Origin of the sequence: Scatolibacter rhodanostii (genome assembly GCF_900197595.1) — a bacterium.
In the GTDB taxonomy this organism is placed as follows: Bacteria; Bacillota; Clostridia; order Oscillospirales; family Acutalibacteraceae; genus Scatolibacter; species Scatolibacter rhodanostii.
Genome location: NZ_FZLO01000003.1, coordinates 230686 through 288356 on the forward strand (window position 1 = coordinate 230686; position 57671 = coordinate 288356).

Annotated in this window: 40 protein-coding genes, 1 tRNA gene and 1 CRISPR repeat array (1 of these 42 running past the window's edge); of the genes, 20 read left to right on the forward strand and 21 right to left on the reverse strand. The window is 41.3% G+C overall.

The window, feature by feature from the left end; translation table 11 throughout:
• Positions 1–94: 94 nt before the first annotated feature.
• Positions 95–628, reverse strand: coding sequence for a tRNA (cytidine(34)-2'-O)-methyltransferase (locus CS931_RS08570; protein ID WP_099205359.1), 534 nt, complete (start codon positions 626–628; stop codon positions 95–97).
• Between the two features lie 64 nt (positions 629–692).
• Here CS931_RS08570 and CS931_RS08575 point away from each other — a divergent pair, with 64 nt between their 5' ends.
• Complete coding sequence (locus CS931_RS08575) at positions 693–947, forward strand: hypothetical protein (protein WP_099205360.1); 255 nt, start codon at positions 693–695, stop codon at positions 945–947.
• Positions 948–1016: 69 nt separating this feature from the next.
• On the opposite strand, the gene CS931_RS08580 is transcribed toward CS931_RS08575, so the two are convergent.
• The gene (locus CS931_RS08580; RefSeq protein ID WP_099205361.1) at positions 1017–3122 is read right to left on the reverse strand and encodes an MORN repeat-containing protein; all 2106 of its coding nucleotides are present in this window, start codon (positions 3120–3122) and stop codon (positions 1017–1019) included.
• A 446-nt stretch (positions 3123–3568) separates the two neighbouring features.
• Between CS931_RS08580 and CS931_RS08585 the strand changes: the two genes are divergently transcribed.
• A complete protein-coding gene (locus CS931_RS08585) occupies positions 3569–4354 on the forward strand; it encodes a hypothetical protein (protein WP_099205362.1) in 786 nt (261 codons plus the stop codon).
• A 53-nt stretch (positions 4355–4407) separates the two neighbouring features.
• Positions 4408–4484: transfer RNA gene (locus tag CS931_RS08590), tRNA-Arg, on the forward strand.
• A 182-nt stretch (positions 4485–4666) separates the two neighbouring features.
• On the opposite strand, the gene CS931_RS08595 is transcribed toward CS931_RS08590, so the two are convergent.
• The gene (locus CS931_RS08595) at positions 4667–6208 is read right to left on the reverse strand and encodes an NAD-dependent epimerase/dehydratase family protein (RefSeq protein ID WP_242964950.1); all 1542 of its coding nucleotides are present in this window, start codon (positions 6206–6208) and stop codon (positions 4667–4669) included.
• Positions 6208–7221, reverse strand: a complete 1014-nt coding sequence (locus CS931_RS08600) for an NAD-dependent epimerase/dehydratase family protein (RefSeq protein ID WP_099205363.1) — start codon at positions 7219–7221, stop codon at positions 6208–6210. The genes CS931_RS08595 and CS931_RS08600 overlap by 1 nt, the downstream gene beginning before the upstream one ends.
• A gap of 193 nt (positions 7222–7414) precedes the next feature.
• Between CS931_RS08600 and CS931_RS08605 the strand changes: the two genes are divergently transcribed.
• Positions 7415–7972 carry a TetR/AcrR family transcriptional regulator gene (locus tag CS931_RS08605; protein ID WP_099205364.1) on the forward strand — a complete coding sequence of 186 codons (558 nt, stop codon included), beginning with the start codon at positions 7415–7417 and terminating at the stop codon, positions 7970–7972.
• A gap of 67 nt (positions 7973–8039) precedes the next feature.
• Here the strand turns inward: CS931_RS08605 and CS931_RS08610 are convergent, their stop codons facing one another.
• Positions 8040–9224 carry an AraC family transcriptional regulator gene (locus CS931_RS08610; protein WP_143826242.1) on the reverse strand — a complete coding sequence of 395 codons (1185 nt, stop codon included), beginning with the start codon at positions 9222–9224 and terminating at the stop codon, positions 8040–8042.
• Between the two features lie 329 nt (positions 9225–9553).
• Here CS931_RS08610 and CS931_RS08615 point away from each other — a divergent pair, with 329 nt between their 5' ends.
• The 9 genes from CS931_RS08615 (at position 9554) to rhaD (ending at position 24351) form a co-directional block, all read left to right on the forward strand.
• Positions 9554–11005 (forward strand): MFS transporter, encoded by a 1452-nt coding sequence (locus tag CS931_RS08615; protein ID WP_099205366.1) that lies wholly within the window; start codon positions 9554–9556, stop codon positions 11003–11005.
• A complete protein-coding gene (locus tag CS931_RS08620; protein ID WP_099205367.1) occupies positions 11002–13542 on the forward strand; it encodes a family 78 glycoside hydrolase catalytic domain in 2541 nt (846 codons plus the stop codon). The genes CS931_RS08615 and CS931_RS08620 overlap by 4 nt, the downstream gene beginning before the upstream one ends.
• Complete coding sequence (locus CS931_RS08625; protein ID WP_099205368.1) at positions 13536–16088, forward strand: alpha-L-rhamnosidase; 2553 nt, start codon at positions 13536–13538, stop codon at positions 16086–16088. The genes CS931_RS08620 and CS931_RS08625 overlap by 7 nt, the downstream gene beginning before the upstream one ends.
• Positions 16089–16100: 12 nt before the next feature.
• The gene (locus CS931_RS08630; RefSeq protein ID WP_242964951.1) at positions 16101–18392 is read left to right on the forward strand and encodes a glycoside hydrolase family 3 C-terminal domain-containing protein; all 2292 of its coding nucleotides are present in this window, start codon (positions 16101–16103) and stop codon (positions 18390–18392) included.
• Between the two features lie 115 nt (positions 18393–18507).
• Positions 18508–20940, forward strand: a complete 2433-nt coding sequence (locus tag CS931_RS08635; protein ID WP_099205369.1) for a glycoside hydrolase family 3 protein — start codon at positions 18508–18510, stop codon at positions 20938–20940.
• A 46-nt stretch (positions 20941–20986) separates the two neighbouring features.
• A complete protein-coding gene (locus CS931_RS12945; protein WP_278277663.1) occupies positions 20987–21487 on the forward strand; it encodes an FGGY family carbohydrate kinase in 501 nt (166 codons plus the stop codon).
• A complete protein-coding gene (locus tag CS931_RS12950; protein WP_278277664.1) occupies positions 21444–22298 on the forward strand; it encodes an FGGY family carbohydrate kinase in 855 nt (284 codons plus the stop codon). Before CS931_RS12945 ends, CS931_RS12950 begins: the two co-directional genes overlap by 44 nt.
• Positions 22299–22300: 2 nt before the next feature.
• A complete protein-coding gene (locus CS931_RS08645) occupies positions 22301–23539 on the forward strand; it encodes an L-rhamnose isomerase (protein ID WP_099205370.1) in 1239 nt (412 codons plus the stop codon).
• The gene (gene rhaD / locus CS931_RS08650) at positions 23536–24351 is read left to right on the forward strand and encodes a rhamnulose-1-phosphate aldolase (RefSeq protein ID WP_099205371.1); all 816 of its coding nucleotides are present in this window, start codon (positions 23536–23538) and stop codon (positions 24349–24351) included. The genes CS931_RS08645 and rhaD overlap by 4 nt, the downstream gene beginning before the upstream one ends.
• Positions 24352–24486: 135 nt before the next feature.
• Here the strand turns inward: rhaD and CS931_RS08655 are convergent, their stop codons facing one another.
• From CS931_RS08655 to CS931_RS08685, 7 genes are all read right to left on the reverse strand, one after another.
• The gene (locus tag CS931_RS08655; RefSeq protein WP_306341536.1) at positions 24487–26379 is read right to left on the reverse strand and encodes a multicopper oxidase family protein; all 1893 of its coding nucleotides are present in this window, start codon (positions 26377–26379) and stop codon (positions 24487–24489) included.
• Positions 26380–26702: 323 nt separating this feature from the next.
• Positions 26703–26927: a sodium ion-translocating decarboxylase subunit beta gene (locus CS931_RS08660; RefSeq protein WP_099205372.1), complete on the reverse strand. Its 225-nt coding sequence runs from the start codon at positions 26925–26927 to the stop codon at positions 26703–26705.
• Between the two features lie 42 nt (positions 26928–26969).
• A complete protein-coding gene (locus CS931_RS08665; protein ID WP_242964952.1) occupies positions 26970–27899 on the reverse strand; it encodes an RluA family pseudouridine synthase in 930 nt (309 codons plus the stop codon).
• A gap of 100 nt (positions 27900–27999) precedes the next feature.
• Complete coding sequence (locus tag CS931_RS08670; protein ID WP_099205373.1) at positions 28000–29790, reverse strand: ABC-F family ATP-binding cassette domain-containing protein; 1791 nt, start codon at positions 29788–29790, stop codon at positions 28000–28002.
• A gap of 349 nt (positions 29791–30139) precedes the next feature.
• Complete coding sequence (locus tag CS931_RS08675; RefSeq protein ID WP_159459779.1) at positions 30140–31873, reverse strand: type 2 periplasmic-binding domain-containing protein; 1734 nt, start codon at positions 31871–31873, stop codon at positions 30140–30142.
• 53 nt (positions 31874–31926) lie between these two features.
• On the reverse strand, positions 31927–32835 hold the full coding sequence (locus CS931_RS08680) for a carbohydrate ABC transporter permease (protein ID WP_099205375.1): 909 nt from the start codon (positions 32833–32835) through the stop codon (positions 31927–31929).
• 21 nt (positions 32836–32856) lie between these two features.
• Complete coding sequence (locus tag CS931_RS08685) at positions 32857–33828, reverse strand: ABC transporter permease (protein WP_099205376.1); 972 nt, start codon at positions 33826–33828, stop codon at positions 32857–32859.
• A 160-nt stretch (positions 33829–33988) separates the two neighbouring features.
• Here CS931_RS08685 and CS931_RS08690 point away from each other — a divergent pair, with 160 nt between their 5' ends.
• Positions 33989–34231, forward strand: a complete 243-nt coding sequence (locus CS931_RS08690) for a helix-turn-helix domain-containing protein (RefSeq protein WP_099205377.1) — start codon at positions 33989–33991, stop codon at positions 34229–34231.
• Positions 34232–34454: 223 nt separating this feature from the next.
• Here the strand turns inward: CS931_RS08690 and CS931_RS08695 are convergent, their stop codons facing one another.
• Both CS931_RS08695 and CS931_RS08700 read right to left on the reverse strand, forming a co-directional pair.
• Entirely contained in the window at positions 34455–34688 is a 234-nt protein-coding gene (locus tag CS931_RS08695) for a PTS sugar transporter (RefSeq protein WP_099205378.1), read from the reverse strand.
• 118 nt (positions 34689–34806) lie between these two features.
• Complete coding sequence (locus CS931_RS08700; RefSeq protein WP_099205379.1) at positions 34807–35295, reverse strand: methylglyoxal synthase; 489 nt, start codon at positions 35293–35295, stop codon at positions 34807–34809.
• A 486-nt stretch (positions 35296–35781) separates the two neighbouring features.
• Between CS931_RS08700 and CS931_RS08705 the strand changes: the two genes are divergently transcribed.
• The gene (locus CS931_RS08705; RefSeq protein WP_159459780.1) at positions 35782–36150 is read left to right on the forward strand and encodes a restriction endonuclease; all 369 of its coding nucleotides are present in this window, start codon (positions 35782–35784) and stop codon (positions 36148–36150) included.
• A 230-nt stretch (positions 36151–36380) separates the two neighbouring features.
• A CRISPR array of direct repeats spans positions 36381–40067; the repeat unit is 32 nt; unit sequence GTCGCTCCCCACACGGGAGCGTGGATTGAAAT.
• 198 nt (positions 40068–40265) lie between these two features.
• Here the strand turns inward: CS931_RS08705 and CS931_RS08710 are convergent.
• The 7 genes from CS931_RS08710 to CS931_RS08740 form a co-directional block, all read right to left on the reverse strand.
• Positions 40266–41990, reverse strand: coding sequence for an ABC transporter ATP-binding protein (locus CS931_RS08710; RefSeq protein WP_099205381.1), 1725 nt, complete (start codon positions 41988–41990; stop codon positions 40266–40268).
• Positions 41987–42817: an ABC transporter ATP-binding protein gene (locus CS931_RS08715; protein ID WP_099205382.1), complete on the reverse strand. Its 831-nt coding sequence runs from the start codon at positions 42815–42817 to the stop codon at positions 41987–41989. The genes CS931_RS08710 and CS931_RS08715 overlap by 4 nt, the downstream gene beginning before the upstream one ends.
• A 53-nt stretch (positions 42818–42870) precedes the next feature.
• Positions 42871–43884, reverse strand: coding sequence for a FecCD family ABC transporter permease (locus tag CS931_RS08720; RefSeq protein ID WP_099205383.1), 1014 nt, complete (start codon positions 43882–43884; stop codon positions 42871–42873).
• The gene (locus CS931_RS08725) at positions 43881–44906 is read right to left on the reverse strand and encodes a FecCD family ABC transporter permease (RefSeq protein ID WP_099205384.1); all 1026 of its coding nucleotides are present in this window, start codon (positions 44904–44906) and stop codon (positions 43881–43883) included. Before CS931_RS08725 ends, CS931_RS08720 begins: the two co-directional genes overlap by 4 nt.
• Before the next feature lie 229 nt (positions 44907–45135).
• On the reverse strand, positions 45136–47097 hold the full coding sequence (locus CS931_RS08730; protein WP_099205385.1) for an AraC family transcriptional regulator: 1962 nt from the start codon (positions 47095–47097) through the stop codon (positions 45136–45138).
• A gap of 143 nt (positions 47098–47240) precedes the next feature.
• A complete protein-coding gene (locus tag CS931_RS08735) occupies positions 47241–48185 on the reverse strand; it encodes a hypothetical protein (RefSeq protein ID WP_099205386.1) in 945 nt (314 codons plus the stop codon).
• 74 nt (positions 48186–48259) lie between these two features.
• The gene (locus CS931_RS08740; protein WP_099205387.1) at positions 48260–48652 is read right to left on the reverse strand and encodes a MerR family transcriptional regulator; all 393 of its coding nucleotides are present in this window, start codon (positions 48650–48652) and stop codon (positions 48260–48262) included.
• A gap of 115 nt (positions 48653–48767) precedes the next feature.
• On the opposite strand from CS931_RS08740, the gene CS931_RS08745 reads away from it, so the two are divergent.
• From CS931_RS08745 to CS931_RS08765, 5 genes are all read left to right on the forward strand, one after another.
• Positions 48768–49619 (forward strand): aldo/keto reductase, encoded by an 852-nt coding sequence (locus CS931_RS08745; protein WP_099205388.1) that lies wholly within the window; start codon positions 48768–48770, stop codon positions 49617–49619.
• 444 nt (positions 49620–50063) lie between these two features.
• A complete protein-coding gene (locus CS931_RS08750; RefSeq protein ID WP_099205389.1) occupies positions 50064–52082 on the forward strand; it encodes a sensor histidine kinase in 2019 nt (672 codons plus the stop codon).
• Positions 52057–52734, forward strand: coding sequence for a response regulator transcription factor (locus CS931_RS08755; RefSeq protein ID WP_099205390.1), 678 nt, complete (start codon positions 52057–52059; stop codon positions 52732–52734). The genes CS931_RS08750 and CS931_RS08755 overlap by 26 nt, the downstream gene beginning before the upstream one ends.
• Before the next feature lie 168 nt (positions 52735–52902).
• Positions 52903–56898 (forward strand): OmpL47-type beta-barrel domain-containing protein, encoded by a 3996-nt coding sequence (locus tag CS931_RS08760; protein ID WP_159459781.1) that lies wholly within the window; start codon positions 52903–52905, stop codon positions 56896–56898.
• A gap of 404 nt (positions 56899–57302) precedes the next feature.
• Positions 57303–57671: the 5' portion of a lactate utilization protein gene (locus CS931_RS08765; protein WP_099205392.1), read on the forward strand. It continues 225 nt past the right edge of the window; 369 of the gene's 594 nt are visible here — the first part of the coding sequence; the start codon lies at positions 57303–57305; its stop codon lies off the right edge, out of view.

The window sequence follows — 57671 nt, forward strand, 5'->3', positions numbered from 1 at the left end:
TCCACAATTCCAAACGCTATTGTAGCGCAGTTTCTTTTATTTTTCAAGTATTTTCGGGCATTACCTCAAGTTTTTCAGAACATTCACGCTATTTTTACAAAAATTCTGCCTGAGGGTTTGCAGATTTTGCCTTTTGCCAATCAAAACTCCTCAATTCTCCTGAGCAAGAAAGCTCCGGGAAGTCCCACTGGCGCAAGACTTCAAATGTTCCAATCGCAACCGAATTGGCAAGATTCAAGCTTCTTGCCTCATCCATCATAGGAATCCGCACAGTGGTATCAGGATTTTTAAACAGCAAATCTTCTGGCAAACCGGCAGATTCTTTGCCAAAAAAGAGGTAGCTATGATCAGGATAGGCAACTTCTGTATATTTATGCGGTGCTTTTGTTGAAAAAAAGAAAAATTCACCATGATTATTTGCAAAAAACTCGTCCAAACTATTGTAATAAGAAATATCTAAAAGATGCCAATAATCTAGCCCGGCGTGCTTTAGTTTTTTGTCATCTGGTTTAAAGCCCATAGGTCCTACCAAATGGAGTGCCGCTCCAGTTACTGCACAGGTTCGAGCAATATTACCCGCATTTTGCGGTATTTCAGGTTCTACCAAAACAATATTTAAATTTGCCAAAAATTTCAGACCTTTCCTAAAAAGTAATTTGCTTACATGACTAGAAATCAGGAGGAGGGGAATAATGAAACTGAACACGGTTCTTTTTGTTCTCAAAATCACAATGAAAGTATGGAGGTTACTCATTATGCACAGAAAAGGTAAAAATATCGCCAAAAAAGTTGGTGTAGGTCTCGCCATTGGTTCTGCTGTTGCCGCTGTTGGTGTTGGTATTGCCAACCGTAACAGCAAACCCGTAAACAGCATGAAAAAGAAAGCCGGAAGAGCAATGCAAAATGTCAGCGAAATCATCGGTGACGTTAGCAAAATGATTGGTTAATTATCCGAATTTATTTTACAAACTGTTTTCCCCTTAGAAAGAGGCGAGAATTTTTCTCGCCTCTCCTTTTTATTCTTCCCGTGCTGACGGGCGCTTATACAGCACGCCGTTATAATGCTTATCCTCTCTCCACTCTCCCGTGAAAATCACTTCGCCGTTTTCATTGAATTCGCTGCCTGTGCCGTTGCGGCGTCCGTCTTCCCACATTCCTGTATAGATCAGATGTCCTTTTGTATCGAACACAGAACCAAATTCTGTCGGTTGGCCTTTTTCCCATTTGCCAACAAACACAGAACCATCTTCTAAGCGATAAGAAACACCGATCCCATCTTTTTCGCCACCTTGCACACTGCCGCTATACTGCAAGTTTCCTTTGGTGTCAAATAAAGAAACAAAGGAATCTGGTTTGTTTTCTGACCAATTGGCAACATGCACGGCATGGTCTGTTTCACGAAAAGAAATGCCAAGCCCGCTCTTTTTGTCGTTTTCCCAAAAGCCAGCATAAGATAAGGTACCACTTTCAGAATAACTTACGCCAAAGCCATGGCGTTTGCCGTCTTTCATATCGCCCTCGTAATGTGCCGACTTGGCTATGCGTTTCACTCCACTGACACCGGCAATTTTGCCTTCGACAACTGCGGCACGATAAATGGTTTCACGAATCGATTCCGGCTTTTTTTTAGCTGTTTCGGCTAAAGCCATTTGCTTTTTATCTTGCTTCTCGTTCAGGCTATTCTCCACATTTTGCACCAATTTAGCAAGTTGCTGTTCAATCGGTGAAACATCCTCTTCACCACTTTCTTCGCCTACAGAAGGAGTCACCAAACCATAAGGAATGTCCCATGAACTAAGAGAAGAAAGATCAAAATACTTAGGAAGCTCATCGGGCAAAACTTGCCTGAGAACTGGGTTTTTCCAGAACTGTTCTTTTAGGGCCGCTGCGTTGGAGAGCACCGGACGTTCTTGTTCTTCCATCCGTTTTGAAACAGCTGCATCAGCCTTTTCAAGAATCTCAATTTCTTCGGCTGTTGGCTGTACTTCATGTGAGGCAACGTCTTCATTTTCAGAAGTCTTTTCTTTTTCGGCTTCTTTCTCTGTAAGAATTTCTTCACAAAGAGCAAAAGCATCTTTCTCAATAGGTTTTTCAGATTGTGTTGCCGGCTTAGATTCATGTTCGCTCTCTAGCGATAGTTCCTGCATCTTTTCCGTTACCACTTTCTTATCCAAAACAGAAGAATTTTGACCCACATGAATTCCTTTATCTTTATTTAGAGGGGAATCCTCGCGCTGAACCGCTTTTAAATTTCCCGCTGTTTCTTCTGCTATCTCAGGTTCTGTCCCCAAGGTTTCGGTCTTATCTTTTTTATTATCACAGGATTTCTTTTCTTCTGAAATCTTTGTGTTTTTGGTTTCATTCTGCGTATGCAGCTTTTTTATCTTGCCGTATTCCTCTAATGCTGTAAAAGAAACAACAAAATCTGCTTTAGCGCGGCTGACTTGGTCAGTATCCTCTGTCCAAGCAAAAATAGTTCTTGTGTCGTCTTCCTCATTTTTTTTGCTTAGCTCTAATCGTTTACGGGCATCTTCTTCTAGTGTGTAAGAAAACAAGCCCTCACTTGTCAGCAAAATCACTTCGGGGCGCCCCATAGCAGCGTCAATCGTATGCTTATAAGGGACCGGACACAGCACGTTCTTTGTATATCCGTTGATGGAAGGATTATAGTTAAAACGCTCGACATGATCAGCCAAGCTGTCTGGTTTCAAAATCACTTTTGCGATAATGGCATCGGGCGCGTCGTAATATTCTGATTTAATCCACTGATGATTTCTGTCAAAGAACATCTTAGAGATGATTAAATTATCAAAGTTCCGTCTAATTAGCACCGTTCCGACAGAAACTTGATAGCTTTGCTCCGTGGCAATGCTCCCTACCGTCTTTTTCCAAAAGATAGAATGACCGCTGAGCTTTCCCTTAATGCGGCTTTCAAGCCCCAAATCCACCAATTTTTTATTGACTTTTACAGACTTGCGGGCATTACTTAAAAACTTTTTGCGCAAGGCAAAAAAGTTGTCTTTCGTGCAATCCAGTGATTCACGCTCTGTAAAACAAATGCCATACACATCTTTTGTCAGCAAACTTTTGCCCATGACACTTTCTATTGAGTCGTTCTTCATACCCACACTCCCGCATTCGCTGATTTTTGCATTCACAGCACTTCATAGGTTATTTTGACGTTTTGGCTACTGGCTTTAAATAAATGAAGCCCTCTTTATACATCATAAATAGAAAAAAATATTCTATTTTGTAATCTTGTTCTTATCTAAATTTCTGATTTTGCCATTGTATTGATAGCCCTGTACCAAAAATCCATTTTTCCAATACATCCGTCAAAGATGGATTCTATTATATCACATTTCATATCAGACTCAAAGCTTTTTTATCGAAAAACACTTGTTTAAAATTGAGCCTCTTACTGCCTTATTCTGCACTTTAATCATTAAAAAAGGCATTGAGAATATTATAATTTTGATAAACGCAATTCAAAATTGACAATAAGACGCAAATGAGGTAAAATATTTAAGCTAGAAAAATAAGATAGCTGATAAAGGAGAACGCGTTTATGTATGACAAAAACCATACTTCAGCTCGGTTTTTCCTAACAGCTGCTTTTGTTTCTTTACTAGCTTTAAGTGCTTGTGGCAATAATTCTGCTGTTTTATCTTCTTCCTCTGCGCATACAGAAGGACTTTCTAAACAGGAAAGCCGTTTTCAGGAAGAATCTTTTGCCACTGATTCAAGCGACCTAACAGTGATGAACAGTACTGTCGATACGGTTTCCTCACAACTGCAGCAAGCGCAGCATGTTATACCTTATCCCTTGTTTAGCACCACCCTAAATGCAGAGCAAGTTAACTTGCTTGTAGAAAATTATGTTACCAAGATGGAAAATCTATATGTAGCTGAAAATGTCTCTCTCGAAAATGTTACGTATGAAATTATGTTTCAAAACGAAAAGTATATTTCCCTATATTATACCGGTACAATAACTTCTCCTGATTTACCTTATCCCAGCGTTTTTAAGACTACCCTAAACATAGATATCAACACAGGTACTGCGATTGGATTAAATCAAATTGCCAGTATTGATGAAGCTTTCTTAGCTCTTTTGGCAGAAAAATTGGAGAAGCAATTTCAAGTAATGGGGATTAATCTGTCTGATGTTACTAGCATTGACCAGTTAAAAAGTCAGTTGCAGCTAGCTGATATAAATGGCGACTATTTTTCTGATATTCAATCTTATTTTACGGCTGATGAAGTTGGTATTATCTTGTCTGTTCCCCATGTCTTAGGCGACTACATCACAGTTACACTGCCAAACACATCTATTCAAAACCTGATTCTTTAAGTAAAGCCACACCGAATTACTTTCTCAATTTAAAATCAAATAATCTTCCATATGTCTCCGTAGCTCAGCTGGATAGAGCACTTGCCTCCTAAGCAAGGGGTCGGACGTTCAAATCGTCTCGGGGACGCCAAAAAAACCGCTGTAAACCTAGTTTTTAGAGTTTACAGCGGTTTTTTATTTTTGTAATAGGAATAGACTTGAAAGAATTTTATCTATTTTATAGATTTGCAGAAGTATAAAATATTTGCTTAAGAAATTAATCTCATTCACCAGTTGAAAATCCGTCAATACTCCCTGCTTCCTATCAATATCTTATGCATTTGTATTGTCTGTTACATCCAACTCAGAAACAATTTTGGGATAGGTATACTCTTTTTCTTTTTTATCGTGAAGCGGAGTCCAAACTTGCGCAAAAAAAGGATCTTTTTTAGCTCGTTCATAGTAGTTCCAACTTTCACGTTCACATTCAGGACACCAGTGTCCTCCCTCAAGTACAAGTCTCGGACTGGCTTCAAATTTATGACCAAAAGCGCATTCAAAGTGCAGTTTGCTCATCCAATCTCCTGTGATCATTTCGTTTGATAAACACTTACCACCTCGAAAGTGTGCCGCACCGTTAATATCCTCTAAATTCAATGTTTCTTCAGGTTTATTCTCATCATAGCCATGATTAATTGGTACAACTGTATCCCAATCTGTAAAATGCTTAAAATCTTTAAAATCAGGAATAGCTTCCCACGCTTCTTTGGAACCCCAATAAGCCGCAATATGTTCTTCCCTATTATTTTCTGTAAAATTCACAGTACCATGCTCGGTTTGTGCTAGCTTAAGAAATCTTTTTTTGAGAATGTTGCCCATAAACTTCTGACCACCGGGCAGTTTGGTTAAAATACGAGCTGCGGTGGCTGTTCCGCCAAGATTTTTAAGGTAGGCATCATAAAAATACTGCATGGAATCATGTCTGAAATCCAAAATATCGTTGAGTTTGTCCGAATCTAAATAATATTGACCGTGAAAATTCCGAGTGGCATACCACTTCGTATCAGCTGCATAAGACAAATCCTTAAGCCCAATGGCTCCAAACATAATGGTATACATATCATAAGTGCTCACTCGGCAGCTTTCGCCACCACCAATATTGAAGATATGTCCCCAGAAATTGCTTCCCAACTCCTTATTCCGCTCTTTGGCACACAGATTGCGCAGCAGGATAGCTGAATCTTTATCTGAAACATATTCAAGTACGTTATCTAAACAATTATGGAACATAATGGCATCTTCAATGCTTGCCATGGCAGGCCCCATAATTCCTGTTTGTCTCAAGCTGACCCAATAGGGTAGCTCTGACTCAACTACATGCCTTTCAGCAGCAATTTTAGATACTGCATAGTAGTCATAAACACTTGGTTTTAGAGGATCTCCCACTCGGCCCCAATGAATGGGCGGCATGCGATCACCAGTTTCAGCGACAGTACCGATATACACAAAACGAGTTTTCTGCTCTTGTCTAAGGGCTTTAATCGCTTTTATAATATTAACACTGGAGCCATAATTGACTTGCATGGCCACCTCGGGATAATAATCTGCGGCAGGAGAAACGAATGCGCCTACATGCAGCACAATATCTGCATCACGCACACAACGCTCTACACTTTGATAATCCACCAAATCTCCCAACACAATTTCGAGGCAACCTTTTGTGGTAAAAGGTTCCAATAACTCTTTGTTTTTATCTGTATCGCGAACCAAAACGACTAGTTCAATCTTATCTGAGTCTTTTAAAAGTTCTTGCACCCCCAAAAAACCCATTGTGCCAGTTGCTCCGGTTAGAAATATGCGTTGCTTTGCCATCATTATTCCCCTTTCATGCCGATAGCCTCAGTTTTACCGTCTAAGATATCTAAGCATAATTTGATGGAATCTCCGATGGCGGCATCAATATCATCAGGTTGTACCCCTAAAGGCTCACAACCTTCTTTCTTGTCAATAAATTGATTTGAACATTGCAGATCAGCGAACTTAACCATGTGCAGACCGCCTTCTACGCCCTCTTCTTTCTGTTTTTTCATAAGGCCTTTGCTGCCCATAGCATACATCCATTTAGGAATGGTAAGAATCTTACGCCCAGGCACCCCCATATGCTTATGCACAATTGCTAAAAACTCTTTCCATGTCATGTTGTAATAGCCTATTGGCCAGCATTTGCCGCCTTCCGTGCGTTCCAATGCTCCTGCAACAGATTGACCAACCTGTTTGACCGTAACCATCGTTGTACCGCCTTTGGGGAACATGGTCATGCTTTTCATTCCACGAATCATTTCTACAAGGAAGAGCCATACCGGTTTGCGTCCTGGCTGCGTTCCAAAAATGTAGGGAAGTTCTAAAACAGCAACATTAAAGCTATCATCAGCATAGCTCATAGCCATCTTTTCTTGATCAATACGGCTACGGATGTAGGGGTGCCATTTGGTTAGTTCCTGTTCTGGACGTGTTTTAGCAAAGTAAGCAAAGTAGGAACCACAAACAACTGTATGCTTAACGCCACATTCTTTGGCAATGCGCAACAATCGCTCTAGTGCAGTGATGTTATATTTCTTAAACAAATCATAAACCGGAGCCGGACCTTCTACTCGTTCATCTACACCGGCTGCAAAAACAAAGCCCTCACAGCCCTCAAAATGCTGTCTTATCTGCTCGTCAGAAAGCTCCATATAGTTGCCAAACTCTACTTCCATTTCAGGTGGCAGCACTGCACCTGCAGGCAGCGGAGGCAACGCAATTGTTCTCACAGTATGTCCGCGCTTAATAAGCTCTGCAGCGGCTTCACTGCCTAAAAGTCCTGTTCCGCCAATCATTAATATTTTCATAAGTCGTATCCTTTCTAAAACACCATCTAAAATACTTGACAATTCATGAGTTAGCTATATAATAATGACACAGTGTCTAAATTTCAACCAACAGTTGCTTTATATATGTTGTTTTGTAGACATTTATCTAGTAAAACGTCTATAAAACAACATATATACTTAAATTGACTATTTTTTTTGAGAGGAAAAAGCGATGACAGAACAAAAAGAAAACAGACGTGCCAAAATGACGAAGCTTTTGCTTAAAACTAGTTTGACCGAATTGATGCGTTCTAAACCAATTAACCGCATCACAATTCGTGAGTTATGTGCCAATGCCGATGTAAATCGTTCTACTTTCTATCTTTACTACAAAGATCAATACGATTTATTAAGCGAAATTGAAAATGAATTGCTTCGTAATGCTCAAACACATCTGGAGAAAATTGATTCTGACTACGGAAGCATTCAATATCTAGAAGAGCTTCTTTCCTATATAAAAAACAATGCAGATATATTTAAAACGCTTCTCTGTGTTCAGGACAATCTTCTCTTTCAATCTGCCTTTGTAAAAGTATCTTTAGAAAACCTGCGCAAGCAACTTCTTCTCAACTGTTCTGAGCCTATATTGAGCTATGTACATGAATTTTTATTGTCCGGCTGCCTAAGCATGATTAAACGATGGATTAACGCTGAGTTTGAACTTTCTTGCAGTGATATGTCCAAACTTATTTTTCGTCTGGCTGACCAAGCTATTTCTGAATTCAGCTAAGGCTTACACGCTAAAAAAACCTGCCTTTTTTAAGGCAGGTTTTTTTATTCGGCTTGTAGGTTATTTGTCACTCAGTCTGCACCTTTATTCGATATTCTTTCGGTGTACAACCTTCCGCTTTTTTGAATACAGTTTGAAAATAACTTTGCGAAGAAAATGAAAGATAGTCGCTAATATCAGCAATGGTAAGGTTCGAAATTTTCAGCATTCTTTTTGATTCTTCAACCTTTGTCTGCATGATAAAATCGCCTATGGCAGTTCCTGTGTCTAGTTTAAATCTCTCTGACAAATAAGAACGATTCAAGTTTAGATTTTCAGCGATCTCTTTCACAGTAATTTTTTTGCTTATATTCTTTTGTATATACCGAATAACATTTTTTGCGATGTTGGAGTCTTCAGCACCACATTTTAATGCTTCTACCCTTTGTGTATAGTCAAGCATCATTTCCATATTCAGTTTTGTTATATCACCGCCTGTTTTCAAAAGCTCCGCTTTTTGAATATATCTGTCGCTGATAGCAAAGGCAGTGTCAGAGGGCATTCCACCAGCGATAGCGGCACGGCTCATTAAGGTAGCCGCACATATAAGCGCGTTTTTTCTCTGCCGTAACTCATTATGAGCGATAGAACCAATTCTGCCAGTTGGTGGGCTATTAAAAAATGCAAGAACTGCGTCTACATTTCCTGTCGTAATATAGGACAGCATCAGTTGTTCAGATTGAAACGTATTGTGAGCATCTGTTATTGATTCCGCTCTGCCTTCTTCCCATTCATCTGACTGATTAGATAGCAATTGGTCACTTTGCTTAATCAAATTTGCGACAGACAATTTTTCATCATTAATGGCATAATTCACAAAACAGAGTATTTCTAAAAACATCTCAAACGGATAGGCAATCATGTTCGAAAAATAATTTTGTAATTCAGGTAGCCGACTATAGGGTTCATCCAGCATATACAGAATAGCAACCGTTTCTTGCTTGCCTGGCCGTATTTGAGAGGTTGGGCCAATGACTATGGTTTTTTGGTCAAACCGTGACTTAATCACACCAAAAACCAATAAATCATCTGTTTCAATATAGAATGCATTATCTTCATGATTTTCAAGTTTATGGCTAATGAGCCTGGCCATATCGGGATTGAATTCGTAGGGAGAATAATGTTGCACACGTTCTCCTTTTTGATACACACGTGTTTCTAGTCCTGTAAGATGCCCTAATCCATGACAAAGATATTCATAGTCAAATTGCACAAAAAACACCCCCTTTCCTTTTGCGACTATATTATAACAAAGCCAACCATTTTGCAAGAATTGTTTTTTTATTATTGGTACAATGTAGATATATTGATGAGACTGTGTAAATGTATTGTGTAAATTGCAAAACAAATCTTTTTTTGGGGGGGAGTGTGCGTTTTGTCATTAAGAACTCTTCAGTGATGAGGTCACTGAAACATTGTAATTGATATTGGCAAGTGTAGATATGTTTAACCTGTTAATCGGACAAGAAAGAGCAAATTCCAGAATCGGCAAATATGATTTTTCTACAATATAGCAGTGCGAAATGAAAGGGCGGCAACATTATGACAAACAAGCTAATCAACAACTCGTTCTTTAACAGCAGAATTACAACTGAAAATACAACCGCTAAGGAGCGATGGTTTGGATATCTGCTAGGCCCGGCCGGAGCTCTTCTGCTCAATGCTGTTTTAGCAACCTACCTCAATGTGTATTACACCGATGTTTTGGGGCTTACTTCCCTTTGGGGCGGCACATTTCTAATTGTGTTTCCTATTATTTCTAAAATCTTGGATGCAATCGCCAACCTGATTATGGGCTATGTTATTGACCGCACCAAGAGCAAACAGGGCAAAGCAAGACCGTGGATACTACTTTCTGCCCCTTTGCTCACCATAACAGGAATCTTGCTGTTTGCCATCCCTACAGCAAATACTACTGTGCAGGCTATCTGGATTATGATATCCTATAACCTTTTTTATTCGTGTGCCTTTACAATTTATAACATGAGTCATAACCTCATGGTTCCTCTTTCAACACGAGATGCCTCACAGCGCGGCAAACTTTCCGTATTCAATCAAACAACTACCGTTATGATGAGCGGTATCTTGGTCGCCCTTATTTTCCCAATGGTTATCATGCCTGCTATTGGCATTGATCAAAAACTATGGATAACAGTAATGAGTACACTTTCTATCGTTGTGTTACCACTAACATTATTGGAATATTACTTTACCAAAGAACGTGTCACCGAAGAAGGTGGTGACACAAAGGAGGAAAAAATTCCTTATCGCAAACAAATTAAGGCTGTTTTTTCCAATAAGTACATGGTAATCACTTATATTTATTTCTTCATCTACACCTTTGGCTCATTGATAAAAAACATCTCTCTCCCCTATTTCTGCAACTATGTGCTAGGCACTTACAATGACGGCGTTACCCAAACAATGCTCTCTGCTATCGGCGGTATTCCTATGGGTATTGGCATTTTTCTTGTATGGCCACTGGCAAAGAAATTTGGCAAACGAAACATCACTCTAATTGGATTCATTCTCTATGCCTTTGGCAGTGCTATTTGCTGGATGTTCCCAACCAGCATGGTAATTGTACTGATTGGACAGTTTATCAAAAATATTGGCGGCTTGCCCTGCACTTATATTTTTATGGCACTTTTTGCAGATACGTTGGATGATGTAGAGTGGCGTAGCGGATTTCGCTGTGATGGTTTTGCGATGTCATGTTACAGCCTGATTGCCTGCATACTCGGCGGTATTGCTACGGGTATTTTTAACGGCATGATTAACGCTGCAGGATATGTAAAGCCATATACAAATGGGCTTGGAGAGTTGATTGCCGTGCAAACCCCACAAGTTAACAGTGTCATCACCTTTGCTTTTGTTGGACTTGAAGTCATTACCGGTATCATTTTAGCCGCTTTGCTTCTTTTCTTAAATGTTGAAAAGGGTCTCCCTGAAAAGCAAGCAGAAATCAAGGCACGCTTGGAGAATAAATCATGAAAGCTATCTTATTAAAAATTGAATATTTAACGAGCCCTATCGGCATTGATATTAAAAAGCCAAGATTTTTTTGGAACTGCGAAAACGGCATAACTCAAACAGCTTACCAAATTATTGCTGATTATGGTGAAGGAAAAGTTTGGGATTCTCATAAAGTAACATCAAATCAGATGGCAGGGATTACTTGGGGCGGTGACTTACTTAAAAGCAAAGAGTTTGTCCGGTGGCGCGTGCGCCTATGGGATGAAAACAATCAAGTAGGCGAATGGAGTGAATCCTATTTCGAAATGGGGTTGCTTGAACCATCTGACTGGCAAGCAAAATGGGTAAGCGGCAACTATTCTCCTAAAAAGAAACAGCGCTATCCGGTTGATTATTTCCGTAAGACATTTGTGTGCAAAAAGCCCGAAAATGCTCGGCTCTATATTTCTGCCTGTGGTGTATACGAAGCACAGCTTAACGGTCAGCGTATTGGCGATTTTATTCTTGCTCCCGGTTTTACAAACTATTACAAGCGCTTGCAGTACCAAACCTATGATGTGAGCTCACTACTCCATCAGGGTGAAAACACGCTTACGATTCAGCTTGCCGACGGTTGGTATCGTGGCAGCATTGGTGCAATGGGTGTCACTGGTTTCTATGGTAAGGAAACAAAGTTGCTTTTCCAATTAGAAACAGATCGCAATATTATTGCTATGAGTGACCATCATCTCGAATGGTGCAACAACGGCGCACTGCGTTTTGCTGACACACAAGATGGCGAAATTATTGATGCGCAGATGTTGCCGGATTACCATAGCAAGTCAAAGCAGACAAATTGTCTCGTGGTGCCAAGCGCTTCCAATAATGTGCCAGTGCGTGAGCAAGAACGTTTTTCTCCTACCCTGCTGCATACCCCTTCAGGAAAAACATTATTAGATTTTGGGCAAAACCTAGCGGGGTATATCGAGTTTACCGTCACGGCAAAGGCTGGACAACAACTTCATTTGCAAATGGCGGAAACCCTTAAAGACGGCGAACTGGACATGGCCAATATTCAGTGCAAAGCCGGCACCAAAAATGCTACTCCACTACAAGAAATCCACTATACCTGCAAGGACGGGAAGAACTGCTACAAAACTAGCTTTGCTGTGTTCGGCTTTCGTTATGCTCAACTTGAAGCCGACTTTGCCATATCAGCAGATAATTTTACTGCTATTGCTGTCTATTCAGACATGGAGCAGACCGGTTTCTTTCATTGTTCTAACGAGCTTATCAATCGCTTTTTTGAGAATACCCTCTGGAGTATGAAAGGCAATTTTCTTGATGTACCTACTGATTGTCCCACCCGCGAACGTGCACCATGGACTGGTGATGTGCAGATTTTTGCCAAGACGGGTTCATACCTGATGGACACCACCGCATTTTTGCGCAAATGGCTGCACGACTTAGAGGATAGCCAAGGAAAAAACGGAAAAGTACCCTGTCACGCACCTGATGTACGCAATAATGAATTTGTGCCCGGCATTGATTTCATAAAGCGCATGGATGGTTGTTGCGGTTGGGCAGACGCTGCTGTATTAGTACCATGGCGAATGTATGAATTATATCGCGACCCACAGCTGCTCAAAGGTTTTTACTCGATGATGAAACGTCATATTGTGTTTCAAATCAGTCGCACAAATCGTACAGGATTGTTTGGTAAACCAATACGCGGCAAGAATAAACGGTATATTTCTAATGTTGGTCAAGCTTTTGGCGAATGGTTAGAACCACCAGAGGTCTACAGCCAAAGCGTTATCAACGATTTTTTGGCTCCTCACTCCGAAGAGGCAACTGCTTACCTTAGTTATGTTTGCGGTGTCATGATGCAAATTGCCAAAATCACAGGGCACGATGATGATATTCCTTTATACAAAGAATACCATGATGGCTGTAAAACTGCTTATGTGAATCAATTTACTCCTATCAATACAGATCGCCAAAGCAAGCTTGTACGCCCACTGGCCTTTAATTTACTAGATGGTCAAACAAAAGAAGCCGCACACAAACGATTGGTTTCCAGTATTAAGGCACGTCAGTATAAAATCGGAACAGGCTTTCTCTCTACCCCACTGATTTTGCCTACACTTACAGGCCTTGGTGAATTAGACATCGCCTACAAAATGATTGAAAATGAAGAAAGCCCCGGTTGGCTCTATGAGGTAAAATCTGGTGCGACCACTGTTTGGGAAAACTGGGACGGCAGTGCTTCTAATAACCACTATTCACCGGGTTCGGTTTGTGAATGGCTAATTGAAACTGTTTGTGGCATTCACATATGCGAAGAGAACCACTTTATGATTTCTCCAAATCCTGGTGGCACGCTAAGTTATGCCTCGTTTACTTACCAAAGTATCTATGGCAGAATTTCTTGTACTTGGAAAAAAGAAAACGGTCATATAACGTATACTATTGATGTTCCGGCTGGTACAAAAGCTGACCTTCATCTGCCGCAGGGGCATCATGAGTGTATTACAGCAGGCCATTTCATTAGGACGGAGGATGAGATATGCTAAAAATATGCTCACTGAAAGCAAATGGATTACAACAGGGCTGCGTGACAGATACTGCACCCAATATCTCCTTTGCTTTAGAATCTAACCTTGCAGGCGAAGAACTGCAAAAAGCTGTTATCACAATTGGCAGCTGGCAATCGGAAACAACAGACCAAATAAACAACCTCTACACAGGTTCACTAACGCCGTTTACGAAATACGAGGTGCATGTGCAAGCTATCGGTACTAGCGGTGAATCAGCCGAAGCCACTACATCTTTTGAAACCGGTCGCCTTAACACACCATGGACAGGTAAATGGATTACGGATAGCACTTATGATTTCTCCAAAAAAGAATCCCCTAAACCGATGACTTTTCGCCGCCAGTTTTCTGCCGGCAAACCACTCAAACGTGCTTGGATTCATGCAACTGCTTTAGGAATTTATGAACTGCTACTTGATGGTAAAAAAGTAGGAGAAGACTATTTTTCACCTGGCAACACTGCCTATTTACACCAAATTCAATACCAGACTTATAACATTACTGCATGCCTTGGCAAAGAACACACACTCATTGCTGTGGTAGGTGGCGGCTGGGCGGCCGGTAATTTTAATCACGTTCGCAAAAGTAAAATTAGTGCCGATAAGCAGGCTTTCTTGTGTGAAATTCATATCGAATATCAAGACGGAACCAGCGAAATAATTGCCACTGATGAAAACTGGCAAGTCAGCGAAGAGGGCAACTATCAATTTGCCGAATTTTACGACGGCGAAACCTATGATGCACGCATTAACCTAGATAAAATCAACTGGAAAAAAGCAGGCATTACCTCCCCTCGTGGCACACCAAATCTACTGGCAGGTTATGGTGCCCCTGTTCGTGTGCAAGCAGAGATGAAACCAATCTCTTGTGTCACTTCACCCAGCGGTGAACTAATTTACGACTTTGGTCAGAATTTTGCCGGCGTGATTTCAGCAAAGCTTAGCGGTAAAAATGGGCAGACCGTCATTTTTCGTCATGCAGAAGTGTTAGTGGACGATGAATTGTTCGTTAAATCTCTACGTACTGCCAAAGCAACCGCCACTTATATCTGCACAAATGGGCAACAAAGCTATTCTCCTCGTATGACTTATATGGGCTTTCGCTATGTGGGAATACGTGGCATTAGCGCCAAAGATATTGAGCTATCGGGTCTTGTGCTACATTCAGACATAGAAGAAATAGGCACTTTTAAATGCTCAAATGAATTGATTAATAAACTGCAAAGCAACATACGTTGGGGTGGAAAATCTAATTTTGTAGATATCCCCACCGATTGTCCTCAAAGAGATGAGCGGGAGGGCTGGACGGGCGATATTGCCGTTTTTGCAAACACGGCCTGCTACAACTTTGACATGAGCCGCTTTTTTGATAAATGGCTGTTAGATATGCGCGCCGAACAAGGCAAGGGCGGTGGCATACCTATGGTTATTCCTCGTACAGGTGATTCATGGCCGATTCATGCCAACAGCTGTTGGGGTGACAGCTGCATTTTGGTTCCATGGGCAGAATATATGGCTCGTGGGAATAAGAAAATGCTGGCAGACCAATATCCTACTATGAAAAAATTCCTGAAATCTGCCAAATGGTGGGCGGGATTTCTGTCTGTTAGAGAGAACAACAGACATATATGGCGCTTCCCTTTCCATTGGGGAGATTGGTGCGCACCGGGCGGAAATTTTATGCAATGGACGGGCAAAGCCAAGTGGGTTGCCACCGCATATTTTGCTAACTCATGTAGACTTGTTGCACACATTGCCGACCTGCTAGACAAACCTGAAGAGGCAACGTACTACCGTGATTTACGCAGTAAGATTATCAAGGCCTATCGTGAAGTATTCACCGACAAAAATGGCAAACTAAAAAATGAATTTCAAACCGCCTATGTACTGCCACTCTATTTTGGCATGACTGAAGGTGATGAAACGACAGCAATGGCCGATAATCTGGCACGCTTAGTGAAAGAGGGAGGAAACCATTTATCTACCGGTTTCACGGGAACACCGTATCTACTTTTTGCACTGTCAGATTATGGACACATTGACACAGCCTTTGATGTACTTTTGCAAGAAAATTGCCCTTCATGGCTCTACGAAGTGAAAGCAGGCGGAACTACTATTTGGGAACGCTGGGATGCCCTGCGTCCCGATGGCACGGTCAATATTGGTGATTTGAGCGGCGGCAGCGACGAGAAATCAGACGGCGGTATGGTGTCCTTCAACCATTATGCAAACGGTGCTGTGGGAGACTGGCTATATCGCCGAATTGCCGGCATAGAGGCAAAGAGCGGCGGCTATAAAACCTTTAGCATAGCCCCGCTTTTAGGCGGAGGTATTACTGCGGCAAAGGGCAGCGTTCAAACACCTTATGGAACTGTTGTCTCAGATTGGCAGCTTAAAGACAATCTGTTTACAATCCATATTGCTGTACCGGTGTCATGTGAATGCACACTAACCTTACCAAACGACACTATTCATCATCTTAAGAGCGGAACACATACGTTTTCATGCGAGCATAATACAAATTAATGGGGAAAGCTTATGAACATTAAAAATCTACTTTCAAAAATGAGTCTGGAGGAAAAAATTGCGCTGTGCAGCGGTGCTGATTTCTGGCACACAAAGACTATGGAGCAGCACGGTATTCCGTCCATGATGGTTTGCGACGGTCCCCACGGCCTACGCAAACAAGAAAACGAAACAGATATGTTGGGAATTAATCTATCTGTGCCCGCTACCAGCTTTCCAACCGCTGTCTCTACAGGTTGCAGTTGGAATACAGAACTATTAGAAGAAATTGGTGAAGCCATTGGTCAAGAAGCTGTTGCAAATAAAATAGGGGTGGTGTTAGGACCGGGAGCAAACATAAAGCGAAACCCCTTATGTGGTCGAAACTTTGAATACTTTTCTGAAGACCCTCTGCTCACAGGCAAACTGGCCGCAGGTTTAATTCGGGGCATTGAATCTACCGGTATTGGCAGTAGCCTTAAACATTTTGCCTTTAACAACCAAGAGTATAAACGCTTTTCATCTGACAGTATTATGGATGAACGCACTATGCGTGAAATCTATCTTACAGGTTTTGAAATTGCTGTAAAAGAAGGTAAACCTTCTACCGTGATGAGTGCTTACAATAAGATAAATGGTGAACATTGTAGTGATAGCAAAATGCTGCTAACCGATATCTTGCGCAACGAATGGGGCTTTGATGGCATGGTGCTCACTGATTGGGGTGGAATGAGTAACCGTATCAAAGGGTTTAAATCCGGATGTGACCTCTGTATGCCCGGCGGCAGTGCCTATATGGAAAAAGAGGCGTTGGCAGCCGTAAAAGACGGTTCTCTTAGTGAACAAGACATTGATTGCAGTGCCGAGCGCATTTTAGACAAAATTTTTGCCGCACAAAAAGCCTTTGTACAAAAAATATCGGTTAATATGGATGCTCACCATACACTTGCCCGCAAAGCAGCAGAAGAAAGTGCTGTACTGCTAAAAAATGATGACGACTTGCTGCCGCTTTCTACAGATAGCAAGATAGTCTTTATCGGCGAAATGGCGAAAGAGATTCGTTATCAAGGCGCAGGCAGCAGCCATATTAACCCATGGAAGCTCACAAATGTTACGGATAGTTGCCCTGATATTCCCTACTCCAACGACCCTGAAGCTGCACGCAATGCTGAAATAGCAGTGGTTTTTGCTGGGCTCACTCCCGCCTATGAGTCTGAAGGTTTTGATCGTGATAACATGAAAATGCCTGAAATGCATTTAGAGCTTATTGAAAAAGTTGCATCTATAAACCCCAATACTGTGGTGGTGTTACTATGCGGCAGCGCTGTTGAAATGCCTTGGGACGACAAAGTAAAATCCATATTATATATGGGTCTGCCTGGTCAGGCCGGTGGTGAAGCTATTGCCAATCTGCTTTTCGGCAAAGTATCGCCCTCTGGAAAATTAGCAGAAAGCTGGCCAATACATTATCAAGATTGTGTTTGCTCTACTTATTTCGGTAAAAAAGATGCTCACTATCGTGAAGGACTATATGTCGGCTATCGCTATTATAGCACCGCCAAAATAAATGTACGCTATCCGTTTGGTCATGGATTATCTTACACTAGTTTTGTTTATTCCAATTTATCTCTTTCTAATGGTACCGTAACGGTAGATGTTAGGAACACGGGAAAACAAGCAGCAAAAGAGGTCGTTCAACTTTATGTCTTGCCCCCTAAAGATGGTCTATATCGCCCTGCAAAAGAACTAAAATCCTTTACCAAAGTTTTTCTTCTACCGGGTGAATGCAAAACAGTTTCACTGCCTATTCACGAACGCAGTTTTGCCGTTTGGCAGGACAACTGGGTTGTACCGTCGGGAGTCTACACAATCTCTGTTGGTGGCAGCAGTGAAAATTTGCCGTTAAGTATCACTACCGAAAAACGCGGAGAAAAAATAAAAGACAATAGGCCTGAATGGTATTATCACCCAAGCAGTGCCCCTTCACAGCAAGACTACGAAAAGCTTATTGAAAAATCCGTTGTTGCTCCTTCACTTATCAAGGGCCATTTTACAATGGATAATACTGTCATGGAAATGAAGGATTACTCTCTCATTATGAAAATCATGTATAAAGCTGTTGAAGCCACTATAGCCAAAGGGTTTGCAGGCAAAAAAGATTATAGTAACCCAGAATTTCGCATGCTTATGAATTCGGCAGCAGATTCCTCGCTTAGCGGTATGAAAATAAGCGGAGGCATGAAAAATTATGTGCTAGAAGGAATGCTGGCAATGGCAAACGGCCACTTTTTTAAAGGACTTGGTCTCATGATGAAAAAGGCCTAGCAAAAAGTCATGAAATTAAGCAGCTCAGAATAGAAAAAGTAAAACAAAGTCAAAATATCCTCTTCTCAAATTACTGTACTTGTTATATATTATATAACAAAGGAGCTGAAACTTTATGGGACGTTTGCTAAATAAATGTGTTCGGTATTTCACAACGCTACTTGATAAAAATGGTGTCGCCCAAAAATTGAACAATGACAATGCGGGTGGAGAGCTTAGGTACAAAGCAATTGTACCTTTAGCGCGACAAGCTGCGGCCGAAAGTATCGTATTGCTAAAAAACAATGATACGCTCCCGCTTAACGCAACAGACAACGTTGCTGTGTTTGGCCGGTGTGCGATTAACAGTTTTTATGTCGGATACGGTAGCGGCGGAGATATTCGCTGGCCTTACACTGTAAGCTTGCTAGACGGACTGCTTAACAATGGTATCGCCGTGAATCAATCCCTTCTCGATACCTATACTACTTGGACTAAAAAATCCAGAAACGAACCAAATGAGGGCTTTTGGGGACATTGGCCAATGCATTTCTCCGAAATGCCAATAGCTCCAGAGTTAGCTATCCAAGCTGCCAAAGTAAGCGACATTGCCCTTGTTGTCATTGGCCGAGCAGCTGGCGAAGACAGAGAAAACACGCTTACAAAAGGGAGCTATTACCTGACAGATGCAGAAAGAAATATGCTAGATACTGTTACCGCTGCCTTTGACCGTGTTGTTGTAATCATGAACTGTGGAAACATCATTGATATGAGCTGGGCAAAAGACTACGGCGATAAAATTGGAGCTATTTTATATGCGTGGCTCGGCGGAATGGAGTATGGAAATGCTGTAGCAGATGTACTTAGCGGCAGAACCAATCCTTGTGGCAAGTTGCCCGATACTATCGCAGACCGATATGAAGATTACCCAAGCGCTCGTGATTTCGGCGGCAAAACATTCAATAATTACACAGAAGATATCTATGTTGGCTATCGCTATTTTGAATCTTTTGCCCCAGAGAAAGTTCTATATCCATTTGGCCATGGCCTTTCTTACACAACCTTTGCTTTTCATTCTACTTGCACGGTAGAAGGCAGACAAGTAACCGTCAACGTTACTGTCACAAATACAGGAAGCTTACCGGGCAAAGAGATTGCACAAATTTATGTATCTGCTCCTCAAGGGACACTCGGAAAACCAAGCAAAGTACTTGCCGCTTTCGGCAAGACAAAAGCACTTGCCCCCGGCAAAAGCGAAACGCTGTGCTTATCCTTCAGCCTAGATTCGGTTGCTTCTTATGATGACAGTGGATTGACTGGACATCGTTCTGCTTATGTTCTTGAAGCCGGCCAATACATCATTTCCGTTGGAAACAGTAGTCGCCACACAAAGGCAGTTATTTCTCATCAAATAAATGAGCTTGTGATTGTCAGACAGTGTACAGAAGTCTTAGCCGTCAAGCCTGAATCCATTTTCAAACGTCTTGTAAACCGCAATAATCGACCTGTGTATGAAAATGTTTCTGTTGCAACCAAAAATCTCAAGGCAGATATCTTAGCTTCACTTCCTCCGACAATAGCTTTCACCGGGGACAAAGGCTATCATATATCTGATGTCATGAATGGTCATTGCACAGCCGAAGAATTTATTGCTCAGCTAACACCAGAAGAACTGGATGACTTATGCCATGGAGAAGGATTGATGAACTCAAAGCTTGGCCCAGATGGCAATGCCGGAGCCTTGGGCGGTATCACAAAATCTTTGCGTGCAAAAGGGTTTCCACCGATAATTACAGTTGATGGCCCTGCAGGAATACGACTTCAGTCAACTGTGGCACTGCTCCCTTGTGGAGTTGCACTTGCCGCTAGCTTTGACCCAGAATTAGTTACCGAAATTTATCATGCTGTTGGCAAAGAAATGAATCTTTTAAACGCGCATATGCTGCTTGCGCCAGGCATGAACATTCATCGAAACCCCCTATGCGGACGCAACTTTGAATATTTTACAGAAGACCCCTTGCTATGCGGTAAAATGGGTGCTGCCGTTGTATTGGGTCTTCAGCAAGCAGGTGCTTCTGCCGCCCCCAAGCACTTTGCTTGCAATAATCAAGAGACAAACCGAACCAATCATGACTCTCGTATCAGTGAAAGAGCACTTCGAGAAATATATCTCAAGGGCTTTGAAATCATGATACAAGATAGCAATCCACATGCCCTTATGGTTAGCTATAACAAAGTAAATGGTGTATGGAGCTATTATAATTATGAACTGGCGACCACCATTTTGAGAAAAGAATGGTCCTATACTGGTGTCGTAATCACGGATTGGTGGATACGTCAAGCCGCTTCGCCGGAGTTTCCTAATTTAGAGAACGACGCCTATCGTATACGTGCCGGGGTAGATGTTCTCATGCCCGGTGGAGACGGGCGAGGAAAATCCGGAAAAATCGGGCGGCATCTATTAGATACTTATGGACTGAACAATGGGATAACGCTTGGCGAAATGCAACAGTCAGCCATCAATTTATTGAGACTTAGCATACGACACTACAAAACTAAAAACTCGTAAAAATCCAAGTGTCATGTAGAAAAATCTAGACAAAGGAATTTTTTTAATGAAGTATTACCTTGCAATAGATATTGGTGCTTCTAGTGGACGTCATATTATAGGCTGGCAGGAACACGGCAATATTAAAAACCAAGAGATATATCGTTTTGCAAACTCACCCGATTGTGAAGATGGCCATCTCATCTGGAATATGAAACGCATTTTTGAAGAAGTACTACACGGTATCACCCTCGCCTTTAAAAAATATTCGCAAATTGAGAGCTTAGCAATTGATACATGGGGCGTAGATTATGTCCTTATCGATGATAAACAAAATGAATTATTACCCTGCTATTGTTACCGAGATATAAGAACAGAATCTGTTATAGAAGAGGTTCACCGCAAAATACCTTTTGAAACACTTTATGCACACACCGGTATACAGCATCAAAGCTTTAATACCATTTATCAGCTTTACGCTGATAGGCAGAATGGACGGCTAGAAAAGGCAACCACTTTTTTTGATGCTGCCAGAATATCTAAATTATCGGCTCACAGGCATTGTTAAAAAAGAATACACCAATGCTTCTACAACCGGTATGGTCTCGCTAGCTTCAAAAACATTTGACTCGATGATTATAGAATCACTCTCATTACCAAATCGATTATTCACCACTCTCTCCTATCCCGGAGAAATTGTAGGTGAACTGTCGCCAGAAATTGCACATGCTGTGGGTGGCCATACAACCGTTAAGCTCTGCGCTTCTCATGACACGGCAAGTGCTTTTGAAAGTGTTGATTTTGACAAAGATTCTATGCTTCTTTCGAGTGGTACATGGTCTTTATTAGGGCTAAAAAGTGAAAGTGGAAATGTTTCAAATCCTAGTATGAACGCTAACTTCACAAATGAAGGAGGTGTTGGATACATTCGTTTTCTTAAAAATATAATGGGACTGTGGATTATCGGCCAGCTTAGAAAAGAATATGGACTGGATTACGCTGAAACAGAGAGATTAGCAAGATTGAGTGATTATAAAACAAGCTTCGACGTAAATGATTCCCTTTTTACTGCTCCTACAAAAATGTCTACAGCCATTATAAAATGGTTTACGGAACACAAGATTGCTGCCCCAAACGAAACAAAAGATATTATCAGCTCTGCTTATCATTCTATTGCTGCCAGCTACAAAGTGGCTGTAGATGAAATAGAAGCGATTACCCACAATACTTATGAAAGATTATATATTATTGGGGGCGGCGCAAACGATAATTATCTCAATGCGTTAACCACGCGTTATACTAAAAAAAATGTCATTGCGATGCCCATTGAGGCAACAGCAATAGGCAATTTAAAAGTACAGATAACAACGGAGGTATAAAAATGAGCTATCATGAAGCAAAACTTGCCTATGCAAAACTTGGTGTAGACACAGATGAAGCCATAAACAAGATAAAATCTGTCCCTCTATCCCTGCATTGTTGGCAAGGTGATGATGTGGCAGGATTTGACCAAAGAGGCCCCTTATCCGGCGGTATTCAAACGACGGGAAACTATCCCGGTAAAGCAACTACCCCAGAAGAATTAATGGCCGATTTAGATTTGGCTTTCAAGCTTATTCCAGGAAAGCACAAGCTTAATCTTCATGCCAGTTATGCCATTTTTGAAAACGGTGAATTTGCCGATCGAGACGAGATTCAGCCAAAACATTTCAAAAAATGGGTTAACTATGCAAAAGAAAGAGGAATGGGTCTTGACTTTAATCCTACATTTTTCTCTCACTCTATGGTAAAAGACGGCCTAACTCTATCGTCACCTGATCCGATAATCCGCCAATTTTGGGTTGAGCACGGCAAACGTTGTCTCAAAATATCTGAATATTTTGCAGAGGAGTTAGGAACTCCCTGTGTAATGAATATTTGGATTCCCGACGGCTATAAGGATGTTCCGGCAGACCGTCTTTCACCTCGTGCAAGATTTAAAGAGTCTCTTGACGAAATCCTTTCCACTCCATACGACAAATCAAAAGTTTATGTCTGCCTTGAATCAAAAGTATTTGGCATTGGCGTTGAATCCTACACCGTAGGTTCATCTGAATTTTGCATGAGTTATGTAAGCCAAAAAGGAATTATGCCCCTGATGGATAACGGACACTATCACCCAACAGAAATGGTCTCTGACAAGATTTCTGCGATGCTGCTTTTCAACGAAAAAATTGCATTGCATATCACCCGACCTGTTCGATGGGACAGCGACCACGTCGTTTTATTTGATGATGAAACGAAAGAAATCGCCAAAGAAATCGTGCGTAACAATGCCCTTGACCGCATTTTTATAGCAACAGATTTTTTTGATGCTTCTATCAACCGTATCAGTGCATGGGTGACAGGTGCTCGCAATGTGCAAAAAGCATTGCTTTTTGCCGCCTTGCAACCTAATAAAAAGTTAAAAGAATGCCAAGACAGTGGCGATATGACTGCACTTATGGTCTTGCAAGAAGACTTAAAAACTATGCCATTAGGTGATGTTTGGGCTGAATATTTAAACCAGCAGAATATTTCATCTGATTATCTCGAAAGTATTCGACAATACGAAAAAACCGTTTTGGAGGCAAGAGCATGAAAGATATTTTAACGGCACCCTTTGTAGAAGAAATGAAAGAAACCACTGCTAATATGTACCATTGGGGTTGGGATGAGCGCAATGGCGGTAATATCAGCTATATGCTGCATGAGAACGAAGTCGCCGAATATCTGGATTTAAACCATGTTATTCGCACAATTCCTACAGGCTTTGATGCAACCGATTTAATCGGTAAACTATTTATTGTTACCGGTACAGGCAAATACTTTAAAAATGTAAAAAGAGACCCTGTTAACAATTTAGGAATCATTCGTATAGCCCAAGACGGCACAACCGCTGAATTGCTATGGGGGTATGAAGATGGTGGAAAGTTCACAAGTGAACTGCCGGCTCATTTGATGACCCACATGTCTAGAAGGAAAGTTAACCCTGAAAACAGAGTTGTCATGCACTGTCACCCAACACATACCCTAGCTATGAATTTTGTTCATGAACTTGATGAAGCAAAATTCACCCACACACTTTGGCAGATGTGCACCGAATGTATCGTGGTCTTCCCCGATGGTGTCGGTATACTACCATGGATGCTTTGCGGCAATAACACCATTGGCGAAGCAACAGCCGAGAAAATGAAGGATTTCCGAGTTGTTATTTGGGCATTACACGGCATTTATGGTGTGGGAAAAGATCTTGATGAGGCCTTTGGATTGATTGAAACAGTCGAAAAAGCTGCGCAAATTTATATGTTAACCTGTAACCGTCCACAGATCAACACGATTCAGAACCACCAATTGCAAGAGCTTGCAGAAGCCTTTGGCGTAAACTACCGAAAAGATTTTCTGAATTTTTAATTTATTTTTACCTATAACTGGCAGAATGCCTACCGTTTATTAATAGATAAACGGTAGGCATTCTTTATAGAATTAACTTCTGCTATTTAATGCTATCTATAAAATGAACCATAATCTATTTTCAATCACTTTGCACTATGGCTGAATTTGTAGCGGCCTCATCATTTCATTATCCTCATGATCAAGAATATGACAGTGCCAAACATAGCCAGGTGCTGCAGACGGGTCGAAGGGAAAGAAGTTTATTCCTGGTTTGGCTGCACAAATTGGTACACTGGGTGGAGCAAATCGTACTCGTAAGTGTAGCACTTCATCGACATTGACAAGAACTGTATCTTTCCACGCTGATTCTTGTGGTTGTGGCCCTACAGGCGGCCCCATTAAATAGGGTTCAATGGGAATTGCCTGAGGCTCATGCATAAGCGGAGGCTCTCCGTTTACCTCTTGCCACCTTTGTTGATAGGCATTTGCATTGATTGGCTGACGAGAGATAATTTGAAAAGGAACTAAGTGGAGGTGAATTGGATGTGCCCCACCCAATACATTGATAATATACCAATCCTCTGTGGAACCAACGCGTGGCGTTTCCGTTACTGGTGCCATCCAAGGGAGACCATTGAGAGTCATCATTAAAACAGTGTTTTCAGGTGCCTCGGCATTGAGAACAATTAATCTGGATGGTGCATCTTGCTGCAGCCGAGGAATCTGTTGCAGGTATTTTGGAATATATGGTTGGGGAATCGGTGGGCATGGATTCATAGCGATATCAAATCGCATGACACGTGCTGTTGTGTTCTCTTCTACCGGTTCACCGCCGGGATAAGGAGCAGGCGCATCGTTTTTAAGCAATATCTGCTCTCCTGGTTGGCAAAGTGAAAAATCGACCAACAAATCATAGCGTTCTCCCGGAGCAATAAGCAATGACGTCATTTCAGCGGGCTGTTCTAGATAACCATCATCGCTCCCAATGACCCAAAAGGTCATACCAGTTGAAAAACTTATATTATAAACTCTCTCATTAGAACCATTTAGCATTCGAAAACGATAGCGAGTACGCTCGACTGACAGCCGTGGCCATACTTTGCCATTCACAAGGTTACAATCGCCAATATAACCGGGCACCCAATAAGGGTGTACAGACGGGGCCGTTCCCACTTCAGGATAATAAATAGAACCATCGGTATTAAACATACGATCTTGCAAGACAAGTGGAATTTCATATTCGCCACGCGGCAGTGAAAATACGCAGGCCGCATGTTTAGATTCCCACGGGTCGGCGGGATCACGCAACAAATAAAATCCAGCAAGTCCAGCCACAACATTCAGCCGGGTTATCCCCATGGCATGGTCGTGATACCATAGTGTTGTCGGCGACTGCTTATTATTGTATATCATTTCTGTTGTTACAAAGGCACTGCCACGTTCTTCTCCTGCAGTAAACCATGCATCAGGATGTCCATCATAAATAGCAGGATTTTCACCGCCATGCAGATGTGTAACAACGGGAATCGGAAACTGAGCTTTGGGGAATCCGGGTGGAAATAAAGGCCATGGTTTCGGTGGTTCCATAGGCATATTATTGGGATTTGCCCAGTGCAGCGTTGGATCTACCGCCAACATATGCGGTTCAACCAGGCGATTGATATACCTCACTTTTACGCTTTGACCACAAATTGCTTCAAAGGTTGGACCGGGTACAGAGCGTTTATAGACACAATCCCCTGTTTGTCGGTCTTTCACCACACCACCATAGCCATAAACTGTGCTTTTCGGCATTCCGCTAGGAAGAACTTGTTGCTCAAATTGACTAATATCTACTGCATAAGAATGTGTCACCTGTCCGCATTCTCGCTCTATCACAGGGTCAAAGACATCAGGAATAGGCAAATCATCTACGAATTGCGGAATTGCTAGTGGATCAAGGCGTGTTTTTTCATTTTCAACTACACTTTCTTTATTCATTGAGGAAACAAGTGAGTCAAGCTTCATGGCGAGAAGTTCTGTTACTCTGGTTTCAAAATTAGACAAATATATCCCTCCAAAAGTATGATAATTTTTTCTAAAAACCATCATTACTTTATTTAGACTAGTTGAGACTGAAAGGCAACAATCGTAAATGTAGAAACAAAAACGACCTTAAGGTTGGCCACATCTGCCATTGAGGACATCCAAAATCTCTTGGTTTATTGTATTCTTATGGAGAGAGGGATGTTAAATTACTAATTATTTTTGATCCTTAAAAAGAAAAGATTGCCATACTCAGCATTCGTCTCTGAGTAAGGCAATCTTTTCCTTTTGTGTTTACTTGTACCGTTTTAAATGTCTTGATTCCATCTGTCTTAAAACAGCGATTAAGAACGATTGTTTTTCTTCTTTACAAAATAGATTACTAATCCTATTATTAAGATCAAAAGGACTGCTATCATTACAATCGGAAACCAATTTATTTTTCCCGTTACAACAATAGAGGTAGCGCCATCTGCTCCACCAATTATACCAACTGAAGCGGGGTCACGGTTTGCACATCCTGTTAGCAATGTAATTGCTGCGAGTAAAAATAAAGTTACTTTTTTCATAAAGCTTTCCCCCTGTTATTTAAAGTAGAAATTAACCTCTCCCTATTCTTTATTTTGAAGAGGTTGCGTGAAAAGCGTCTTAAAATTTTGTGGAATAGGTGCTTTAAAAGACATTACTTCTCCTGACAGCGGATTTTTAAATTCCAACTGGTAAGCATGCAGACCCAAACGCTTCAATGGATTTGCCTTTGCTCCATATTTCTTATCTCCAACAACAGGATGTCCTAAATCTTTCATATGCACACGAATCTGATTCTTTCGGCCTGTCTCCAAATGAACGTCAACCCACGAATATTCTTCGGATTCTTTCATGACTTCATACTTGGTAATTGCCTCTAAACCGTCGCCTGCTCTATCACTGGAATACATCAGCAAAGTTTTTGTTTTTTTCAGCCAAGAGCGCATGGTTCCGCTCTTTTCTTTCAATTGACCTTCCACAATAGCGACATAGGCTCGCACTGAAACCAATTTTGCCCAATCCTCTTGCAGTGCAAATTTCATTGCTTCGTTTTTGGCTACAATAAATACCCCTGACGTATCACGGTCAAGTCTATGCACAGCAAAAATACGGTCTTCCGGATTTTTCAGCTTCACATAATCGGTCAATAGATGATAAGCCGTGATATCTTTTTCTTTATCAGTGGCTATTGATAAAAGTCCTGCTGGTTTATTTACAGCAATGAGGTCATCATCTTCATATAAAATATGCAAGGTATTTTTTTGAGTTTCTTCAGGTGCTGCTGCACGAGAAATTCTCACTTTCTGCCCCGGATGCAGCGGGGTGTCATATTTTGTACGCACCACACCGTTCACAGAGACAGCTCTATATTTCAACAAGGATTTTACGTGGTTTCGGGATTCTTTTGATAACTTAAGTTGCAAGAATTCCATTAATTGTATAGGTTCTGTTACGACAAATTCTTTTTCTGGTTTTGGCTTGTTGTTGTGTATGGCTCGTTTTTCTCTTCTCACAAATTATCTCTTTTCTGCATGACTTTTGGCAGCATGCTTTAAATCGGTCTAAAATCAGAATCAAGTTTTCTTTACGGTGGCAATGATTGCTTTAAACGCACTATTTACCTTGGTTTTCTATCTTTTCTGCTAATTCATTTAAATATACCCAGCGTTCGGTTTTTTGCTCTAAATCAGCTTCCAGTTCTCTTTTCTGCTCTGTAAGTGTCTGTAGTAAAACATAGTCGCTAGCAGCCCCTCTAATTTCTTCTTCACATGAAGCTACCTTTGCTTCTACTGTTGCAATTTCCTCATCAATTCTATCGTACTCTCTCTGTTCATTAAAAGAAAATTTCAGCTTTTGAGGAAGATTCTTGCTAACTTGTTTTGGCGAGGCAGCTTCCTTTTTTTGTGTATCCGCTGCTTTTTGTTCAGCTTTTGATTTTTCATAATAGTCTGTGTAATTGCCGGGATACTTGAGGATTTCACCACCCTGATTGACTTCAAAAATCATATCAGCAACCTTATCTAAAAAATAGCGATCGTGCGATACTGCCAAAACAGGACCAGAAAAAAATTCAAGATAATCTTCTAAAATGGCCAGCGTTTCAATATCCAAATCGTTGGTAGGCTCATCCAATAACAAAATATTGGGGGCAGACATCAGTATGCTTAAAAGATACAAGCGCCTACGTTCCCCACCGCTTAATCTTCCAATTTGAGAATATTGCAGGTCGGGAGTAAACAGAAATCGCTCCAACATTTGTGAGGCAGAAAAAGTCCCTTCAGGTGTTTGAATTTCATTCGAAATCTCCGCAATAAAATCATATACCCTCTGACCCGGGTCCATATCTCTACCTTCTTGCGAAAAATAGCCAAACTTTACGGTAGAACCAATTTCAACTGTACCCTTATCCGGCAAAACCTTTTCGGTAATTAAATTCAGCAAAGTTGATTTTCCTACCCCATTTTTACCCACAATGCCGATTCGGTCTTCTCTGGCAATAAGATAAGAAAAATTTTTTATGACAGTCTTGTCACCAAAAGCTTTGCTGATATTTTCAAGTTCAATAATCTTCTTACCTAAACGAGTAGACAAATTCGAAAGCTGAATGGTTTCATCAGTTTCCTCTGTTGTCTGATTCTTTAGTGCTTCATAGCGGTCAATTCTGGCACGACTTTTGGTGCTGCGAGCCTTCGCTCCTCGCATAATCCATTGATATTCTTTGCGCAGCACGGCTTGTCTTTTTCTCTCACTCGCAGCCGCCATTTCTGCCCGTTCTGCTTTTAGTTCTAGATATTTAGAATAATTTGCTTCGTAGCTATAAAGATTGCTATGAGATAACTCAACGATTCGGTTAACTACCCGTTCCAAAAAATAACGGTCATGGGTGACCATAATCAACCCGCCGTTAAAACGACTTAGGTGATTTTCTAGCCAAGTGACCATTTCACTATCTAAATGGTTAGTAGGTTCATCTAACACTAAAATATCAGAAGGATGAATCAATGTAGTGGCAAGAGATACTCTTTTTCGCTGCCCACCTGATAGTGTTTTCATCTTGGCATCAAAGTTTAGAATACCAAGCCGTGTTAGCATCGACTTGGCCTCATATTCATTTAGTTCGCGAAAATCTTGAGGGAATCCGGCAAAAACTTGCTCAAGCACTGTATAATCATCGTGGATTTCAGGATTCTGTGCCAAATAAGACAGTTGTACATTAGGATTGGTTGCTAGAGTACCCTCATCGGAGGATTCTGCTCCAGCCAAAATTTTTAACAGGGTACTTTTACCTGTTCCGTTAATTCCAATAATTCCAACTCGGTCTCCCTCATTTAAATACAACGAAACATCTTGTAACAGTTGTTTCATTCCATAGTTTTTAGAAATATGCTCGGCAGATAACAGCATGAACGGCTCCTTTAACTTTAGCTATCTTTTTTATTAAAAGCACAATAAGCGTTAAATTACTCTATTCAAAATAATGCATTTCTTAGGTGAAGCTATTATAACATAAATCTACTTATAGAAAAAGGGATTTCTTGTTCACCCTCTTCATTAATAAACAATTTATTTATTATAATCTATTTATATAAAAAATTATTTGACAATAACATATTTTATGTTTATTATTTATGTATTATCTTTAGTCTCTATTGACTTTTGACCTCTAGAAATTATTTTTTTGATAAGAATAAAAAGAAACCCCCTGTATAACCAGGAGGTTCCCATTTTGGAAGAATAATTTTAAATCTAACGTTTAACGATTATAAGCGGTTCCGCCTTGAATCTTAACGTTTTCTTGATATTTTGCATCATACTTTGCAACGATTTCGTCCATTCCGTTATTCTTCAAGAAATCAACAAGCTCGTCATAAAGTTTTGTTGCTTCTTCTTCAGTAGAAGCCATGATAATTTTTGGCAGCTGTGCTCTAATTTGATCTTCACAAGCTTGACGTTTAATACCTAAATCTTCTGTTGGAGAAACAGTATCACGAAGTCCGAAGAATTCGTCTGTCAAGAAGTTTAGAGGAGTGAAAACATCTGCTTGATAACTAACAACAAAGCTTCTTTCTGCCTCAGGAAGTGCCGCATTAACAGCAAATTTAGTTTCGTCAACGCTGTCAGCATGACCAGGAATCATCCAGAACCAAAGACCTAGCTGATTCTTTTCTTCTTCTGTCAACAAGCCTTCTGATTTTTTGAGGATGGGGTTGCCGTCAGCATCTGTTTCATCCCAAAGCAATCCGCCTTTAGGACCATACATTTGTACAGAAGCACCCTCTTGTGTCATCAGATAAGTACACATATCAAAAATTCTCTGTGGGTCTTCTGCTTTTGTGGTGAAGTTTATACCATCACCAGAAGATGTGGGTTTATATTCGCCATAAACCTTGTCAGCATCAACACCATTGGTTGGAGGGAAAGCAGGATCTGTCAAAACAACATAATCATCATCTGGATGAGCTTCTTTCAAAATTTGTCTGAAATGAGTGACATCGTCCAAGGAGAAATCATAATACATTAAACCAAATCGGCCTGCTGCTTGCTTCTCAACCAATTGATCTCTTGTGTCAGAGAAGTTAGTTTCAGAAATGAGTCCTTCACGATACCATTTGTTGGCTTCCATTGTAGCCACACGCCAATATTTGTCATCATAGAATACATTTGTCAATTTACCATCAACAGGAGCATACCAACCATAAATGGCAGATGGAGCACCCATAGAGCGGTGGAATCCATTTAGAATTCTTTCACCGTCAAGTGTGTCTGTGCCTGAAGCAAAAGGAATAATATCAAGACCTTCTTCAGTTTTGCCAATCTCTTTTGCTTTTTTAGCATACTCATAAAGTCCATCAAATGTTGTCAAATCAGGACTTCCTGCTGCTTCATAAATTCTCTTGTTATACATCCAGCTCAAGTTACCGCCGGTTGCACCGTTAGCACGTGCCCAAGTTGGAATTGTATAAAGCTCACCATCTACACGAAGCAGTTCACGAGTAGATTCTTTTACATATTCATCAAACTCAGGATTCTTTTCACGTAGAGGATCAATTGACTGCAATAAACCAAGCTCAGCCATCTTTAAGAAGTTTGCGTCACGTCCCATTGTGATAATATCAGGAAGATCGCCTGAAGAAATCATAATGTTTAGTTTTGCTTCATAATCAGCATCAGCACGTGAGAAGTTGATATCAACATTAAACTTCTCTTTGAGGTATTTGGAAACGTCATCATTACCCCAAGGGCGAATGGTTTCCCAGTCATTATTGTAGTACCAGGTGTAGCTTCTTGGTTCGGAATAGTCGCCGGTTGTGTTTGTTTCTTCTACAGAGGTTTCCGCTTCAGAACTTTTTTCTTCTACTTTACTTGCTTGTGAGGCGCCCTTTGACTCTGCACTGGAAGAGTCGCCTCCCGTGTCTGAACATGCTGCAAGTACGCTAACAGACATGGTACACGCGAGTAAAAAGGCCAGGACTTTTGTCTTTTTCATAGCCATTGTGCTCCTTTCAAAATAAGAAAATAATATAGTGTCTAACCTTTCGGTTAGCCTTTCACAGAACCAACCATAACGCCTTGAATAAAATATTTTTGCAAGAATGGATATGTAACAATAATAGGCAAAATGGTGATAATCATGGTCGCCATGGTAATAGACCGCACATTCGTATCCTTACCGGCACCGGCTGCAGCAATTTGATCTGCGCTCATGCCCTGCTGCGCCATCGTTTCAGCATATTTAGCTTCATTCACGATTTGCATCAAGATAGATTGAAGTGGTTTTAGTTCATCTTTATTATTGATATAGATTGATGCATCAAACCATGCATTCCATTGGAAAACGGCGATATATAGGACGATGGTAGCAATAATGGTACCAGAAACCGGCAAAATAATTTTAAAGAATATCGTAAAATAGTTGGCACCATCAATTCTCGCCGATTCTTCCATAGCATCAGGAATTTGACTGAAATATGTTCTCATAAGAATCATGTTCCAAAGCCCTACCAAGTTGGGCAGAATATAAACCCAAAAAGAGTTGGTCAAGTGCAAGCTTTGCATGAGAAAATAAGTAGGGATAATTCCACCAGAAAAATACATAGGAATTAAGCAAATCATCGTGTAAAATTTTCGGCCCATTAAGTTTTTATTAGAAAGACCATAGGAAAGCATTGCTGTGAACAAAAAGCCCATAGCTGTTCCCACTATCGTTCTGGATATTGTAATAAAATAGGCCTGATAAATTTTAGAGTTTTTAAACACACGTGTATAGTTGCTCAACGTGAATTTACGTGGGATGATTGACAGACCCCCTAATGCAGTATCTTTTGCGTCATTTAACGAGATTGCCAAGGAATTTAAAAACGGATAAGCAATTGTAAGCAGAAAGGCTCCAACAATAGCGATAGTCACAATATAAAATACATAGTCACCGGCTTTTTTCTTTTGTACCATGGTTCATTTCCCCCTTCAAAATCAAAATAGTGATGTTTCGCCGGTCTTTCTTGCGACAGCATTGGCTGCTACCAAGAGTAAGAAGTTAATAACAGACTTTACTAAACCTGCGGCTGCAGAAAAAGAATGACGTCCTTCTCTTAAGCCAACTCGATAAATATAGGTATCGATAACGTCTGCATAATCTCTTAAAAGACCGTTGCTCATTTGCTTTGTTAAAAGCATAATTTGATCAAAATTTGCATTTAAAATGCCGCCTACTGTAAAAATAAGCGTGATGATGATAGTTGGCTTAATTGCAGCTGAAGTTATGTATCGAATTCTTTGCCAACGGCTAACTCCATCAATAGCAGCTGCTTCATACATCTCTGTATCAACTGCCGTGACCGCCGCTGTATAAATAATGGCGTTCCAGCCAAGTTCTTTCCAAACATCTGTGACAACGGTAATCGCCCAAAAATATTTTCCTTCTGTGAAAAAAGAAATAGGGGCATCAATAATCTTTAAATTTACTAACATTGTATTTACAAGTCCGTAATCGACGGACAGCATGTCAAAAATAAGAGTGGAAGCAACTACCCAAGAAATAAAATGAGGTAGATAACTGATTGTGTTGGTTACTCTGACAAATCCGGATATTTTAATTTCGCTTAAAATAACAGCGAAAATAATCGGCAAAGGAAAGCAAATTACCAATTTTAAACTACTAATTACAAGCGTATTTCGAATTACGTTGATAATATAGGGATCTTGCGCCAGCATATTAAAGTGCTTAAGACCTACCCATTCACTAAATCCAGGAAAATCACCAAGTTTGAAATTCTGGAACCCCATAAGTACACCATACATGGGTATGTACGAAAAGATGAGAATGATAATAATAGATGGTATAACAAGTAATTGCAGGTCTAACTGAGCGAAGAATTGCTTGAACTTTCTAGCTGAAGTCTGCTTTTTAGTTTTTACTGGCACTAGCTCATTTACAGCCGACATTATGAACCCTCCCTTAAAATTCTCTGGCAATTAATAATATTTTAGATATATTGGCCATATTTTATATCAATTGTGTTCTTTTTTTGTACTTAAGCTCATAATGAGCTAAAAATATTATCTGGTAAATTCACTTGCTATACTAATTTTGGGAGGGACATTTATGAGATGTAATCGCATTCGTGATTTAAGGGAAGACCATGAATTGACGCAAAAAGAAATTGCAAAATCTTTGAATATCGCTCAAAGGACTTATTCAGGATATGAAACAAGCTCACGCAATATTCCTATTGAAATTCTCATAGAACTAGCTAGTCTCTATAACACAAGCATCGATTACCTTTTAGGACTAACAGATCAAACAGAACCTTATAAAAAGAAGCAGAAAATTTACAGAAATACTTAAGCACCCATAAATCTTCTACCGTTTCGAAAACGGTGTAGTAGCAGTATCGTAACCACCTAGGTAAATCCTTTGCGATATTATCTTTAGTTTTCTTTGTCAATTTTCTAAAAATAATAGACCTGTTATTTTAGATTTTTACCCTTATGCATAAAATAAAAAGCCGCCAGTATTGAAAAATACCGGTGGCTTTTTATTTTGCAACTTAAAAAAGTTTTATCAAGAATTAGTTCTCATTGACAATAAACTCTTTAATTTTGTTCAGGATTTCTTTATCATCTGAATGTATTTTTAGCTCAATTGGCTTCTTTATATCCATGCTAAAAATCCCCATAATTGATTTAGCGTCCAAAATATGAACTCCTTCAATCAATTCACAGTCAACATTTTCTTTGGAGATAATAGCAGAAAACTCTTTTACTTTATCAATACTGTCAATTAAAACTTTTGTGCTCAGCATAAATATCAACCCTTACTTCCTATATTTTATTCGGACATTTCCGTAAATAAAAGTGTAGTCTGTTCCAGAAAAACAAAGTGAATTTTTCACAGCAGGCATACAATTCTCAATTTTGTATTTATTGATTTCCTAACTGATTCCTATCATTTATACGATCAATAATTTTCTGTTTAAAGTTAATGATGTTATGCTCATATTCTTGATTCATTAATTCAGAGTGAATTAAAAAATCTGCAGTGGCTCGGTTATTCGCAATCGGAATATCGTAAACTTGTGCAATTCTCAATAAAGCTTTCACATCAGGGTCATGCGGCTGTGATTCCAAAGGATCCGAGAAGAACACAACAAAATTAATGGTTCCTTCTACAATTTTAGCTCCGATTTGCTGGTCTCCTCCAAGAGGACCACTGTTATAACCTTTTACTGGCAAGCCTGTTTTTTCTGCTACCAGTCTTGCTGTTGTCCCTGTTCCACATAAAAAGTGGTTTTTCAAAATGTCTTGATTCTCAGCACACCATTCAATTAATTCTTCTTTTTTTCCGTCATGAGCAATCAAGGCAATCGTTTTCTGTTTTTCAATAGTAAACGTGATAAATTCCGTATTCATAAATTACACCCACACCAATCCAATAATTTTTATTTTTTAGTAGAGCCCATTCAACCATTTTTATATATTTATTATACCCTCTCCCACCATTATTTGCAAAATAAAATATCAAAAATTCGTGAATCACTTTATAAATTCGAGTATAAAACTGAAAAAAAGAAAATTTGTTTCTTTTTCGTTGAAGTAATTTGTTAAATCTTGTATAATAGAATTACTTCATAGCGCACAAGGTAAATTTCAGATACGCATTTTTTACTATCAAAAAGCCTTCTTACTTTTTACTTTCGTTGAATATAAAATAGCAAAAGGACCTATTCCATGAAAAGAAAACAACAAAGCTTTCTAGTTACTCTTATTTGCTTACCTTTTTATTGTATAAAATATTTGATTATAGCAATTTATCATGTTGTACGATTTGTTTTTTTGATTCTATTCAAGATACTGCGAAGATTAGGAAGATTCCTTTTTGGAGATTTCAACAGGGAAATGACAGGGTATGAATACGAAGAATTTGCCGCTTCTTATCTGCGTTCGCATGGATACCGGAAAGTAAAAATCACTAAAGCCAGTGGTGACTTTGGCGTAGATATTATTGCTCACAAACATTGGAAAAAATATGCTGTGCAATGCAAATACTATTCTCGTACCGTTGGCAACGCTGCCATTCAAGAAGCGGTTGCCGGAAAAGCCTACTACGGATGTAATGCAGCCATGGTAATTACTAATTCTACTTTTACTCGCCCTGCCAAAGAATTAGCGCATGTAAATGACGTTCAATTAATTGAAAATGTATTCCCTCATCGCTTCTCCTTCAAAAAAGATGAGCTGTTAGAAGAGGAAATCCTACCGCTCTAGTCACTTTATTTCTCCGCCTATTCCCATTTTCGTTACTCTTATTATCAGATTCTATTTATAGTGCGAAGTTCTATCAACCATGAAAACCGTTTACTTTCGCACTATAAATAGAACCTATTTTTTCTTAACCACATAGTAATTTAAGATTTATTAACTCTTTTAAAAACTAGTAATTCTATATTTTGTGAAATCTGTGCAAATAAGCACTCCTTATTTCATAGCATTTTGCTGTCGCTCCCCACACGGGAGCGTGGATTGAAATGTTTAAAATGCTATTGACCGACTGCACAAAGTACGTCGCTCCCCACACGGGAGCGTGGATTGAAATGGGGCTTGACCCATAGGCATTTTTACCCAAATTGGTCGCTCCCCACACGGGAGCGTGGATTGAAATAATCAGGCTGTAAAAAATCTCTGCCTCTTGGATGTCGCTCCCCACACGGGAGCGTGGATTGAAATCGGCAATCCAGCCACGGACGTAAGTACCGACAACGTCGCTCCCCACACGGGAGCGTGGATTGAAATCCTTGAAATGCTTAAAAGCGGAATCCTCCATAACGTCGCTCCCCACACGGGAGCGTGGATTGAAATATCTCTTGGGAAGAGTTTGAGTCAAAGAAAAAACGTCGCTCCCCACACGGGAGCGTGGATTGAAATCATGACTGCCTTGCTTTGCTCAAGCTTGTAAGTACGGTCGCTCCCCACACGGGAGCGTGGATTGAAATATCGATAGAAAGGACAGCTTGAACGGTTTATATGTCGCTCCCCACACGGGAGCGTGGATTGAAATCTCCGTTTCTGTGACTTCCGGCAGCCCTGCAACGGTCGCTCCCCACACGGGAGCGTGGATTGAAATTCAATCTTTCCGCTGCCAACCCCAGCGTTGGATGCGTCGCTCCCCACACGGGAGCGTGGATTGAAATCAGTAAGGCCATTTGCTCCTTTTTGGAATCCAGCTGGTCGCTCCCCACACGGGAGCGTGGATTGAAATTCCAAGATTACCTATGAGATAAAAGCAAAAAAACAGTCGCTCCCCACACGGGAGCGTGGATTGAAATACAAAAGTGAAATATAACGTCGCCAATGACGACATGTCGCTCCCCACACGGGAGCGTGGATTGAAATACCTCGACCAGTTTTACCTACGACGGAGGTTAGCGTAGTCGCTCCCCACACGGGAGCGTGGATTGAAATTTCTGGTATGGCATCAGTAATATTATGTATTTTAGTCGCTCCCCACACGGGAGCGTGGATTGAAATTGCTAAATCACAAAAATCATAAGCTTCTTCGCTGGTCGCTCCCCACACGGGAGCGTGGATTGAAATATAAGTAAAATCCCTATGAAAACTTTTTATAGGAGGTCGCTCCCCACACGGGAGCGTGGATTGAAATACCAGATTGTCAACACGATATAACCCATAAGCAGTCGCTCCCCACACGGGAGCGTGGATTGAAATAAGCTTATCTGCATCAAACTTAACAGATGTACTGTCGCTCCCCACACGGGAGCGTGGATTGAAATTTGCACCAGACGGCTGGATAATCATAAGATTAATTGGTCGCTCCCCACACGGGAGCGTGGATTGAAATCCGGCAGCGTTAAAATCAGTATCATCATCCTTAAGTCGCTCCCCACACGGGAGCGTGGATTGAAATTGACGATGAGATTTATAACTTGCTTGGAAAGTTTAGTCGCTCCCCACACGGGAGCGTGGATTGAAATAGCATTCTCGCCACCATATCGCCATCCATCGTAAGTCGCTCCCCACACGGGAGCGTGGATTGAAATCATTTGGTAATATCCGCAGTGTTATAGTTAGCATGTCGCTCCCCACACGGGAGCGTGGATTGAAATTCCTGTGTCCATGTTTATTTTAGTTTTACCGCTAGTCGCTCCCCACACGGGAGCGTGGATTGAAATTCCCATAGCCGCCTGCGCTATTTTTTTTGTTGCATGTCGCTCCCCACACGGGAGCGTGGATTGAAATAAAAAACGCTGAATATTATATGTGGAACGTTGAGCCTGTCGCTCCCCACACGGGAGCGTGGATTGAAATAACTGCTCAAAACAAAGTGTTAAATAGCCAAATTGGTCGCTCCCCACACGGGAGCGTGGATTGAAATAGATTATTGTGTATTCCGTGGAGAAGTAGGTATGTCGCTCCCCACACGGGAGCGTGGATTGAAATCCCCATTTTATGTAATGAGTACAAGTCAATTTATGTCGCTCCCCACACGGGAGCGTGGATTGAAATCAACGTGTCCGCCCTCGGAAGTGTTAGGTTCTAAAGTCGCTCCCCACACGGGAGCGTGGATTGAAATCCCCATTTTATGTAATGAGTACAAGTCAATTTATGTCGCTCCCCACACGGGAGCGTGGATTGAAATCAACGTGTCCGCCCTCGGAAGTGTTAGGTTCTAAAGTCGCTCCCCACACGGGAGCGTGGATTGAAATGCAATCTTCCATGTAGTCGTAATTGTCAGATTCCGTCGCTCCCCACACGGGAGCGTGGATTGAAATTGTGCCGGAATTCTCGCTCTCATAAATCCTCCAGTCGCTCCCCACACGGGAGCGTGGATTGAAATCTGCTCTAAATAGATATATAGAATCTATTATGAGTTGTCGCTCCCCACACGGGAGCGTGGATTGAAATCACTGTCAAAACCAATAACGAACCGTTTTGCAATCGTCGCTCCCCACACGGGAGCGTGGATTGAAATTTTTATTGTGGAAGATTCTTTAAACCATGAAATTGTCGCTCCCCACACGGGAGCGTGGATTGAAATTACCCTAATTTACAACACTAATCTTAGACAACCGTCGCTCCCCACACGGGAGCGTGGATTGAAATATCAATTGCTGTCATGTAACCCTGATTTAATCTAGTCGCTCCCCACACGGGAGCGTGGATTGAAATATGGTATTACGAACATCCTGCCGTAACTATTCAACCGTCGCTCCCCACACGGGAGCGTGGATTGAAATATTCGAATTGACCGTAACCAACTAAATTTATGTTGGGTCGCTCCCCACACGGGAGCGTGGATTGAAATCGTCACCATTTGAAACTGATAATACATTAAAAGGGGTCGCTCCCCACACGGGAGCGTGGATTGAAATATTGAGGTGTTAACATGGAACTAGGAAACGGTGGTCGCTCCCCACACGGGAGCGTGGATTGAAATATCATAAGATTGTTTAGATTGTCCAATTCTCTTGGTCGCTCCCCACACGGGAGCGTGGATTGAAATAAGCGAATCGGGATCAGACAGCATTTGAACAAACAGTCGCTCCCCACACGGGAGCGTGGATTGAAATATCATAAGATTGTTTAGATTGTCCAATTCTCTTGGTCGCTCCCCACACGGGAGCGTGGATTGAAATAGAAATCGAAGTTGTTAAATGGATTGTATACGAAGAGTCGCTCCCCACACGGGAGCGTGGATTGAAATAACGAGAGGTTAATAACCAAACAGAAAAAGAGAGGTCGCTCCCCACACGGGAGCGTGGATTGAAATTTTTTATCATATCAAATAAAATCAGAAAGGTGAAAGTCGCTCCCCACACGGGAGCGTGGATTGAAATATAAATTGTTTACAACCAGTTAACAACTTAATCAGTCGCTCCCCACACGGGAGCGTGGATTGAAATCCCACCACCACGAGCAACAGAAGTATGAATAGAAGTCGCTCCCCACACGGGAGCGTGGATTGAAATGGATTCTGTCCATTTAATCATGTTATCCGCTTTCAGTCGCTCCCCACACGGGAGCGTGGATTGAAATTTCCAGCTCTCTGATGATGTGCAAATATGTATTTGTCGCTCCCCACACGGGAGCGTGGATTGAAATACGCTCAACAAAACATTGCTTCAAGCTCATTGCGTCGCTCCCCACACGGGAGCGTGGATTGAAATTTCTCCGGCTATTTCTACTGAAGATTGGTCAAGAGTCGCTCCCTGCACGGGAGCACAAAAAGGAGAACGACTTGTGGGCTAAAGACACCACAAGTTGTTCTCCTTTTTAAGGATAATTGCCTTACATAAATAAATTTCTATTAAACCTATTCTTTACTTCTTAACATACTGCTTGCTATCCAATTTATATCTTTTCGATTATTCTGCTTGTGCCTGATGAAGTTTGGCGTAAATACCATTTTGATTCATCAGTTCTTCATGCGTACCAAGCTCAGCAATATTAGTGCCGTCAAGCACAACAATTTGATCAGCGTGGCGAATTGTCGATAGGCGATGTGCAATTACAACGGTAGTACGCTCCTTGGAAATTTCATCCAGTGCTGCCTGAATTTCTTTTTCTGTTTTGGTATCAAGTGCGGAAGTCGCTTCATCTAGAATGAGAATAGGTGCATTACGTAAAATAGCTCTGGCAATAGAAATACGTTGTTTTTGTCCTCCGGAAAGTCGAATTCCTCTCTCACCGATAACGGTTTCGTACCCATCTTCCATTTCTATGATAAAATCATGTGCATTCGCTGCCTTGGCGGCTTCCAGCACTTCTTCATGAGTAGCACTCTTTAACCCATAAGCAATATTTTCATAAACTGTGCCATTAAAAAGAAAAGTGTCTTGCAGTACCATCGAAATATTATCGCGAAGACTGGTAAGCGTAACTTCTCGAATGTCTACTCCGTCAATTAAAACAGAGCCCTCCTGGGGATCATAAAAGCGATTAATTAAGTTTGCTATCGTTGATTTGCCAACACCTGTTGTACCTACTAGAGCCACTGTCTGACCAGGCTTAACCGTTAAATTCACCTTTTCTAACACAGAGATTTCTTCATTATACGCAAAAGATAGATTTTTGAGTTGGATGGCTCCTTGCACGCGAGAAAGCGTTTTAGGGTTCTTCGCTTCTTTCACATCAGGAACATCGTCTATTACATCAAAAACACGCTGGCAGCCCGCTCCGGCCTCTCCTAAACGCTCTATTAGGCTTGAGAACGTCTTGACAGGTCCATAAAACATAGAAAGATACATGATAAATCCGACGATATCAGCAATGGCAACTTGTCCTGTTCCCACTAAATGACCGCCATAGACAACAACGACGACTGTGCCGAGAGCTGTAATAAAGGCAAGCAGCGGATATGTTGTTTCAAAGAAAAAGCTGGCTTTTAAATAGGCTAAACTATGTCTAAGCGCTAAACCGGCTACTCTCTTTTCTTCATGTTTTTGTTGATTAAAAATTTGAATTTCTTTAATACCTGAAAGATTATCCTGCACTGTGCCAGACAGTTCACCTCGTACTCTGGAATTTTCTTTCCATGTTGGTGAAACGTGGCGGCTTTGCCACATAGTAATACCTAGCAAAAAGGGAATGGTGACTAAACTCATGAGTGCCAAGCGCCAGTTAATTGTGAAGAGCAGACCTCCAACACCAATAAAAGTTAGGATATTCACCACAAAATCAGGAATAACATGAGCAAGCAAAATTTCTGCATCTAGCGCATCACTCACCACTCTACCTGTTAAATCACCTGTACGGCTTTTGTGAAAATAGCGTAAGCTCATATTTTGCAGTTTGCTGTAAAGTCTAGTACGCAAATCTGCTACATAATGCAATGCAGCGTAGTGATTTAAATAGCCGGATGCTGAACTGCCAGCTGCCTGCAAAGCAGTTGTCGCTAACAGGAACATTCCAATTCGTAATGATTCTGAAGCAAAATTCTGGCTGCCCTCTGTAGCAAGACTGGTTAATTCTCGTAATGCCCAAGGTGTATAAAAACCAGCTACTGTTGACACTATCAGGGCGAGAAAGGCAATCATAAGATGCAGCCAATACTTTTTTGCTTCTTTAAAAACACGGAGTGCCGTTTTCATACTGCAATATCCTCCTTCTGCGGAGGAGACTCTTTACTGCTGCTGTTGACTAAATTATAGGTCAAACAAATAGGACGTCCTGTGCGTGGTTCTAGCACAATTTCAGCGTCAATAGAAAATGTATCTTTCAATGATTCGGAAGTCATTACTTTTTCCGGACTTCCGTGTGTAACTATCTTTCCATCACGAATGGCTATCATATAATCTGAAAATCTAGCCGCTAAATTTAAATCGTGCAAAACCATGACAATCGTCACGTTTTGTTTGCGATTGAGGTCATAAAGCAGTTCTAGAATTTCAAGCTGATGTGCTAAATCAAGATAAGTAGTCGGTTCGTCTAAGAGAATCAAATCGGTTTGCTGTGCAAGTGCCATAGCAATCCAAACTCTTTGACGTTGTCCGCCAGAAAGGGTATCAACCTCTCTATTCTCAAATTCAGTGAGCTTGGTAACAGAAAGTGCCCAATTCACAATCTTCTTGTCTTCAGGTGTCAATTTACCAAATCCCTTTTGATGTGGAAAACGTCCATAAGCTACCAATTCACTGACGGTCAGACCACTTGGAGCGGTTGGTGTTTGCGGTAAAATAGCCATTTTCTTGGCAATCTCTTTCGTGGAAAGATCTCGAATATCTTCTCCACTTAAATAGACTAGCCCTGTCTTAGGTTTTAAAATACGGCCAACGGCTTTCAGTACAGTGGATTTACCACAGCCATTTGGGCCAATAATAGAGCTTATTTTTCCATGTGGGATATTCATATCCAAAGCTTTTACGATGAGTGCATCATCATAGGCAATATCTAATTTCTCGGTGCTGATACTATTCATAGTTTCCTCCTTATGTACGCTGCCTTATCTTTGGCAGGCTGCCTTGTTTTATATTAATTCGCCTTTGCTAACAAATACAGGAAATACGGCGTGCTGAGAACAGTGATGACAATACCTGTCGGAATATCACTGCCAAGACTAATGGTTCGGGTGATGGTATCTGCCAATAGAACTATAATAGAAGCAGCTAAACACGAAGCCGGCATCAAAAACTTGTGATTAGGTCCCACCAATCTTTTGGCCAAGTGAGGAGCAATCATTCCTACAAAGAAGAAGTTTCCTCCCAGTGCCACACTTCCGGAAGAAAGCGCCACTGCTGCAATAGAAAGTCCCAGAAATTCCGGTTTAACAGCTACTCCAAGACCGGTTGCCGTTTGGTTACCCAAATGAAGTGTATTCAGAACTCTTGATTTATAAATTACATAAGCCAATAATATCAATGTCCATGGAGCTAAAATGGCAAGATATTTCCAATCGTCTCCCCACAAACTGCCTGCACTCCATCGCTGCATAAAATCCATTTGATTTTGATCCAGCTTCAATGTCAGCAAAGTGGTAGCCGCACTATATCCGCTTGAAAGGGCAACGCCTGTCAAAATTAATCCAGTGGGCGAAATATCTCTTCCGCGACGATAGGAAAGGATAAAAATTAACGCTGCTGCCGTCATACCTCCGATAAAAGCAAGCAGTGGCAGCGCAATGGCAGAAGACATTCCTTTTGAAGCAAATAGCACAACAAAAATTAGCACAAAAAGTCCTGAACCCGAGCTGATTCCCAATGTGCCCGGACTTGCCATATCATTTCTCAGCAAGCTTTGCATGATACAACCTGATGCACCCATACCAAAGCCCACAAGTACACCTAAGATAATACGTGGTAAGCGAAATTCAAATACAATTAAATTTTGCTTTTCCGTTCCTTTTCCTAAAAGGACATTAAAAACCTCAATAGGCGAAAGATTCATTTTTCCCGAATTCACACTGACAACGGCAATCACAATCATAAGCAGAACCATAACTAAGAGAATAGTAAATCCTCTTTTTGCTGTATATCGCTGTTTTCTCATTCAAACTCCCTCCTTTGTTTTCTGGCTAAATAGAGGAAATAAGGTACACCTACAACAGCAAAGATAACACCAATGGGTGTTTCATAAGGTTTATTAATCAATCTGCCTACCAAATCAGCAGATACTGTTAACAACGCACCATAAAGTCCTGAAGCAGGTATGATATACCGATAATCAACGCCCACCATGTAACGGACAATATGAGGAGTAATAAGACCCACAAATCCAACTGGACCGACAACAACCACCGAAAGACCAGTTAAAATCAGCACAATAAGAGTAGAAGCACCCTTTACAAAACCCGTTTTTAAACCAAGCCCTGTAGCAACATCTTCTCCCAAACTCATCACCGTAACAGACGGCGAAAGTACGACGGCAGCCAGCACACCAACAGCAAAAAAGGGCGACACCAGAGCAAGTTCATTCCAGCTTGCACCGGCAGTTCCTCCTGCTGTCCAATAAGCGAGGGCTTGACCCAGGTGATATTTAATGGAGAGATATTGACTGAATGCACCAAATAACGTTGAAATCGACATACCGGCCAGCACCAACCGCTGCGGCGTCATGCCACGCTTGCCAAGTGAGGCAATAAAATAAGTCATTCCTGTTGTAACAGCCGCTCCCAAACAAGCAAACAGCATGGTTTGTCCATAGGTTCGGCTTGGTAAAAAAGCCATTGCCAAGGCTATGGCAAATCCAGAACCGCTGCTAATTCCCATTAAGCCTGAATCAGCCAAGGGGTTCCTCGTTGTTCCTTGCATTAAAGCACCACAAATAGCAAGGCTGCAACCTACAATAAGGTCTGCCACTGTTCGTGGAAAGCGCAGGGTCTGAATAATTTGGTGTTCTGTCTGATTGGGATCAAAGCGAAAAACCGCCTCCCAAGCTGTAGACAGCCGCATGTCGGCCGCCCCGAAACTAATCGAAGCAGCCGACACCAACACTAACAATCCAGCCCCCACCAGCATATACAAAGTGAAGCGTGCCGCTCCTTTTCTTTTGGCCTTTGGGGTCTTTTGCATTTCTTTCTTCCTTTCGGGTTTTGTTTCTTTTCTTTGCAGCATTTTGTAAAAAGCAGATAAATTGACAGAATTCGCTGTCTTCCTATAGTTTGGTCAGACTAACTCAATTCTCCCATTATACAATAAGATATTCCCGTTTCCAATGACATAATCTCTCATGTAAGGTGGCGATTTCTATCTTTTGTTTATTACCTGCAACCCATTATTACCGCTGCTGTCAACCCAAAACTTATTTGGCTGCGCTTAATAATGATTCTGTTATGTAATTAAGCTGTGCCGTAGCTGAAAGAATATCCGGATAATAACTTAACCCAAATTCAATTTCAATCACACGGTTGTTTATGACAGCAGGGAGCGAATTCCAAATAGCATCTTCAGATAAATCAGCCATACCCTCATAGGTATTACGAATAATAAAATCACCGCTATATTGTGCCAGCACCTCAAATGATACTTGTTCTCCACCAGAATCTTTATCAATAATATTGGTTTTTACACCTTCCGGTGCTGCTATTCCTAACTCTTTATAGACGATAGAACCTGTGCCATATTGGTTGCCCTTAACAGACATTTTAGCATCTGCTCCGCCTTCAAAGACAGATATGGTATACTGATCAAAGCCTGCTTGCAGCAGCTTGGTCTTTGCTTCTTCTAAACCACTGGCATAGTCACTCAGCAGCTTGGCGGCCTCTTCTTGTCTATTTAAAACATCGCCCATAAAAGTGATTCTTTCACTTTGCGTCATAGTATCATAAGGAATCAAAATTGTGGGTGCTATTTTATTATATTTCTCAACATTCTCGTCGCCAATTACAAGAATCAAATCTGGATCAAGCTTCATGACGCTTTCTTCTTCCCACTCGGGAAACCAGCCTAAACTGACCGAATCAGCCACTAAATCAGAGAATGCCGCGCCGTCATATACATCTGAAACGCCTACCGGTGTAATGCCAAGAGCCACTACATCACCCATTAGATATTGTACCACAACGCGCTGCGGATTGACGGGCACTTCAACCTCTCCTGTGGAGGTGCTCACAACTCTTGTTCCTGTTTGTTCTATGTCACTCTCGGTTTTTTCGGAAACTTGACTGCTTACCGACGAGGATGGCTGACTCGTTGCCTCTGATGTATTTGTAGCTGGTGCGCAAGCTGAAAGTAATAGCATAAAAGCCATTGCCGCCGCCATTATTGTCTTGCTTTTGAAATTTTTTAACATGAAGTTTGCTCCTTCTCCTTTGAGTTTGTCAATTCTAACTTGACTTTTCTCATTATAAGGGAAGCTTGGGAGCGTATCCATGATAAAATCGCTTAACTGATTTGGTGTTTTCGCTCTATAATTTTTAGGTGAAAGCCCAAAATTTTTCATGAACACCTTGCTAAAATTAAATTCATCAGAAAAACCACAAGCAGCTGCTACAGAACGAATTGAAAAATCTGTGTTTACCAACAATTTTTTTGCCTGCAATAGCCTTACATTCACTAAATACCCTTGCGGGCTTTCTCTAAATTGCTCTTTAAAGTTTCTGCGTAAATGGCTGTCACTGATATTTAAAGAGGCCGCTAATGTATGTATTGATAAAGCCTCATCATAGTGTTCTTCCATATAACGCTTGATGATGGCCGGTAAGTTCGGCTGCATTGTCTTGAATTTTCCTCTCTCAAGCTCTTTATGCACCTCATAAATGAATTGATAGAATGAGGATTTGGCATAAAATAACTCTAATGGCAGAGGATGTTTCCAAGCCTCATACATTTTTCGCATATGCTCAGCAAAAAACAAGGGATTTTCAGGGATAAACCCATACGGCTGTTGAAAAGGACTTATTAGCTCATGATGTTGCACATATTTTTTATGATAGGATAAAGTGTTTTTTCTATCATAAAAAATCATGTAATATTCAAGCCAATCTTTGCTAGGAAGAATGGATAGCTCTGCTCCTTTTTCCGCATGGAAAAGTCCAAATCTTTCTAACTGATAAGAATGATGATTGACTATCACTTCTCCCGATATTCCACTTGTATAAAGAAACATATTAGCAGGCAAGCGATAGCGAGACAGGCTTTCTTTAGAAAAAATTAGATTATGGCGGATGTCAATCAGAGACACAGAAGCAAGATTCCATTGCTTGATTGAATTAACAATATCTTCTTTGGAAAAGAACGTGTCTATTCCACGACTCGTATTCATACTTTGGCAGACCTTTCAAAAAATCCTAGCTTGAGTTAGAAAATGCTAACTCAAGCTAGGATAGTATAGCACAATAATAGCCTTTTGTACAGAAATATCTCACTCCAAAATTTTCAAAATCGATAGGCGTACTTATTCAGAATTTATGCCATTACTGCCTGAAAGATTTCTGAAAACATGGGATTGGAAATTTTGACAAAAGCTTGACCTGTAGGAGAATTGCCATACCCTACATACCCGTTTTCAAATAATCTAAGGTGTACGGAAGTACTATCTTTCATTTTAAAATACAGATGTGCTTGTTCCTGATGAATTTCATAGAGCGATTCTGGCTCTTGGCTCAAATCTTCAAAAGCAGAAGTATAGAGAATATCGACAAACTTAGCTATCGTTTCCTCTGACAAATCTATTGTTTTATAATTATTTCTTCCATTATCCCAATCGTCATGACTTTGCCCCAATACCTCCTGATAGTTATCTTTGAGGTGCAGCCGAGTGCCATATAAATCTTCTCCTGTTGTGAGCGTAATACCATTTATATTTTCATAAAGCCAGATATCGTTATCTGGGGTATTGGGTGACTGAATACAAATTCTGAACGAGGAGTCATAGCCATTGACAGTGTGTACCGCACCGGCCATATTAGACGCAAATTCTTGGCTATATTTGTCTTGCTTTGACCATTCGTCAATACTGTCTATTGTTTCTCCTAGATATTCGCCTATTAATGCTTGTTTGACTTCATTATCACCCGTCAGATATTCTGCTTGCAAGTAGACAGCGCCTTGATAGACAACTACTCCAATCATGTCGCTAGACAAATCGCCGTTACTTTCTGGTAGCTCCATTTTTTCCAGGTATACACCCTTTTCGGATTCTAATTTAGACTCTGTTTCTAGGGCAGCCACTTGACTACTCTCCACTTCACTTTTCTTTTCAGAAATATCAGAACATCCCATTAGTGTTATTAAACCAAGGCAGAGAATGAGCAGTGGTATAGCAAACCGATCACTCTCCCGCTTTGTTCTTCGGTGAAATACTTCAGATTCAAAATGGGTAGGTCGGTTTTTTGTCTTATTTTTCATCATAAAAACACTCCTTTACTATCACTCATTTCGCGGCAACACTACTTCCATATTCTATTAAATCCAATGTTTTTTACTTACTCTTTCGATGTTTTAGATTGTTTCTTATGCTCTTCGTATTGTTTTGTGAAATAACTAATTTTATGCGAAACTTGGTTAATATATTGGTTCATTTCTTGAATATGCTCTTCGACGGCTTGTTTATGGTCACACAGCATTTCGCACCTCGCTTTCAACGTCTCGGGTCCTTGTAAGCTCAGATTGACAAAATCTCGAATTTGCTTAATCGACATTCCTGTATTTTTCAAGCAGCAAATCAAGCCAATCCACTCCAAGTCTTCATCTGAATAATGACGAATGCCGCTTTCTGTCCTTTTTATATCTGGTATTAATCCTTCTTTTTCATAATAGCGTAGGACGTGTGGACTAAGATTTGTTTTTTCTGCCACTGCTTTAACCGTATATCCCATTATAAACTCCTCAAAATTTAAAATTGCTCTTGACTTAATGTTAACGTTAAGGTTTATACTTACTATAAACTAATTCTTGAGAGGATTCAAGAACTTTAAAAAGGAGGTATTACAAATGAAAAACCCAACCAATTTCTATACGTTATCAAATGGTGTGGAAATTCCTTCTATTGGCTTCGGAACGTGGCAAGCTCATAACGGCGAAGTCGCAATTTCTTCTGTTGTCAGCGCTATCGAAGCAGGCTATCGGCATATCGACACAGCACAACTCTATCGAAACGAAGAGAGTGTCGGCATTGCCGTGAAAAAAAGCGGCGTTGACCGCAAAGAGCTTTTTATTACTTCTAAATTAGAAAACAACGAACATGGCTATGAAAAAACACTTGCCGCTTTTGAAGGCACAATGAAAAAGCTAGATATGGATTATCTGGATTTGTTTTTAATTCATTGGCCAAACCCTATTGCCTCTCGTGACCAATGGCAAGAAGACAATGCCGGCACGTGGAAAGCTTTTGAGGAACTCTATCGAGCCAAACGCATTCGCGCTATTGGTATCAGTAATTTCCACCCACACCACATTGAAGAACTGTTAAAAACAGCCACCATCGTACCAATGGTCAATCAAATTCGATTATGCCCCGGTGAAACTCAAGATGAAATTGTAGATTATTGCCGTTCTAAAAATATGCTCCTAGAAGCCTATAGCCCTCTCGGAGTAGGCAAGATTTTTGAAGTGCCGGAAATGCAGGAACTGTCAAAAAAATATAATCGATCTATCGCACAGATTTGCATTCGCTGGAGCTTGCAGAGAGGCTATTTACCACTGCCTAAATCGGTTACGCCCGAGCGAATCAAAGAAAATCTCGATGTATTTGACTTTAATTTAGAAGATGCTGATGTGCAACTAATTTCTAATTTAAAAGGTTGTGTCGGTTATTCCGCTAATCCTGATACGATTACTTTTTAAAGGTAACTTAATTTTATATTATAATGCCGTTACTAAAGAGCCTCCAAAATCATAAACTTTTGGAGGCTCTTCTATTACTTGCTATCAGGCAAGATTCAGTATATGTGGTATAGTAAAATCAATCATAGCGTAATAGTTGCAAAGATGGGTTAATTCGTCTTCCCGGCTATATTTCGGCTATATTATGGTATGCAAGGATATTCCCCATTGAGTTCAGCAATTTGCGGTTGAGGAATTAATAGAACTATGATATATTTGTTATAATAATTATACCCATTGAATTTCATAAGCTAGCTTACAGTCCCCTACCCTTATTGCAATAAATTATTCAGTATCAATCTTAACCTTTATCCTAATATTTATCGAGCTGTTTCAAACAAATTGCAGACTATTTATATGATACAATAACAAAAATATGTGATTACACTAGGAGGAAGAGATGTCATGAAAAAGCATGCGACTGTAATCTGCGGTGTAATCTATCTTCTTACTGTTACGCTGATTTTTTCTGTTATCTCTATTTTGTGTAATGTGGAAACGGTGAAGGTTTCACCTACGCAAGACGGTATGGTTGACTTGACAAGAATAAATTTTAATCAGAGCGTGGTCGAAATTTCCACTGAAGCGGCACTAATCTATGATGGTGCATTTTACACACCAAAGGATTTTGCATCTGGAGATATCATCCCGCAAGGCACTCGAAAAGTAGACACAAGTTGGGTATTGGGGGATTTTGGTACGGTACGATTTGAACTGCTACTTCCACCTGATAGGGTGTATGCGATTTCGTCCAAAAGTGCAGCTTACGCTCAGCGTCTTTTCATTAACGGAGAGGAATACAATCCTGTTGGTGTAACCGGGAACAACCCTGCTTCTGTCACGCCGAAATCTACTCGTTACACCGAGGCTTTCGAGCCAAAGACTAATACTACTGAAATCATTCTGCACTATTCCAATTTTGTCCATCCCGACGGTGGCAGTTTATATGCCCCAAAACTTGGAACTCCTGACAACATCAGCCGAGTCGACCAACTCAAAACCTTTCAGGTAGTCATTGTTACCGGAGCTTTGTTCACCGCGATGTTGTTTTTCTTTGGCTTATTTTTGTTTTTTCCAAAAATCCGCTATCTGCTCTGGTTTTCTCTGGTTTGCGGTTGTATTGCACTACGTGGCCTGTTAACAGGTGATAAACTAGGGATGCTTCTTCTTCCAAGCCTAAGCTGGTACATGGATATTCGTTTGGAGTACCTATTGTCCTGTGGTCTGATTTTGTTCTCTGTTTTATATTTGAACGCCTTATTTCCCGGCATGGTCCATAGACAAATTACAAATGCATTCATTCTTTTTTGTGTTGGAAATGCAATCTTTTTCTCTCTCACCCCGCCTATCCTCTTTACCAGATTTGTATGGTTCAGTCTAGCCGTGAGTATTGCGTATTTTCTTTACGCTCTGATAAGAATTGTTACTGTTGTCATTCGTAAAAAGAACCCCACTATTCTATCCGCTTTTGAACAGATGCTGTTGCCTGGGGTTTGCATGTACCTGATTCTATCCGGATTTGAAATCTATGCTCACGAAAATGCACTTTATTTATGGGGGTTAGATTTCGCTCAGGTGGGTATGCTGATGTTCCTGTTCCTCAACATTTTAGCGCTGCTACTACAGTTTTCTCGAGCAAGGCAGGAGTTAGATGAAGCTCGTCAAAGTGAGCGGGAAATGGAGGAAACAAACCGGATGTTGGAGCGATTGGACAAACTCAAAACCGACTTTTTGTCCAACATTAGCCATGAAATGCGCACACCGCTTATGGTGATGAGCGGCTATGCTCAGCTCACGCAGTGGCAACTTAACGCCGGAACTACAAATGAAGAAACGCAAGAAAACTTGCACATCGTTTCTCAGGAAGCTCAACGGTTGGCGGAACTCGCCGCTGGATTGCTGCAGGTATCTTCAGAATCAGCCTGGGGTAAAAGCACTGTTAACTTACACACCATTTTTGAACGCGCTCATATTACCTGTTACCCTATTCTAAAAAAGAACAATAATCGGCTAGAAACCGTTCTTGAACAATCTCTGCCGTTAATGCAGGCCAACGAAAATATGCTGTTTCAGGTGCTGCTCAACCTAATCGTTAATGCCAACCGCCATACTCAAAATGGCGTAATTTGCCTTCGTGCCTATTTAGATAACAAAGGTCACATTGTCGTCACCGTAGAGGACAATGGCGAGGGAATCCAACCTAATCTGCTGCCTTATGTATTTGACCGACAAGTAAGCGGTGACGGCGGAAGCGGCCTTGGTCTTTCCATTTGCAAGGACGTTATAGAGGCTCATGGTGGTCAAATTTGTGCAGTAAATCAACCCAGCGGCGGAGCACAGGTGAGCTTTTCCCTACCGCTTAATCCGGAACAAAAGAAAAAAGGAGAGGAAACGAAGAATGAGCCAAAAAATCCTGTTACTTGAAGACAATCCGGATATTTTAAAAATCAACCGCTCTGTTCTAGAAATGCGTGGCTATCAAATACTAGAGGCAGTTTCTATTGAACAGGGTTGCGCACTGCTTGAGCAAGAAATCCCCGATTTACTTATTCTGGACATTCTGCTGCCAGACGGAAATGGATTAGACTTTTGTGAAGCCGTGAGAAAAAACAGCAATTTGCCTATTCTGTTTCTATCTGCTCTGGGTCAGAACCAAGATATTGTAAATGGTTTTTCCCGTGGTTGCGACGATTACCTGCCCAAGCCATATGATTTAGATGTACTGCTGGCAAGAGTGGATGCACTACTGCGCCGAGCTGGACAAAAACCTGATACTATCGTCGTCACAGGTTCCTTGATACTAGACACGGTATCTCAGCGAGCAACGGTGGCAAACGACGAGGACATCTTGCTGACACCCAAAGAGTTTGCAATCCTTTTGTATCTTGTACAAAAAGAAGGGTATGAGGTGCCGCCAGAGCAGTTGTATGAAGCAGCGTGGGGACAACCCATGGGTGAGGACGCAAACGCTGTACGGGTTGCCATTTCCCGCCTGCGAGAGAAGATTAAACCCAGCGAGTTTCAGATTGAAACTGAACGAGGCATAGGCTATCGTCTAAAAAAGTATCCTAAATAATAACCCTACCAACATTACAATTCTGAAATGTTGGCTACTTTTCTATTCTAAATCTGCTATACTAAAATCAATAACCCCCCCCTAAGAAAACTGGCTGGATCAGCAATGTTCCCAGACCAGTTTTGGTTTTTCCTAAAGAAATATTCATAAAAATGCGGAGGAATGAATATGAAAACATACCAAAAACCATCCAAGCTCATAGCGGCATTACTCTCATTAGTCATACTGCTGGGGACAACGCTGTACCTGCCAGAAACGCTAGTAGCAAGTGCAGCAAGCGATGCAATCAATTATCTTTTTGACATCGGAGAAAACAATGTGATCATTGATCGGGGAACGAATCCCGGCACGTTGATGGTTACATACAATGGGAACTATGTAGCTGATAATATTCCGACAGAGGAGAACATAACTATCGCAGGAACTGTCACTGCCTCGGCACAATCTTCAAATCATCAAATCATCATACAGGGCGGTGTGACGGCAGCTATTACGTTACAGAATCTTACTTTAGATCTCGCCCAATTTGAAAAAGCTGGTGCCTTTACAATCACAGGTGGATCAACAGTAAATCTTACCCTCAGTGGCGATAACACTCTCAAAAGTGGAAATCAATGCGCAGGGATACAAGTATCTAGTGGCAATACACTAAATATTATAGGAGACAAGGAGCAAACGCTTATCGTCACAGGAGGAGAATTGGCGGCAGGTATTGGCGGCGGAGGATCACCAGATACAGCTAATGCAGGAAACATTAGTATATTCGGAGGAAATATAACGGTGAAGGGCGGAAAGCAAGCAGCCGGTATTGGCGGCGGCGGTTTATTCTATAGCAGAGGCGGCGATGGTGGTCATATTAAGATTGCAGGGGGCATTGTTCATGCATCTGGCGGCACTATGGCCTCCAGCGGAGCCGGTATTGGTGGTGGAGTGGCTGCTGATGGCGGAATAATTGAAATTACAGGGGGTACCGTTCATGCTGTTGGCGGCACCGGTGGAGCTGGTATTGGCGGCGGAAGCAGTGATGGATGGGCTCGTTATGCCAGCGGTAACGGTGGTGTTATTACCATTAAAGGCGGCATCGTTACGGCGACTGGCGGTAATGCTGCTGGAATAGGCGGCGGCGGAGGAACAAGTGAGGTTGCCAAAAATGGAAATGGAGGCACTATTTCTATCAGTGGCGGCATGATTACCGCCACTGCCGGCGTTGGTGCCAGTATTGGCATGGGCAGATTAAATACGCAAGAGGGAACTTCTGTCACCATCACCGGAGGAAGTATCAATGTTACCAGTATAAATCCTCTGCCTACCGATGGCAGCGAGGCCGTCAGCCTAAACACACTAACAGTTGGCAATCCTGGTGTTGGAGATAGCGTAACCATTGCAGATATAAAACTTGACGGCACTCCCTCCGATTATGGACTTACGGACACGACCACGGTCAATGGGAGCAAACTATATCTCTGGCTTCCTCAAAACAGCAGCCCAACCGCCTCTGTTTCACTGAATGCGGGTGGTAAGTTCTACACAAACACATGGGCAAGAATAGGAGCGACAGAAACACAAACGCTTTTGCGGAACGAGGATATCCAATCCCCCTTGATTAGCAGGAATCCCATAAGTGCCAGCTATGTCTATAAGGCTGGTGCAGAGCCTCTTGTGGTAGCAGCTGCCTTCTTAAGCCCTGGCAGTGGACCTGCCAATGGAGATGTGCTCTCTTATCAGTGGTACAAAAACAGTACAAACAGCAACAGCGGCGGACAAGAAATAAGCGGAGCAACCGGTGCAACCTATACTCCGTCTACAGACACTTTAGGCACTTTTTATTACTACTGTGTCGTAACAAATACCAATAGGAGCATTGCCGGTCTGCAGACTGCCCAGACGATCAGCAGTGTGGCGGCAATCACAGTAGACAAGGGAACTCCGGATTACGCAGTGCCAACAGACTTGACAGCTGTCTACGGCGACACACTTGCAAGCGTAGCACTGCCCACAGGATTTACGTGGGAAAATACCGGAACCGTGGGTAACGCAGGTACTCAAGTTCACAAAGCAACGTTTACTCCAGTTGATACAACAAATTATAATATTGTGAGCGGCATTGATGTGAATGTAACGGTAAATCCAAAAGTTATTACTGTCACGCCAGATTCCGGCAAGTGGAAATATTTTGGTCAATCTGATCCTGAGCTGAGCTTCAGTTTTAGTACAATAGGCTATGTGGCGGGAGAGACTCCGTTTTTCACAGGCAGGGTGGCACGTGCAGATGGCGAGACTGTGGACTCCTATGCCATCGAGCAGAACAACCTTACCCTTGCCGACAACGGTGCGTTCTTAGCCGGCAACTATACCCTTTCCTTCACATCAGGCGTGACCTTTGAAATCCGCTCATACCAACCGACTGCTACGGCTGTATTATCAGCCACAGAGAGCTATAACGGTTGGAGTGCAGGAAGCATCACTCTTACAGCCCCAAATGGTTTTGAAATCAGCAGTTCACAGGGAGGCCCATGGACAGCTTCCATTCCGGTAAACAGTGACGAGGGTTCCGACAAGATGGCCACCTACTATTTAAAAAATGTGGGTGAAGGACTTGAAAAGGATGCAATATCAGAAGTAAAAATGATGACATACAAGGTAGACCAAACTCCGCCTGTCATTACAAACATCACGTTCGAGAAAATCAATGATGGTGCCTTTGCCAGATTTATAAACTTCATTACATTTAATGCGTTCTTCAAAGAGGGATTCGTCACCACTATCAAAGCTGAAGATGCTTTGTCCGGCGTGGCATCTATTTCTTACAGTATAAACGGCGAAGATTACACCACAATCTCCACCGATACCGACAGCATTAGCTTTACGGTCAATACCGATTCGAAAGGAACTATCACAGCTTATGCCTCCGACAAAGTAGGAAATGATTCAGCTATTTTAGAATCAGGAGGTGTAATCAATGAAGCCAATGAGTCTGAAATCGCTGCAACGAACGAATCTGATTTTTCTGGCTGGTTAAATGAGAATAACGACTTAGCAATTGCAGTGGAGGATACAGATTCAGGTATCTACAAAATCACCTATAGTATAAATGATGCCGATACTGTCACTGTGTTTGAGGTAGATGACACGGTGCTCTCTCCCCTCACCACAGAGCAAACCTTTGCTATTTCAATCACCGCTGAAGGGCAATATAACGCGGTTATTACCGTAGAGGATAATTCTGGAAATATTGCGAATAAAATTATACCAATCAAGATGGATAAAACTGCACCCACAATTACACTTTCAGGAGGCGATGTCCAGTGGGTGGTGGTTGGCAGAGACTTTGTCACCCCTAACGCATTAGTGGTCGATAATCTATCCGACGTAAGTGGTGATATCATAGTCAATAACACTGTCGATACCTCAAAAATCGGAATCTACATTGTCTCGTACACCGTCGCAGATAATGCCGCAAACTCTGCTACGGCTATCTTGACTGTCAATGTGATTGAGGCCGACAAGGATTCTCTGAGAGAATATATTGATACTGTTCAGCAAATGTTTGATGATATAAAACCTGAAAACGTCGGACAGGGGAACGAACAATATCCGCAGAACGTAGTGGATGAACTACAAACCGCCATAGCAGACGCTGAAACAATTTACAGTGCTGAAAATTCTACCGAGGGTGAGATTGCACAAGCAATTGAGGAGTTGCAAACCGCTGTCGGCAAATTTGAGGACAGCAAAATTAAAGTAGATTTTTCTGCGCTAGACACTGCGATTGCAAAAGCTGAAAACATGAACAAAGACAATTATACGGACGATAGTTGGAACGCTCTGCAAACAGCATTAACGGCAAGCAAGAGTATCCGTGCACAGACGAATCTCACCCAGAGCGAGGCTAACTCGGCGGCGGATTCGATATTAACAGCTATAGATGAACTAAAAGAAAAACCCCCTGTCCCCACACCTACACCAACGCCCGCCCTTACTCCAACTCCAACTTCTACTCCAACTTCTACTCCAATCCCTACAGCTACCCCTTCTTCTCCAGTCAATAACCCTCAAACCGGAGACAGAAGTAATATCTTGACCATCCTCGCGGTTATGGTCGTATCATTCGTCGCAGTGTTATTACTGCTAATAGGTAAAAAACGCAGAAAAACCACCAAATAGACCCGATAAATTTTCAAAACAATATAAACCTTCCAATAAAAGTGCCAATCGGATACAAAACCGACTGGCACTTTTCATCTATAACGATTGCAATAACTGGCCTAGTCAACCTAGTCTTCTCTACTACGCACACACTGCAGAAAAGTTTTTTGACAAAGATTGGAGACAGATGCTTAATAAAAAATGATTGAGCCAACTTGCTTTACTATGGAATAGTTGAATTCCTCTATTATTTTGCTATAATAAACTTAATAGTAAAAGGCTAGGTGGCGCAAAAAAGCATGATAAGAGAATAAACTCAAAATTTTGTGCTTTATGACGGTTAGCAAACAACACCCTGCCGCGCTTCAATATGATCAACAATTATAATAAGAGTAATAGTAGTAAAGTAGGAGATTACATTTATGGAATATATGCAGATCAGGCAAAACTTTGAACGGCACGGATTTGGAACGCAGCTTTTTTCAACTAAGGAAGAAGCTTGCTGCTATCTGACCGATATTTTACAAAATCAGTCCATTGGATTTGGTGGAAGTGAAACGTTAAGAGAAATAGGGCTATTTGAAGCTTTGCAACAGAAAAATGCTGTCATCTGGCACAATAAAGTTCCTGGCATGGCAGTACGAAAGCTTGCAAATTGTGCGAACACTTATATCACTAGTGCAAATGCAATAACAGAAACAGGAGAGATTGTGAATATAGATGGAACCGGAAATCGTGTTGCCATGACTGCCTTTGGTCCCCAATCCTGCTACTACATTATAGGACGAAAT

Excerpts from the sequence above, each read along its gene's own strand:
- CS931_RS08625 (WP_099205368.1), top strand. The coding sequence starts at position 13,536 with ATGCTAAAAATATGCTCACTGAAAGCAAATGGATTACAACAGGGCTGC.
- CS931_RS08675 (WP_159459779.1), bottom strand. The coding sequence starts at position 31,873 with ATGAAAAAGACAAAAGTCCTGGCCTTTTTACTCGCGTGTACCATGTCT.
- CS931_RS08645 (WP_099205370.1), top strand. The coding sequence starts at position 22,301 with ATGAGCTATCATGAAGCAAAACTTGCCTATGCAAAACTTGGTGTAGAC.
- CS931_RS08595 (WP_242964950.1), bottom strand. The coding sequence starts at position 6,208 with ATGATGGCAAAGCAACGCATATTTCTAACCGGAGCAACTGGCACAATG.
- CS931_RS08600 (WP_099205363.1), bottom strand. The coding sequence starts at position 7,221 with ATGAAAATATTAATGATTGGCGGAACAGGACTTTTAGGCAGTGAAGCC.
- CS931_RS08685 (WP_099205376.1), bottom strand. The coding sequence starts at position 33,828 with ATGTCGGCTGTAAATGAGCTAGTGCCAGTAAAAACTAAAAAGCAGACT.
- CS931_RS08635 (WP_099205369.1), top strand. The coding sequence starts at position 18,508 with ATGGGACGTTTGCTAAATAAATGTGTTCGGTATTTCACAACGCTACTT.
- CS931_RS08705 (WP_159459780.1), top strand. The coding sequence starts at position 35,782 with ATGACAGGGTATGAATACGAAGAATTTGCCGCTTCTTATCTGCGTTCG.
- CS931_RS08670 (WP_099205373.1), bottom strand. The coding sequence starts at position 29,790 with ATGCTGTTATCTGCCGAGCATATTTCTAAAAACTATGGAATGAAACAA.
- CS931_RS12950 (WP_278277664.1), top strand. The coding sequence starts at position 21,444 with ATGCTGCCAGAATATCTAAATTATCGGCTCACAGGCATTGTTAAAAAA.
- CS931_RS08725 (WP_099205384.1), bottom strand. The coding sequence starts at position 44,906 with ATGCAAAAGACCCCAAAGGCCAAAAGAAAAGGAGCGGCACGCTTCACT.
- CS931_RS08735 (WP_099205386.1), bottom strand. The coding sequence starts at position 48,185 with ATGATGAAAAATAAGACAAAAAACCGACCTACCCATTTTGAATCTGAA.
- CS931_RS08750 (WP_099205389.1), top strand. The coding sequence starts at position 50,064 with ATGAAAAAGCATGCGACTGTAATCTGCGGTGTAATCTATCTTCTTACT.
- rhaD (WP_099205371.1), top strand. The coding sequence starts at position 23,536 with ATGAAAGATATTTTAACGGCACCCTTTGTAGAAGAAATGAAAGAAACC.
- CS931_RS08720 (WP_099205383.1), bottom strand. The coding sequence starts at position 43,884 with ATGAGAAAACAGCGATATACAGCAAAAAGAGGATTTACTATTCTCTTA.
- CS931_RS08730 (WP_099205385.1), bottom strand. The coding sequence starts at position 47,097 with ATGAATACGAGTCGTGGAATAGACACGTTCTTTTCCAAAGAAGATATT.
- CS931_RS08580 (WP_099205361.1), bottom strand. The coding sequence starts at position 3,122 with ATGAAGAACGACTCAATAGAAAGTGTCATGGGCAAAAGTTTGCTGACA.
- CS931_RS08715 (WP_099205382.1), bottom strand. The coding sequence starts at position 42,817 with ATGAATAGTATCAGCACCGAGAAATTAGATATTGCCTATGATGATGCA.
- CS931_RS08630 (WP_242964951.1), top strand. The coding sequence starts at position 16,101 with ATGAACATTAAAAATCTACTTTCAAAAATGAGTCTGGAGGAAAAAATT.
- CS931_RS08620 (WP_099205367.1), top strand. The coding sequence starts at position 11,002 with ATGAAAGCTATCTTATTAAAAATTGAATATTTAACGAGCCCTATCGGC.
- CS931_RS08680 (WP_099205375.1), bottom strand. The coding sequence starts at position 32,835 with ATGGTACAAAAGAAAAAAGCCGGTGACTATGTATTTTATATTGTGACT.
- CS931_RS08695 (WP_099205378.1), bottom strand. The coding sequence starts at position 34,688 with ATGCTGAGCACAAAAGTTTTAATTGACAGTATTGATAAAGTAAAAGAG.
- CS931_RS08575 (WP_099205360.1), top strand. The coding sequence starts at position 693 with ATGAAACTGAACACGGTTCTTTTTGTTCTCAAAATCACAATGAAAGTA.
- CS931_RS08615 (WP_099205366.1), top strand. The coding sequence starts at position 9,554 with ATGACAAACAAGCTAATCAACAACTCGTTCTTTAACAGCAGAATTACA.
- CS931_RS08760 (WP_159459781.1), top strand. The coding sequence starts at position 52,903 with ATGAAAACATACCAAAAACCATCCAAGCTCATAGCGGCATTACTCTCA.
- CS931_RS08745 (WP_099205388.1), top strand. The coding sequence starts at position 48,768 with ATGAAAAACCCAACCAATTTCTATACGTTATCAAATGGTGTGGAAATT.
- CS931_RS08700 (WP_099205379.1), bottom strand. The coding sequence starts at position 35,295 with ATGAATACGGAATTTATCACGTTTACTATTGAAAAACAGAAAACGATT.
- CS931_RS12945 (WP_278277663.1), top strand. The coding sequence starts at position 20,987 with ATGAAGTATTACCTTGCAATAGATATTGGTGCTTCTAGTGGACGTCAT.
- CS931_RS08690 (WP_099205377.1), top strand. The coding sequence starts at position 33,989 with ATGAGATGTAATCGCATTCGTGATTTAAGGGAAGACCATGAATTGACG.
- CS931_RS08755 (WP_099205390.1), top strand. The coding sequence starts at position 52,057 with ATGAGCCAAAAAATCCTGTTACTTGAAGACAATCCGGATATTTTAAAA.
- CS931_RS08660 (WP_099205372.1), bottom strand. The coding sequence starts at position 26,927 with ATGAAAAAAGTAACTTTATTTTTACTCGCAGCAATTACATTGCTAACA.
- CS931_RS08585 (WP_099205362.1), top strand. The coding sequence starts at position 3,569 with ATGTATGACAAAAACCATACTTCAGCTCGGTTTTTCCTAACAGCTGCT.
- CS931_RS08605 (WP_099205364.1), top strand. The coding sequence starts at position 7,415 with ATGACAGAACAAAAAGAAAACAGACGTGCCAAAATGACGAAGCTTTTG.
- CS931_RS08740 (WP_099205387.1), bottom strand. The coding sequence starts at position 48,652 with ATGGGATATACGGTTAAAGCAGTGGCAGAAAAAACAAATCTTAGTCCA.
- CS931_RS08710 (WP_099205381.1), bottom strand. The coding sequence starts at position 41,990 with ATGAAAACGGCACTCCGTGTTTTTAAAGAAGCAAAAAAGTATTGGCTG.